The sequence below is a fragment of the Alkaliphilus sp. B6464 genome, assembly GCF_018141165.1.
Taxonomy (GTDB): domain Bacteria; phylum Bacillota; class Clostridia; order Peptostreptococcales; family Natronincolaceae; genus Alkaliphilus_B.
This window is the reverse complement of record NZ_CP058558.1, coordinates 227,499-285,169: the sequence shown is the minus strand read 5'-3', so window position 1 is coordinate 285,169 and position 57,671 is coordinate 227,499. Positions and strand designations below refer to the sequence as shown.

Annotated in this window: 55 protein-coding genes (2 of these 55 cut by a window edge); 48 read left to right on the top strand and 7 right to left on the bottom strand. The window is 29.5% G+C overall.

From position 1 onward, the window contains the following. A protein-coding gene (locus HYG84_RS19315) for a hypothetical protein (RefSeq protein WP_212382518.1) crosses the window boundary here: on the top strand, positions 1-437 show its 3' portion. 64 nt of this gene lie to the left of the window's left edge; only the last 437 of its 501 coding nucleotides appear in the window; its start codon lies off the left edge, out of view; the stop codon is at positions 435-437. 189 nt (positions 438-626) lie between these two features. Here HYG84_RS19315 and HYG84_RS19310 read toward each other — a convergent pair whose 3' ends face one another. Both HYG84_RS19310 and HYG84_RS19305 read right to left on the bottom strand, forming a co-directional pair. After that, positions 627-1,124 carry a hypothetical protein gene (locus HYG84_RS19310; protein WP_212382516.1) on the bottom strand — a complete coding sequence of 166 codons (498 nt, stop codon included), beginning with the start codon at positions 1,122-1,124 and terminating at the stop codon, positions 627-629. 95 nt (positions 1,125-1,219) lie between these two features. Next, the gene (locus HYG84_RS19305; protein ID WP_212382514.1) at positions 1,220-1,567 is read right to left on the bottom strand and encodes a type II toxin-antitoxin system PemK/MazF family toxin; all 348 of its coding nucleotides are present in this window, start codon (positions 1,565-1,567) and stop codon (positions 1,220-1,222) included. A gap of 155 nt (positions 1,568-1,722) precedes the next feature. On the opposite strand from HYG84_RS19305, the gene HYG84_RS19300 reads away from it, so the two are divergent. Together HYG84_RS19300 and HYG84_RS19295 are read left to right on the top strand one after the other, a co-directional pair. After that, entirely contained in the window at positions 1,723-2,496 is a 774-nt protein-coding gene (locus HYG84_RS19300) for a hypothetical protein (RefSeq protein WP_212382512.1), read from the top strand. A gap of 80 nt (positions 2,497-2,576) precedes the next feature. Then, positions 2,577-2,975: an Asp23/Gls24 family envelope stress response protein gene (locus tag HYG84_RS19295; RefSeq protein WP_212382510.1), complete on the top strand. Its 399-nt coding sequence runs from the start codon at positions 2,577-2,579 to the stop codon at positions 2,973-2,975. A 296-nt stretch (positions 2,976-3,271) separates the two neighbouring features. Here HYG84_RS19295 and HYG84_RS19290 read toward each other — a convergent pair whose 3' ends face one another. From HYG84_RS19290 to HYG84_RS19275, 4 genes are all read right to left on the bottom strand, one after another. Continuing rightward, positions 3,272-3,766: a hypothetical protein gene (locus HYG84_RS19290; RefSeq protein WP_212382509.1), complete on the bottom strand. Its 495-nt coding sequence runs from the start codon at positions 3,764-3,766 to the stop codon at positions 3,272-3,274. Between the two features lie 112 nt (positions 3,767-3,878). Next, positions 3,879-6,443, bottom strand: coding sequence for a vitamin B12-dependent ribonucleotide reductase (locus HYG84_RS19285; protein ID WP_212382506.1), 2,565 nt, complete (start codon positions 6,441-6,443; stop codon positions 3,879-3,881). Positions 6,444-6,674: 231 nt separating this feature from the next. After that, a complete protein-coding gene (locus HYG84_RS19280; protein ID WP_212382504.1) occupies positions 6,675-7,466 on the bottom strand; it encodes a hypothetical protein in 792 nt (263 codons plus the stop codon). 78 nt (positions 7,467-7,544) lie between these two features. Beyond that, positions 7,545-8,048 carry a type II toxin-antitoxin system PemK/MazF family toxin gene (locus HYG84_RS19275; RefSeq protein WP_212382502.1) on the bottom strand — a complete coding sequence of 168 codons (504 nt, stop codon included), beginning with the start codon at positions 8,046-8,048 and terminating at the stop codon, positions 7,545-7,547. Positions 8,049-8,221: 173 nt separating this feature from the next. Between HYG84_RS19275 and HYG84_RS19270 the strand changes: the two genes are divergently transcribed. The 33 genes from HYG84_RS19270 to HYG84_RS19110 all read left to right on the top strand — a co-directional run bounded on the left by HYG84_RS19270 (position 8,222) and on the right by HYG84_RS19110 (position 48,327). Continuing rightward, complete coding sequence (locus tag HYG84_RS19270) at positions 8,222-8,569, top strand: DUF6788 family protein (RefSeq protein ID WP_212382500.1); 348 nt, start codon at positions 8,222-8,224, stop codon at positions 8,567-8,569. A gap of 324 nt (positions 8,570-8,893) precedes the next feature. Further along, a complete protein-coding gene (locus tag HYG84_RS19265; RefSeq protein ID WP_212382499.1) occupies positions 8,894-9,982 on the top strand; it encodes a hypothetical protein in 1,089 nt (362 codons plus the stop codon). A 116-nt stretch (positions 9,983-10,098) separates the two neighbouring features. Continuing rightward, positions 10,099-13,785, top strand: coding sequence for a DNA polymerase III subunit alpha (gene dnaE, locus HYG84_RS19260; protein ID WP_212382497.1), 3,687 nt, complete (start codon positions 10,099-10,101; stop codon positions 13,783-13,785). A gap of 68 nt (positions 13,786-13,853) precedes the next feature. Beyond that, positions 13,854-15,185: an HD domain-containing protein gene (locus HYG84_RS19255; RefSeq protein ID WP_212382495.1), complete on the top strand. Its 1,332-nt coding sequence runs from the start codon at positions 13,854-13,856 to the stop codon at positions 15,183-15,185. 179 nt (positions 15,186-15,364) lie between these two features. Continuing rightward, positions 15,365-17,152 (top strand): primase C-terminal domain-containing protein, encoded by a 1,788-nt coding sequence (locus tag HYG84_RS19250; RefSeq protein ID WP_212382493.1) that lies wholly within the window; start codon positions 15,365-15,367, stop codon positions 17,150-17,152. A 204-nt stretch (positions 17,153-17,356) separates the two neighbouring features. Continuing rightward, entirely contained in the window at positions 17,357-18,013 is a 657-nt protein-coding gene (locus HYG84_RS19245; RefSeq protein WP_212382491.1) for a hypothetical protein, read from the top strand. 84 nt (positions 18,014-18,097) lie between these two features. Further along, on the top strand, positions 18,098-19,924 hold the full coding sequence (locus HYG84_RS19240) for a hypothetical protein (protein ID WP_212382489.1): 1,827 nt from the start codon (positions 18,098-18,100) through the stop codon (positions 19,922-19,924). A 137-nt stretch (positions 19,925-20,061) separates the two neighbouring features. Then, complete coding sequence (locus tag HYG84_RS19235; RefSeq protein ID WP_212382487.1) at positions 20,062-20,844, top strand: hypothetical protein; 783 nt, start codon at positions 20,062-20,064, stop codon at positions 20,842-20,844. A gap of 205 nt (positions 20,845-21,049) precedes the next feature. Further along, entirely contained in the window at positions 21,050-21,793 is a 744-nt protein-coding gene (locus tag HYG84_RS19230; RefSeq protein WP_212382485.1) for a hypothetical protein, read from the top strand. 115 nt (positions 21,794-21,908) lie between these two features. Beyond that, the gene (locus tag HYG84_RS19225; RefSeq protein WP_212382482.1) at positions 21,909-22,598 is read left to right on the top strand and encodes a single-stranded DNA-binding protein; all 690 of its coding nucleotides are present in this window, start codon (positions 21,909-21,911) and stop codon (positions 22,596-22,598) included. Between the two features lie 131 nt (positions 22,599-22,729). Further along, the gene (locus HYG84_RS19220) at positions 22,730-23,620 is read left to right on the top strand and encodes a hypothetical protein (RefSeq protein WP_212382480.1); all 891 of its coding nucleotides are present in this window, start codon (positions 22,730-22,732) and stop codon (positions 23,618-23,620) included. Positions 23,621-23,640: 20 nt separating this feature from the next. After that, on the top strand, positions 23,641-25,086 hold the full coding sequence (locus tag HYG84_RS19215) for a hypothetical protein (protein ID WP_212382478.1): 1,446 nt from the start codon (positions 23,641-23,643) through the stop codon (positions 25,084-25,086). 109 nt (positions 25,087-25,195) lie between these two features. After that, positions 25,196-25,396 (top strand): hypothetical protein, encoded by a 201-nt coding sequence (locus HYG84_RS19210; protein ID WP_212382476.1) that lies wholly within the window; start codon positions 25,196-25,198, stop codon positions 25,394-25,396. Positions 25,397-25,423: 27 nt separating this feature from the next. After that, complete coding sequence (locus HYG84_RS19205) at positions 25,424-25,984, top strand: hypothetical protein (RefSeq protein WP_212382474.1); 561 nt, start codon at positions 25,424-25,426, stop codon at positions 25,982-25,984. A 116-nt stretch (positions 25,985-26,100) separates the two neighbouring features. Next, positions 26,101-29,733, top strand: coding sequence for a serine-rich protein (locus HYG84_RS19200; RefSeq protein WP_212382473.1), 3,633 nt, complete (start codon positions 26,101-26,103; stop codon positions 29,731-29,733). Positions 29,734-29,886: 153 nt separating this feature from the next. Next, positions 29,887-30,726 carry a hypothetical protein gene (locus tag HYG84_RS19195; protein ID WP_212382471.1) on the top strand — a complete coding sequence of 280 codons (840 nt, stop codon included), beginning with the start codon at positions 29,887-29,889 and terminating at the stop codon, positions 30,724-30,726. 38 nt (positions 30,727-30,764) lie between these two features. Continuing rightward, positions 30,765-32,474: an AAA family ATPase gene (locus HYG84_RS19190; RefSeq protein WP_212382469.1), complete on the top strand. Its 1,710-nt coding sequence runs from the start codon at positions 30,765-30,767 to the stop codon at positions 32,472-32,474. A 125-nt stretch (positions 32,475-32,599) separates the two neighbouring features. Beyond that, positions 32,600-32,809, top strand: a complete 210-nt coding sequence (locus HYG84_RS19185) for a hypothetical protein (RefSeq protein ID WP_212382467.1) — start codon at positions 32,600-32,602, stop codon at positions 32,807-32,809. Between the two features lie 180 nt (positions 32,810-32,989). Further along, entirely contained in the window at positions 32,990-34,453 is a 1,464-nt protein-coding gene (locus tag HYG84_RS19180; protein ID WP_212382465.1) for a CpaF family protein, read from the top strand. Between the two features lies 1 nt (position 34,454). Then, positions 34,455-35,375 (top strand): type II secretion system F family protein, encoded by a 921-nt coding sequence (locus HYG84_RS19175; RefSeq protein WP_212382462.1) that lies wholly within the window; start codon positions 34,455-34,457, stop codon positions 35,373-35,375. A gap of 14 nt (positions 35,376-35,389) precedes the next feature. Next, the gene (locus HYG84_RS19170; RefSeq protein WP_212382460.1) at positions 35,390-36,355 is read left to right on the top strand and encodes a type II secretion system F family protein; all 966 of its coding nucleotides are present in this window, start codon (positions 35,390-35,392) and stop codon (positions 36,353-36,355) included. A 224-nt stretch (positions 36,356-36,579) separates the two neighbouring features. Beyond that, complete coding sequence (locus HYG84_RS19165) at positions 36,580-36,744, top strand: Flp family type IVb pilin (RefSeq protein ID WP_212382457.1); 165 nt, start codon at positions 36,580-36,582, stop codon at positions 36,742-36,744. 70 nt (positions 36,745-36,814) lie between these two features. Beyond that, the gene (locus HYG84_RS19160; RefSeq protein WP_212382456.1) at positions 36,815-37,315 is read left to right on the top strand and encodes a prepilin peptidase; all 501 of its coding nucleotides are present in this window, start codon (positions 36,815-36,817) and stop codon (positions 37,313-37,315) included. A 149-nt stretch (positions 37,316-37,464) separates the two neighbouring features. Continuing rightward, positions 37,465-37,872, top strand: coding sequence for a TadE/TadG family type IV pilus assembly protein (locus HYG84_RS19155; protein WP_212382454.1), 408 nt, complete (start codon positions 37,465-37,467; stop codon positions 37,870-37,872). Between the two features lie 12 nt (positions 37,873-37,884). Next, positions 37,885-38,514, top strand: a complete 630-nt coding sequence (locus tag HYG84_RS19150) for a hypothetical protein (RefSeq protein WP_212382452.1) — start codon at positions 37,885-37,887, stop codon at positions 38,512-38,514. Between the two features lie 285 nt (positions 38,515-38,799). Further along, a complete protein-coding gene (locus HYG84_RS19145) occupies positions 38,800-39,228 on the top strand; it encodes a hypothetical protein (protein WP_212382450.1) in 429 nt (142 codons plus the stop codon). 289 nt (positions 39,229-39,517) lie between these two features. After that, on the top strand, positions 39,518-39,730 hold the full coding sequence (locus HYG84_RS19140) for a hypothetical protein (protein WP_212382448.1): 213 nt from the start codon (positions 39,518-39,520) through the stop codon (positions 39,728-39,730). Positions 39,731-39,826: 96 nt separating this feature from the next. After that, positions 39,827-40,708, top strand: coding sequence for a hypothetical protein (locus HYG84_RS19135; protein WP_212382446.1), 882 nt, complete (start codon positions 39,827-39,829; stop codon positions 40,706-40,708). A 140-nt stretch (positions 40,709-40,848) separates the two neighbouring features. Continuing rightward, positions 40,849-42,393: an AAA family ATPase gene (locus tag HYG84_RS19130; RefSeq protein ID WP_212382445.1), complete on the top strand. Its 1,545-nt coding sequence runs from the start codon at positions 40,849-40,851 to the stop codon at positions 42,391-42,393. A gap of 88 nt (positions 42,394-42,481) precedes the next feature. Then, positions 42,482-44,827 (top strand): hypothetical protein, encoded by a 2,346-nt coding sequence (locus HYG84_RS19125; protein ID WP_212382443.1) that lies wholly within the window; start codon positions 42,482-42,484, stop codon positions 44,825-44,827. 247 nt (positions 44,828-45,074) lie between these two features. Beyond that, a complete protein-coding gene (locus HYG84_RS19120; protein WP_212382441.1) occupies positions 45,075-47,219 on the top strand; it encodes a type IA DNA topoisomerase in 2,145 nt (714 codons plus the stop codon). Positions 47,220-47,332: 113 nt separating this feature from the next. Then, positions 47,333-48,133, top strand: a complete 801-nt coding sequence (locus tag HYG84_RS19115; RefSeq protein WP_212382439.1) for an alpha/beta fold hydrolase — start codon at positions 47,333-47,335, stop codon at positions 48,131-48,133. Between the two features lie 47 nt (positions 48,134-48,180). Beyond that, positions 48,181-48,327 (top strand): hypothetical protein, encoded by a 147-nt coding sequence (locus HYG84_RS19110; protein WP_212382437.1) that lies wholly within the window; start codon positions 48,181-48,183, stop codon positions 48,325-48,327. A 29-nt stretch (positions 48,328-48,356) separates the two neighbouring features. Here the strand turns inward: HYG84_RS19110 and HYG84_RS19105 are convergent, their stop codons facing one another. Further along, complete coding sequence (locus HYG84_RS19105) at positions 48,357-49,211, bottom strand: hypothetical protein (protein WP_212382435.1); 855 nt, start codon at positions 49,209-49,211, stop codon at positions 48,357-48,359. Positions 49,212-49,368: 157 nt separating this feature from the next. Here HYG84_RS19105 and HYG84_RS19100 point away from each other — a divergent pair, with 157 nt between their 5' ends. From HYG84_RS19100 to HYG84_RS19045, 12 genes are all read left to right on the top strand, one after another. Beyond that, complete coding sequence (locus tag HYG84_RS19100; protein ID WP_212382432.1) at positions 49,369-49,644, top strand: hypothetical protein; 276 nt, start codon at positions 49,369-49,371, stop codon at positions 49,642-49,644. A gap of 203 nt (positions 49,645-49,847) precedes the next feature. Beyond that, positions 49,848-50,459: a DUF4046 domain-containing protein gene (locus tag HYG84_RS19095; protein ID WP_212382430.1), complete on the top strand. Its 612-nt coding sequence runs from the start codon at positions 49,848-49,850 to the stop codon at positions 50,457-50,459. A 211-nt stretch (positions 50,460-50,670) separates the two neighbouring features. Continuing rightward, complete coding sequence (locus HYG84_RS19090) at positions 50,671-50,982, top strand: single-stranded DNA-binding protein (RefSeq protein ID WP_212382428.1); 312 nt, start codon at positions 50,671-50,673, stop codon at positions 50,980-50,982. A 200-nt stretch (positions 50,983-51,182) separates the two neighbouring features. Beyond that, a complete protein-coding gene (locus HYG84_RS19085) occupies positions 51,183-51,935 on the top strand; it encodes an AAA family ATPase (protein ID WP_212382426.1) in 753 nt (250 codons plus the stop codon). A gap of 15 nt (positions 51,936-51,950) precedes the next feature. Next, a complete protein-coding gene (locus HYG84_RS19080) occupies positions 51,951-53,273 on the top strand; it encodes an ATPase, T2SS/T4P/T4SS family (RefSeq protein WP_212382424.1) in 1,323 nt (440 codons plus the stop codon). Between the two features lie 11 nt (positions 53,274-53,284). Then, positions 53,285-54,292: a hypothetical protein gene (locus HYG84_RS19075; RefSeq protein WP_212382422.1), complete on the top strand. Its 1,008-nt coding sequence runs from the start codon at positions 53,285-53,287 to the stop codon at positions 54,290-54,292. Positions 54,293-54,306: 14 nt separating this feature from the next. Then, positions 54,307-55,242: a hypothetical protein gene (locus HYG84_RS19070; RefSeq protein WP_212382420.1), complete on the top strand. Its 936-nt coding sequence runs from the start codon at positions 54,307-54,309 to the stop codon at positions 55,240-55,242. A 387-nt stretch (positions 55,243-55,629) separates the two neighbouring features. Further along, the gene (locus tag HYG84_RS19065; protein WP_212382418.1) at positions 55,630-55,869 is read left to right on the top strand and encodes a hypothetical protein; all 240 of its coding nucleotides are present in this window, start codon (positions 55,630-55,632) and stop codon (positions 55,867-55,869) included. Positions 55,870-55,942: 73 nt separating this feature from the next. Then, positions 55,943-56,149: a hypothetical protein gene (locus HYG84_RS19060; protein ID WP_212382416.1), complete on the top strand. Its 207-nt coding sequence runs from the start codon at positions 55,943-55,945 to the stop codon at positions 56,147-56,149. Positions 56,150-56,162: 13 nt separating this feature from the next. Continuing rightward, positions 56,163-56,639, top strand: coding sequence for a hypothetical protein (locus HYG84_RS19055; protein WP_212382413.1), 477 nt, complete (start codon positions 56,163-56,165; stop codon positions 56,637-56,639). Continuing rightward, a complete protein-coding gene (locus HYG84_RS19050; protein ID WP_212382411.1) occupies positions 56,632-57,303 on the top strand; it encodes a hypothetical protein in 672 nt (223 codons plus the stop codon). The genes HYG84_RS19055 and HYG84_RS19050 overlap by 8 nt, the downstream gene beginning before the upstream one ends. Before the next feature lie 18 nt (positions 57,304-57,321). After that, positions 57,322-57,671, top strand: the 5' portion of a protein-coding gene (locus tag HYG84_RS19045) for an SAF domain-containing protein (RefSeq protein WP_212382409.1). The gene runs 532 nt beyond the window's last position; the window shows 350 of its 882 coding nt (coding positions 1-350); its start codon is at positions 57,322-57,324; its stop codon lies off the right edge, out of view.

The following is a 57,671-nucleotide window of genomic DNA, read 5'->3' as shown; positions in this document are numbered from 1 at the left end:
GCAGTGATAGTAGTGGTGCAGGAAAGAGATATGTACAGGACAGGTCTGATAGGATGGAGGATATTGCAATAACTGATTCCCAATATAAAATGGGAGTCACTAGTATTGTAACTCCTATTATTCAATCAGGGTATAATATTAATATTAATGCTCAACAAATTAAAATGGGTAGAGGGGACATAATGAGTGAAATCGAAAACATTGAAAGACAAGTTGAGGATGTCCAAAGTGTAAGAAATAAAGTATCATCTCTTAAAGTATTGCAATCAAAAGAAATGGATAAAGAAGATTTAATCAATGGGATTGACACATACAGTCAAAGACTTAACAATTATAAGGCCGTATTGCAATCAGAAAACCTAACTAAAGACCAAGTTCAATTGGCAATAGATAATCTAATGGCTGCTCTTGATATTGTAAAGCAGTATACTAGATAAAAACATACTTTTAATTAGAAATAATAATAGTAGTTTATCAGTTTTGGAAGAATGCAACAATAAATTTGATGCTGTTTCTTCTGTAAGACAAGTATAGATAAAATCATTATTGCATGATATGGTAATAATGTGATCAAAAATTACTCAATGAAATAAAAGAGCCAGTTAGTTTTTTTCTAACTGGCTCTTTTATTTATCATGCTTTAATTTTTTAAATATTAGTATATTCTCTACTAATGCCCAAGTGTAGAAATCTACTGGTATTGGAAATTCCCTTGCTAAAGCAACCTCTTTCGGAGTAAAGGCAGATGCTATGATTATACATCTCATATCATGTGTTTTTAGATTATCTACTCTACCATATAAGGAAACTAAGTCTACAAACTTTTTTTTATCTTCCATAATATTTTCATATTCGTTTTGGTATCTATTTAAAAAATTATCTCTTGTACTTTTTTTGTAGCCTATTAGATAAGGAATTCTTTTTTTAGTATCAAGAGCAATAGTTTCAGCAATATGTTTTTGTCCATCTTCAGAATAATACCCAGAAAAGATTAATCTAAGATCTAGTAAATTTTTAAGATTTTTCTCAATGATAATTTTATCATTTACACAAAAAGGCTTGTACATTTTTTTCGATAACTTCCCTATTAACATTTGTTCAGGATTAATTAAAAATAATTTCATAAACATCCTCCTCTGAATGCATTATTTACAACTTGTACACTAAGTTTTATATGTATTTTCTATTTCATTTGCAACATGTTTGAAGTATTAAAGTTTTATAAAAGTCCCAGACTTGTAAGAATAGCACTGTCAATCCTTTCTAGTGTTTCACTATCAACAGAATTTAACTTTTTAATAATTCTTGTTTTATCTATAGTGTCAATTTGTTCCAACAAGACTATGCTTTCTTTATCTAATCCACATTTCGCATGATTTTCTATTTCAACATGAGTAGGTAATTTTGATTTATTCATGCAGGATGTAATTGGGGCGACAATAATTGTAGGACTGTATTTATTTCCAATATTGTTCTGCACTACAACAACAGGTCGTTTTCCACCCTGTTCTGAACCTATAGATGGACTTAGCATAACCAAAAGAACATCTCCTCTTTTAATATCCATATAATCACTCCCTTCCATTCTCTAAAATTTATACTTGATATATAAATAAACACTCTGTAAACTGTGCAAAACATTATACATATTGAAAAATGAATTTCACTTTTTCACCTGTTTTTTATTAAAAAAGACTAAGAACTATCAAAGGAGTGGTAATAATGTATAAAGAATCAAAAGTTACAGATAAAAAACTAAAAAGACTTAAAATAAGAAAATATAGTGATTTCAATGTAATGATTAATAATAGATTTGAAATTATTTTCTATAATAATTTTGGTGAGAGACATGTTTTTCCATTGATTATTGATGAATCTTTGGAAATTAAAGTTCCTAAATATATGCACTCAATAAATAATTTTTTAAATGGACATATAGATGTATTACATGGTAAGGATGCACTGAAATTCTTAAAGTTTGCAAAAATTGATATTGTTCCTTTTGTTTGGATGATAATGCAGGAGGGAAATCTTAATATTTATTGGAATCACAGCGACATATATATAAAAAATCAAAATGAATTTATTGTTTTAAATAGCAAAAATATAAATCTTGCGATTATTGAAAGGATGTATAAAACCCAAAACAAGACTTATTTAAATGGGATTTACAGAGAATGTTTAGATGAACTATATACTTATATCAGAAAAAAGATATCTAATAGCATAGTTCATAACGATATCATTAAATTAGAAATAGACAGGTTTAAAGATATAGAGAAGGAATTAGAAAGTGAATTTTTAAATGATGAATACAATTTTTCTAAGATGTTATTTCTATATGAAAAGTTGATACGTTTAAAGGAAAAATATACAAATGAACAATTTTTCTTAAAACCATTGCGTGATATAGATGAAATTTATGAAAAGATACAAAAAATTAGAGAAATACTTCAGCAAGATAATGAAAATGAATATTCTATTATAAAAAAATAGATATCATTTTTTTGCCTATTTATTTGATTTTCCAATTGTTTTCAATTATAATAATTTAAATTTTAAAAGAGGTGATTGGTATGAAAAATATTTTAATTAAAGAATCTCCAGAGGGTAATATATATTTATCTTTTGAGGCTATAAAATCTATTGTAAATGAATCTGTCTTGAGTTCAGTTGGGGTTTATAAAAAAGATCCTAATTTTTTTGATAAAATATTTAAAAATGAAAATGTTAAGATTGACACAAATAAAAATAAACTTATTTTAGATATACCTATTAAAATAATTTATGGTAATAACATACCTAATACTTGTACTGAAGTACAAAATACTATATCTTATAACTTGTCTATTTTTTTAGGAATAAAAAATATTGTTGTAAATATTCTTGTTGATGGGTTAGTAATGGATGACGATTTAGAAAAGATTGCAAGAAAAAGAGAGCAGCAAGATAAAAAAGATAAATTTATTTTCTAATATTATATAATAATTACAGGGGTCTTAATAAGAAGACTCCTTCTGCAATTGCCATATCTTATGTATTTTATTATTTTATTATTTTATTATAATGGTGGTTCTATATACGGTATTTAATTAAAGTTGGATGTGATTGACCAATGGCTCTTAAAATAAGGCTTAGTCAAACATATCAAAAATGTCTGAACTTAATTAAATAAAGAATCATTTAAGATAACAAAAACAGTATCAAATGATACTGTTTATTTAAGTTTTTGTTTATATTTCTTCATTTTCTTATCATAATAAACTCCTTTTTATAAAGATTTTATAAAATCTAAATTATCTCTTATATATTTTACTATCTTTAATTTTTCTAATAAATGTATTTCTGAATCATTTAATCTGGCTAAGAGTTTATCTTCTAAAATTTCATCTTCTGATAGTTGTGATGTATCTTTTTTAGAAACATAATCCCATATATCATATTTACCCCAACCATCACTTTCTCTTATATAGCCTCCAAAATAACTTAGAATATCTCTAATTAGTTTAATTGCAATTTCATCGCATCCTAATGATAAAGTAATATTATTATCCATAATATTGTCATGGTCGTGAATGTCAGTAAAGATATAAAGTTGTCTAGTATATTTACAACCTTCTATGTTTGCATATACTACATAATACGTATCATTTCTGCTATCAATTTCAATAATCTCTTTAATCTGTGGCAATTTTTTTACCACTCTAATTACATCCTTTGCTGAATACTTATTTTTATTTAAAATTCCAGTACTTGAAACTCCCATTTTATATACCTCCTAAAAATTAATAATATCCACAATAAACACAATAGAGATTAATAGATTATTAATATTTATTTCAAGTAAAAAAGAGAGGACAAGCCTCTCTAATTTGCTTTTAACTACATCCAGTTGTACTACCGCAAGATAGGCAAATATAGCATGTACCATTCGGTATCATTGCAACACTGGCACAATCTCCACATGTAACTCTTTTGTATCCTTCAGGTACTTCTTCAATTAAAGTTGCTGCTACATCTTCTATAGATCCATCAAAGTTAACTTTATCTAGTTTATTTTGAAGTTCTTTTGTAATAGCGAGTAATTCAGCATAAGACATATCCTCAAGATTTTTTTCTGTATTATTTTTAGTAGAGTTAAGAGGTTGACTTGCTTTACATCCATCACGATATAAAGCAATACATTTAACCCCTAATCTCCAAGATTCAAGATGTACTTTTTCAAAATCTTCAACAGTTGCACTATTAGGTAAGTTTACTGTTTTACTAATAGCACCACTTACAAGAGGAGTTAATGCTGCAACATATTTAACGTGTGCCATAGGCTCAATTGCTCTTTTTCCGGTTCCACAAGTATTTGCTGTATCGAATATTGGAAGATGTTCTTCTTTAAGGTGAGGACAGCCTTCAATTTTTCCATCTATAATTTTGTCATATGTGAAACCATTTTCTGTGACATTTTCTTTTCTAAGAACATAGGCCTCAATATCATTTATTTGTTCTTCAGTGTATCCTAATTTTTCTAATGCAACCTTTATATATGGATTTATAATTTCCATAACACCGCCACCTGCAAGTTTTTTATAAACCACATGAGCAAAAAATGGCTCAATACTTGTAGTGGCACAGTCCATAGCAAGAGCGATGGTTCCAGTAGGAGCAACAACGCTTACTTGTGCATTTCTATATCCGTATTTTTCACCATATATCAATGCATTAGTCCAAACTTCCTTTAATACAATGCTTAAATTATTAAAGTTTTCTTTATTAAGAATATCATGACTTATAGTTACTGGAGCATATTCAAGTTCTTCAAAATCGTCATCTAAAACACCTGCTACCCTTGAATGATTACGAATAACCTTTAACATTGGTTCTTTATTAATTTCATATTTAGGGAAAGAGCCGACTCTTTCAGCCATAAGAGATGAAACAAAATATCCTTGGCCTGTTACAATACCCATCAGAGTAGCACCGAACGTTCTTGCTTCATCAGAGTCATATGCATGTCCCATAATCATGTGCAATGCACCAGTATTAGCAAGTCCTTGTCCAGTTGTTCTAAAGAAATAACTTCTTCTTGCTATATCTTCAGTAGGGAATTGTCCCCAATGAATAGTTACTTCCAAAATAATTTGTGCTAAAGTTATGGCGTGAACAAAACCTTCTACATCAAATTCGCCAGTAACAGGATCGTAGTATTTAACTACATTATGACTTTTTAGGTTACACGCAGTATCTACAAGGAAATGATATTCACTGCAAGGGTTTGAAGCATCTATTTCTTCTTCTGTACCATCTTCTCCAAGAGGACATGTATTCCAAGCATTTATAGTATCATGCCATTGAGGTGCAGGATCAGCACATCTCCATGATGCATAATTAAATTTTTTCCAAAGTTCTTTGGAACTTACGAATCTATTTATGGAACTGTCAACCCTACCTTTCAGTTCCCAACTAGTATCCGTATCGGGTCCAGTTACTTTATTCATAAATGAATTAGTAAATCTAATTGAATTATTACTGTTCTGTCCTGAAACAGTTTCATATGCGTCACCGTTGAAGTCTGTGTCATACCCCATCTTCCCAAGAGCCACAACTTTTTCTTCTTCTCTAACTTTCCAATTAATAAATTCTTCTATTTCAGGATGGTCAGCATTTAAGCATACAATTTTAGCAGCCCTTCTAGTAGTACCTCCTGATTTAATGGCCCCGGCATTACGGTCAAACACTTTTAAGAAACTCATAAGACCCGATGATGTTCCTCCACCAGATAGTTTTTCTCCCCTAGCACGAAGGGTACTAAAGTTTGAGCCTGTTCCTGAACCATGCTTAAATAGCCTTGTCTCCGTTACAAGTTGTTCTGATATTGATTTATCTCCAAGAAGTGCATCATTAATAGAGATAATAAAACAAGCACTACCTTGAGTCCTTGTATATGCATCTTTTGATTTAACTACTTTATTTTTCTCGATATCATAATAGAAATGTCCTTCAGGTTCCTTAGAAATATCATAAGTCAATTTAAGGCCTGTATTAAACCATTGAGGACTATTTGGTGCCATTCTTTGATCTAAGATTAAGTATGCTACTTCATCATAGAAAATATCCATATTTTCTGTTGTTATAAGTCCTTCATTTAGAGCAGCAGCAGTCCAAAATCCGACTAGACGATGAACAACCTCTTTCATAGATCTTTCATAACCTAATCCATTAGGAACTCCTGCCCTTCTAAAGTATTTACTTGCAATAATATCACAAGCATTTTGGCTATAAGATACAGGAAATTCTAGGTTTTTCATATCACATAAAGTTTTACCTGTTTTATAATCAACCATTTTAACATCTAAATGTTTATATTCAAAAAGATCATATACTGTCAACTCTCGATTGACCTCTAATTCCTTTGTAAAATATCTTTTTATTAATTTTTTTAGTTTCATAAAAAATTCCCCCTTTAGTTTTACAAATAATGCCACACAACATATTGTGCTATATAGTACATCCAACCCCTATATATAACAATAGGTTCTATTATTCTATGGATTAATAATTATTTTTTCAAATCTTTTTGATAAAAGTTTTAACAAATAAATTTTATCAAATTTGCACAATAAAGATAAAAAGGAAAAGAGACTTAGTTGAGATACTAAGCCTCTTAATAAGAGATCTTATTATAATGCACGTTTCTTACCTTTAGCAATTGTACTATTATCTAATATTAGTGTGCTTTTGTTCTCGATTCTTATCTTATCTTTTTTCATCATAAATTCATCAAATAAGATATTTAAAATTTTTTCAAGTACAATATCCAATCTCTCCCTCGAATCCACTACATAATCAGCGACATCTTCCATATTCATTTGAAGATGTGCCTCATAAATTCTTTTTTTAATATCATCTTTATTAGAATTTCTTCTGCCTAACCTTTTTACCATAGTTTCTACATCAGATTTCATATGAATAAAAACGACTTTATCTCCATAAAAGGATTTAAGTTTTTTTACACCTTCTATATCCAGAACTCCGACACCATTATTTTTAGATTTAAACAGACTATCTAAATCTTCTTTATGTGTCCCATAATATTTGCCAAAATTTACAACATATTCAACCATTTTATCCTCTTTAATAAAGTTTTCAAAAGTATCTTTATCAGTAAAACGATAGTCTCTCATATGAACTTCACCTTCTCTAACTACTCTTGAAGTGGAAGTGAGGAATTTAGAAAAAATATCAAAATGGTTTACATAGAGATTTAAAATATCTAACATATTACTGAAAACTTTAGCCCTAATAGATCTAGGATATTCATCAATTATCTTAATAGTTTCTTTAACAGTAAGTACTCCCATTAAAAAATTATTCACAACAGTTTTAGAAGCACATGAAATACCTTGTAAAACTAAAATCTTGGGTTCAACCACGTCGTTAGAGTAATCTCTTTTCTTCTCTATTATAAGCATAATAAAAACCCTCCTTATAAATTGTTTATAAATTGTTTTTTAATATAACACATTTTTATATAAAAAGGGATCAGAGGTTTAGTCGATCCCTAAAGCAATTAATATATTTTCCTTAAATTTATCAATATCTAGTTTCCCGATTGGCTTATAATCAAGAATTCGATTCTTGCTTATTACACGAATTTGTTCTGCCAAGATGGTTGAAATCGTTTTAAGTCCAGCCGATTCATAATTTTCAATGATAAAATGAGTAGGTTGAATTTTACCATTTTTGTTTCTTTTTACTTCCTTTGTAATAGGAGCAATAATAGTAGTTGTACTATGTTTATTTCCTATATTATTTTGAATAACAACACAAGGTCTTACCCCTGACTGTTCAGAATCTTCCCCTTCTCCTAGATCAACATATACAATACTACCTTGTTCATAAAAAAGATTTTTGGTATCAACTTTTTCTAATTCTATATAGGAAAAATTCTCATTCAATTTTCTAATATAATCTTCATCAACTACTGCTAATCTATTACTTTTAATATAATCTTTATCAACTAGTGCTAATGCACTATTAGATGACTTATTCATATGTAGTTCCTCCTTCACATCATTAAATCCCAAGAATAAATATGTATTAGTAATATAAAAACTATTTAATAAAGTTTTCAAGTATAAATTCGAATGAAAAAGACTTGACTTCATAAATTTAAAAAAGTTATCTTACCCATTGTAAACAAACAAAGAAAGGAGGAGCGATTTATATGAATAAACTAGATACCATAATAAAAGAGATTGAAGAATTAGAGAAACAAATTGAAAGAAAGTTCGATAACGGCCTCCGAGGTGCAATAGTTGATAAATACATTAAATGCGGTAGAGACGGTTGTAAATGTGACCAAGGATATAGGCATGGACCATATCCTCATATACAGTTTTATGATCAGAAAGGTGTACTTCGTACTATTTATATAAGAAAAAAATTAGGTACTGAATACAAAGAAAAAATAAAAGAAAATACAGAATTTAGACGTGTGGTAAAAGTTCTTGTTAGACTGTATATGCAAAAAAGAAGAATAGAAGAAAAATTACAGAAACAAAAACATGAATAAGAACCTCTACAAAGAAAAACACATGTTATGTTAAAGATAAAGCATTATAAAATGTATGAAAGAAGGTTGGAGGAATGGATAATTTAAATCAGAACATTAAAGATCTAATGGACAGTGGAGTATGTAGCATATATGATCCTGTTTTAAATGAAACAATCAAGATTGAATCACATGCTCAATATAAGGAATATCAGGAACTTCTGAGAATATCAGATAGAAACAAGTGAACCAGAGGAAAGATCTCTGGTTTTTTATTATAAATAGGCCTTCTAAATTTGTATGTTATGTTAAAAACAAAGAATATACAAAGATAGGAGGCTTATTATGTTGCAAAATTATAGAGATATATTAATTTGGCCAAACAACTTAGAGAATGAAGTATTTATAATACACAATGATATAGATGGATTTATCTGTGGAATGTTTATTCATAATAGGGGTGGAAAAATAGGTGGTATATATGATTTATCATCTTTTTATTTTACTAAATATGATTATTTATTAAATATAGAAAAATTAATTGGTATAGACTTAGATATTGATTATAAAGATATGAGATGTTTTGGACATCACATAACAGCAGATATAAATAAAAATGGATTTAATATCAATAATTTTATGAATCTAGACATTAATACAAAAGAGTATTTTAATAGCAAATGTCCTTTAAATACAATTATCTTACTATATTCATTATTTAATCTAAAGCCCAAAACAGACGAAGAAATTGCAATGCTTGTGTATCCCGATTCAGTTATAAATAATTATGATAAATTTAAAGATAATGTTACGAATTGGCTTGTTATTTTAGAACAAACAGAAATTCTTGATGCGTTACAAAATAGAAAAGATAAAATTTTAGAAATAATTGATAAAAAAATTGTAGCAACAGTAAAAGGAGTTTTTCCTCATAGCAGTGAGAACAGTCAAAATATTAATGGGGATAAAAGAATATATCCTCAATGCAACAATTACATTAACTATAGTACTAAAAATTTTAATTATGATGCCAGTATTTTAATAAATATGATTGATCAATTAATGGGGTGGAAAACTGAGAACTTCCCTATGCAATTTAAGTTTCAAAGAAGATTTTACAAGCATTATATTGTGAAGTATGACGAGAAAAAAGGTAGAAAAGTTAAAAACAATCAAATAATTGAATTTGATAAAGACGAATTACTTAATGTGAAAGATAGATTATTAACTATGAAAGATATACTAGTGTCTCATTCCTTTACTTATTCAGGTGGATTACAAATAACAACAACAGAAGATGTATTCGTGGAATATAATCAAAATAAAAAAGAGTTTGATATTCAAGATCGTAAAGGAAAAATCATAACAGTGAAAGATAAGAACACAGGTAAAATTGCTGCATATCAAGTAAAAACAACTTCATTAATGAAATAAAAACCGTCTTTTAAAGACGGTTTCTTGTATAAAGTCTACTTCAAAACATTCTTGAAATATACAATTATTATTCTATAAATTGATTACGACATTGAACCAAAAGGAGGTATTTATTGATGGCTAAATTTAAAGGACATCTTCATAATCATACAGATATATCAGCAAGAGATTCTGCTGCCAGTATAGAAAAATCCTTAAAAAAAGCAAAGGAACTTGGATATAAAGCATATGCTGTTACTGACCACGCATCAATAGCAGGTTGGGTATTAGCAGATATGGCATCAAAAAAACTTAATATTAAAGTAATATATGGTGTTGAAGCCTATGAAGCAGAAAGAAAAGCAAATCAAAAAGAAGCAGGTATAGATGATGGCAGATATCATAGTTTATTTATTGCTAAAAATAAAGCAGGTATTAAGGCTATTAGAGAACTTGTGACTTATGCTTATAAAAGAGAGAATACATATTACAAACCAAGGTATGATTTAGAGTATCTAAAGGCAAATAAAGACAAATTTAAAAATAATGTAATTTGGTTGTCAGCATGTATTCAAGGTAGACTTCCCAAACTTTTAGTAGCAGGGAAAGAACAACAGGCCTTAAAATATATAAAAACCATGGAGGATGTATTTGGTAAAGAAAATATTTTTATTGAATTACAAGACCATGGAATTATGGAAGAAAAAATAGCACAAGGACTATTAATAAAATTTGCAAAACAACATCACTATCAGGTTGTTGCATCAAATGATGTTCATTATATTAATCGTGAGAATTATATTGCTAGAGAAATCCTTATTGCTCGTGAAAGAGGACAAACAATTCAGGAAAGAAGGGATAGTGACGACATTATTCCACCAGAATTGTATATTAAAACTCCTGAAGAAATGGATGAACTGTTTAAACATATTCCAGAGGCATTAGAGAACACAGGTAAAATTATTGATATGTGCGATGATATTGATTTAGAGGAGCAAAATTGGCACTTCCCACACTTTCCAATTCCAGATGGATATACAGATGATACTTATATGGCCAAGTTGGTTTGGGATAAACTTCACGAAAAGTATCCCGTTAATATAATGAGCCAAAAGGCTTATGAAGAATTAAAGAAAAGAGTTCAATCAGAAATTGATGTTATTGCAATAACAAATGCTAGTGCTTACATGCTTATAGACTCTGATTTCAAACTCTATGCTAAAGAACAAGGGATTAGAATTGGTCCCGGCAGAGGTAGTGCCTGTGGTTCAGTGGTTGCAAATGTTTTGGAAATAACTGATGTAGACCCATTAGAATATGATCTTTTGATGGAAAGATTCATGAATCCAGAACGAATAACAATGCCTGACATTGATTCTGATTATCAAGATGATAGAAGAATGGAAGTCATAGAGTATGTTGTTAACAAGTATGGTGCTGATAGAGTTGCACAAATTTTAACATTTGGAACAATTGGTGCAAGAATGGCTATACGAGATGTAGGTGCCGTATTTGACCATGATTCGCAATTGGTAGACAAGATTGCTAAGATGATTCCTGTGATTCCCGGAATTACAATAGATAAAGCATTTGATGAGAATCCTGAATTTAAAAACTTTTATGATGAAGATCCAGTTGTTAAGGAACTTATTGATAATGCTAAATTAATTGAAGGGCTTATTCGACAAACTGGCGTTCATGCAGCAGGAGTTATTATTTCTGATGAACCATTAACTGAATATGGAGCATTAATGGAAGTTGAAAATTCTGATATTCCAGTATTCTTTGGAGATATGAAATCTGTTGAATATTTAAAACTTCTAAAAATGGATTTTCTAGGTCTTAGGACTCTAACTGTTATAAATGACACAGTTAAAATGGTATATGAAGATTTAGGTATCCAAATAGATATAGATAATCTGGAATTTGATGATCCAGAAGTATTTAAATATATTTCTACAGGTGAGACTCATGGTGTATTCCAATTGGAAAACGGTGGGATGCAAGGATTTATGAGGGAATTACAACCAACTACATTTGAGGATATTATAGCAGGTATTTCTATGTATAGACCGGGGCCAATGGATAAAATTCCAGAATTCCTTGCTAATAAAAGAGATCCTTCTAAGATTATTTATCCTAAAGATGCAGAACGTCTATTAAAACCTATTCTTGATGTAACATATGGAATTATGGTGTATCAGGAACAAGTTATGCAAATCGTTAGAGACCTTGCAGGATATACTTTTGGGCGTTCTGACTTGGTTCGTAGAGGTATGGCTAAAAAGAAGGGTTCTATTCTTGAAAAAGAAAGGTATGTATTTACCTATGGAGAGGTTAAATGTCCAGAATGTGGAGGGACTGGCAAACAACATAACGGAGATAACTGTATTCTTTGTAAAGGAGAGGGAGCCGTTGCTAGTAAAGTGCCTTGCCCTTTCTGTGAAGGCAAAGACGATAGTTGTAATAAATGTAGTGGAGAAGGATATATAGAATCAGATGGTGAGGTAACTGTAAAAGGTTGTATAAGAAACAGAATAAGTGTAGAAACAGCAAATAAAATTTATGATGAAATGATTGACTTTGCCAAATATGCCTTTAATAAATCCCATGCGACTGCCTATGCAGTTTTAGGATATCAGACAGGATATCTGAAACGATACTATCCAAAGCATTATATGACTGCATATTTAAATAGTGTCATAGGAAACCAAGATAAAGTCAAAGAGTATATCGGTATAACAAAAAGGATGGGCATTAAGATTTTAAGACCAAATATTAATCAATGCGAAGGTAAATTTGTTCAGAATGATGAAGGGATACTTATGGGATTAAACGCATTGAAATACGTAGGATCAAATATTCAAATGGTTGTAAATGAAAGAAAAAATAATGGAGAATTTAAAGACCTACAAAACCTAGTAGAAAGGGTTTCTCTTTCTAAAAGAGAACTTGAGGTTCTAATTAAAAGCGGTACTTTAGATGACTTTAATATAAAAAGAAGTCAAACTTTATCGAGTTTATCAATAGTTCTCAAAGCAGCAAAAAAGACTAGAGATGCTAGGGATGTAGGCCAAGTGTCGCTATTTGATTTCGCCCCATCTTTAAAGGAGGATAGTGCTGCTAAGTTTCAATATCCTAATATAGAAGAATACTCTCCAATGGAACTTTTATCAATGGAAAAAGAAGTGTCAGGTTTTTATCTATCAGGGCATCCTCTTGAACTGAAAGAATATGAGAAGTTTACCAGTGTATCTACAATTACAACTATAGATAGTTTTGATGAATCTGATGATCGCAAGAAAATAAAGTTAGTAGGTATTATTAACTTTGATCCAGAAAAAGAAGGTGTCAGAGTGTCTAAAAAAGGTAATACCTATGCAGTATTTAATATCGAGGATAAATATTCAACTCTTAAGGTCTTAGCGTTCAAAGATGCAGTTGAAGAAAATAGACATTTGATTCAAAATGGTTCTATTGTAGAAATTGACGGAAAACTATCAGTTGAAGTAAAAGAGTATGAAAACAATGAAACAGGAGAAGTCAATCAGACCATTGAAACAAAGATTTTTGTAGATAAAATAATACCAATAAACGAACTTCAAAATACAAAAAAGGTATATGTGAGAATTAATAATAAAACATCACATTTATTAAATATTATTAAGCAAACAGTATTGAAATATCCGGGTCCAGATCAGTTGTTGATTTTTAATGAAAATGATGGAAAGTTATTTGAATATAAGAATCCATTTGGATATTGTGATGGATTTAGAAAAGAAATTAATAAATATTTAGGAGAAGATAATATTGCGATTCGTTAAGAATCGCAATATCTCTATATTCTTAATTTATATGTTATGTTAAAAAAAAGAAAAAAGGAGTGAAGGATATGGCGTCAGCCGTACAAAATATAATTACCATTGAGGAAAAAAAGTGTGACAAAGATAAATTAGAAAAAGTAATTGAAATGATAGGTGATAAGAAAACTTTTAGTGAAATTATGCATGAAACTCAGTTAAGTTTATTTGAATTATCTACATATTTAGAGGTTGCTTTTTATCAATCTAATCATGATCCCTCTATATATGTAGATACGGAAAAGGTTACAAAAATAATGAGTGAACTTAAAGGTGCTTCATTTCCTACTTTAAAAGAAATTAAGAGTAAATATCCTGAATGTGAATATACAGATATTAGAACAGTTAGAGGAGTATATTTTAGGACTAAGAGATATTATCAAAAAAAATCTACATCTAAAACAAATAAAAAGGATTCCGTTGAACAAATCTCTTTATTTGGTTCTGTGGATACTCAAATTCCCGCAATAGAAAAAATAGATATAACAACCGTACCATACTTAGAAAATGAAATAAAAAAGTTGGAAACTGAACATTGGAAGAAGTTTGCTAGGGAATTATTCTCAAAATATACACCTAAACAATTTTTTATTCTTCCTGCGTCAATGAGTACTAGAAAACATCATGAAACAGAGTTAACTATAGGTGAGTTTGATATTCAAGAACCTAAAAAACTTGTTAAAATGGGAGGCAAATATTATCATTCAATTAGGGTGCTTAATCAATTAGAGGAGATGCTTGAGACTGATAATCCTGAAATATGGGATTATAAAGGCATAAAGGTAATAAATTATGTGTATGGTAATGAGTTTTCTCCATGGCAAAAAGATGCGATGAAAGTTGCAGCGTTATCTCATGATATTTATTCAGGCGGTGTAAAAGATGAATTTGATCCTAATATGAAATATATGGACAAACACCATGCACATTATCACAAAAAAGAACTTTTGCCTATAGCATCATTACTTCCAGAAGAAGAATGGAATACTTATATAGCGATTGTTGATAATCATATGTGGAAGTGGGATCCTATAGAGCCGTCTATAAAATTTCATCAGGGAAAAGATTTTGATAGTGTCGAAGAATGTTATAACCACTATATACTTTATAGAATGGTTAAATGGGTCGAATTTGCAGATTACTTAGCAAGTAGAAGGCATGATAACACTATAGCACGATTGAGACAAGCATTAGAAACATGGTATTATATCAAGGGCAATTTAGATATAACACCAGATAATTTAGATGCAATGGGCTTTGATACTATGGAAATAAAAAAAGATTTTAGTAAAGAAAATGAACCTTTTGAAGAAATAATAAAAATAGTTCTTGGGAAAGAAAAATATGAAAAAATGAATAAATAAAAGGAACCCCACTATCTGTGGGGTTTTGTATTGTCATTCAATACTTGAAATCCAATAAATACTCCTTATAATAATTAAACTCTGTATGTCAGGAAACAAAGATTTTCAAAAACATCTGTTATGTTAAAAGAACTTATTTGAAAAGACATAAAATTTGTTATCAGCAGGGAGGGGTATAGTTGGACTTTAGAAATAAAAAGTTTGAATATGTAGAAATAGCCGAGGATTTTGAAAGTAACAGAAATAAGTTTACTAAGTTAAGCCTTGCTGAAAAATTAACTTGGTCAGGAGATTACAAGAAGCAAGCATGGAGAACCATATATAGTTATTGTGATATTAAAAATACAGAAGTATCTTATGGAGGATATTATTTTGAATCAGATATAGAAGATTTTGAATTAAATAGACAGATTATATTACATGCAGTTTATCATCTTAATGCAGAATACAATATTCCATTTAACGCATTTAAGTTTAAATTAACGAATAAAAGTATTTGGGTTGAACTGATTCCTAGTGTTATGGGTATAAGCCCATCTTATAGACTTAACGAAATTTTTAGAGAAATAACTATAAGACTGAATAAAGTTATTAAAAATAGATTTAATGTAAAAGAACCTCTTGATACAAAAGTATATAATATTAGGCAACTTACTAGGCTTACCGGCTCATATCTCCCTAAAAGTAAGAGGTATGTTATTGAATTGGATCTTTACGAATTAGAGAGTATGTCACAAATTGAATTATTTTCTAAAGCAAAATATAAAAAGAAAGTTACATATCCTCAAAATGATGACTTTAATATTAGCAATGAGGCCTTTAACTTGTTTAAAGAATGTAAAAGTATAGTTGAACAAAGATATAAAAATAAAAAACAAAATCTTTTTATTAATCCCAGTGATAATAAATGCATAAAAACCTGTATTAATAATATGGAAGAAATAGGTGTAGGTGAGGGGACGAGGAATTATGCAATTTTTTATACATCTATTCATTTTAGAGATTCAGGATTTACTCAAGACGAATGTTTAAACAGGATATTAAAATTCATTAAAAATTTTGATAGAAATAATATAGATAGGTTGTCTCAAATAAAAGCAACAGTAAAAAGTGCATATAAATCAAAATACAAATTTTCATGTAAAAAAGTAAACGAAATGTTTGAAGATTATTGTGCTTGCACAAAATGTCCTTACAATAAAAATATTAAGGACGATGTGTTTATTATATATAGAAGGCAAATTGCCGTTTTAATAGAAAACAACTCTCCCAAAAGTTTATATATTGCACTTTTTAAGTTCATGTATGACTATTATCATAAAAACAACATAGACATAAAAGATTCCTTAATTAAAAAGTTAATTAAATTAGGTTTACTTGTTGTATCTGAAAATATAGTAAAACCAAATTATATAAATGGTTCTTTTTTGCAAATACCTAATGATTTTGTTAATATAATAGATAGTTTAAATTCAGAAATTATTTTATTATCATCTATTTTATATAGTTCGCAAAAAGGAATAGTATTGAATCCTAGAATGAATACTGAAAGTTATGCTAAAAAGATAGGAAAGACTACAAGAACAATTCAAAGATATTTTAAAGCACTCAAAGAAAGGGGGCTTATTAATGATGCGAAAATAAATCTAATACTATCTACTGTAGAGCCATTGCAGAATAATGAAATAGATAATAAGACAGAAATAAAAGAGCCAATTATGGCGATTGAAGAATTTGAACGCAGAATTATAGCAAGAAAAAATAAAACTAAAGAGATATTGGCTAATGAAGAAATATCAACACAGCAGAAAGAAAATATATGTAAAATTATCTTTATTGAAGATGCAAGAAAACAAATTAGAGATAAACATAAGAGTAGGGAGATTCAAATTATTGCAAAAGAAAGAAATAAAAGACTTATCAACTATTTATTAAAGAGGTATGGGCATGGATTAGAGGCTCCGTAAAAATGTCGCTTTAAAATACATTTCTTATATTGATTTTGCTATGCTTTTATACCGCTTACTAGAAACATATATATTAAAAGTATTAAAGAAATACAAAGATATTAGATTTAATAAAAGTAATTAAAATAATTAAATTAAATACTTGATATGTATAACTCAATTTGAATATAATTGCTATATTATTTTTCTAGGGAGGAATTAATCATGAAAAGAAAAAGTTTATTATTGCTTATAACTATATTTTTTGTATTAACTACGTTAGTAGGATGTGGGACAAAGGTTCCATTTGAAACAAATCCTGAAAGTGAAATAAAAATTGAGTCTATTGAAAAAAGTATTCAAAATAGTGAAAAAGATAAAGAATTTTATGAAAAGTATTTTCAGTATAGAGTTCTTGGAGTTATGCCTAAAGGCTTAGAAGAAATGTTTAATGCACTTTCAGATGATGAATTAGAAAGAAAAGTAGAGAATGGTGAAAAATTGTTCATTATAAATCTGCTTGTAAAGGATAGTCCTCAAGAAGTTGAGCAATTAGTTTTAGAAGAAATCCAAAACTACATAAAGGCTTCGAGAATGGAAGAAAAGGAACTAGATTTTGTTTTAGCACCAGAATTCGAGAAAGAAAAACCAATTGAGAAAGTTAAAGAATATATGAACAAAAACAAAATCGAAGTAACTGAAGTGGTACTTCCTGAATCTTTTGAATCTATAAATACATGGGCTTATCCAATGAGATACACATACAAATATGTGCTTATTGGTACAATTGATGGAAAGTCTTTTGAAAAAGAAATAGTTCAAGATTTTTATATTGGGGCTAATACAGATGATTTACATGAAAGAATTGAGTATATAAAATAACAAATTTACAGCAGAGAAATCTGCTGTAAAATTACATACCATACTCATGGTTGGTATAGTTTTTATATTATGGAGGTGAGAATAATGAAATCAAATAAAATGTATCAAAGAAAGATAGTAACTTTATTATTATTTGTTTTTATATTGTTTATTGGAATTTCATTAAGCACAACAAAGGCTTATGCTTTTGGAGAACTGGCAGCAAATAAATTTACAGATGATAAAGATAAACTAAGTAAAATAATTACTGAAGTAATGGTTGAAGCGAATTTAGATCAAGATGCTCTTATAAAGCATATTGGTATTGTAGATGATGCTTCTGATAAAAAAGGAGAGATTATTACTGGTGCAATACTGCTGCAAGTGAATGATGTAATTAATAATGTAAAAAGTTCAGATAACATTCTAGATGCAGTAAAATCAGTAGTTTCAGATATTAAAAACCAGAAAGAATCTTTTAATGGTTATGTTCAACAGTCAAAAGATTTAGTAACAGGGAAAACCCCAAACAACACTTCAACAAGTTGGTTCTTCGATACTATAGGAAGTAATTCAATGCAATGGATTTCTAATGTATTCAATAAAACAGAGTTAAATGCACAACAAGCAGGAGAAATTTTTAAAAACAAAAAGAAAATTGACCAAGAGGCTATGGAATCTTTAGGTCTTGATGGATTAAGTAAGAACATGATGGATGCATTATTCCAATTTAATGAAAATTATAATGGTTCTATTGACAAGATGAGCGAAGAACAAAAGAAGTTTTTACAAGAAACTAATATGTATTTTGTTTATCAATTAGAACCTACTCAACTTGGCGAAAGACTTATGAAAGTAGTTGGTTCAGATACAAAGGTATGGAATGATTTATTCAGGAGTAATAATATTAAATCTGCAAATGACCTTAATAAATTAATTAATGATATAAATATTAATCGAGCAAAAATAGAATCCTTATTAAGTGATCCAAAAAATTATGAAAAGATTGCTGATAAGGAAGCAGGATACGATTCACAAAAAAATATAGAAGATAGAATTGCAGAATTGTTTAGTACGCAAGGCGATCCTAGTTTGACAAATAAGGGGTTTAAAAATGCTCAATTAAAAGGAGAAATTCAAACTGAACTGGTTAAATTATTAAGGGAATTTGAAGAAAAATATGGGGTGAAATATGTTTATAATCCAAATGCTAAATCGCAATTTAACTTTGGACAATTTGGATCTGATGGTAAAGTTGAAGAAGTAGGGCAGTTTAATTATAGGTATTTCCCTGTAATTACTAAAGTAAGATTTACAGTTACAAGAAAATCTGGTCCAGTTGGAGGATTAACTCTGGCAAATGATAGTAAACTTCAAGAAGTTGCTAGTAAGTACTCTGGAATAGGTAGTGCTTATAAATCAATTACAGGTTCATATATGCCAACCTTACAAGAAGTAGGTAGATCTTACAATAAAGTAGTCTATGAAGTAGATTATGCAGAAGGTATTAGTTGGGATGACCTAAGAAATAAAATGTCAGGAGTATATAAGCAGTATAGGCCTGCAATTGCTCTTGAGATTAAAAATGAAGGAATATACACTATCAATGCGGAGATATTTGCAAAACAGTTAGTTGAAAAGGATAAAGTTCATGAGGAACATAGTTATTCATGGTACCATGATGATGACGAATGTGATGGACACACAGAGACTTGCCCTTTATTCCGTTACTGGCCATATTATCAACAACTAAAGAAATTAGAAGATGGAAATCATAAAGTAGAAACTAAATATACTAATAAGGAACCTGATATAATCGGTGACGAAGTTCAAATAGGATATGTTGATTGGGAAGTAAATGCAACAAAAGGTCTTGTTGAAATTCCTGTTATGGGTAAAGATGTAACAACATCAAATATAATCACTAAGTAATAATTAATTAAAAGCCTGAATAGTTCAGGCTTTTTTTTAATTTTCCATGAATTTGCTTGATAATGAGGTAAGATTACTGATACTATTATTATATAAAAATTTATTAAGGAATTTATTCAATTTTAGGAGGTTTTTTTATGAAAAAAATATTGATTTTAACAATTTGTTTAGTCTTGATGATTGTATTTTCTGTAAGTGTTTTTGGTTCTGTAAATAGAGGTGAGGTAATATTAAAAACTGAAATTAGGCCAACAATTCAGAAATCTTATAGGTATCCATACTTAGGCAGTGAAAATAAGATTTCACCAGATAATAACTTATATTATATTGATTTTTTTGATCCTACTACTGAGGAGTTTATCAAAACACAAGAGGTTAGATATGTAGATAATTTCATATTAAGAGAGGTTTATTCTGATCTACCAGAAAAAATATTTACATATAAACCTGTATCTAAGGAAGATTATGAGAGTTATTGTGATAAGTATGGATATATTGAAGAAAAGGCTGTTTCTATGAATAGAGATGTACTTTTATTTACATCCCTACTTGAAGAAGGTAAGACAAGTTATTTTTTTAGTCAAATGTTTAAATCAGGACTTGTTTGGAGTATTGACAGTAGAACGATTGAATTGATTAGCATATTGTCAAATGGAGAAATCAATAATTCAATTGTTATTGAAAAGGAATTTAATGAATCTATGATAGAGGTTCAAAATAAAATTAAAGAATTGGTTTTGAATGATGAAAATCAGATCTTAGATGTAATTATTTTACCGTATGAAAGTCAAGTATACAAATGTGGTTATACTTTTTATTATAAAGGAGATAAAGAGCATCCAGTAATAACATTATTTAATAATGAAGTATCCATGGTTGAACAGTTAAATACACAACTGTCTAATCTAAATTCAAAATAATTAACCAAAACATACTCTATGTTTAGAGTATGTTTTTTTATATTTTAAAACTTCCTATTGACTTCTGTACTATATGTGGTTATAATTCGTTGGGTTTTTAAAAAACCACAATAATCTAAAATTACAAAAAGGAATTTACTGGCTATAGTATTACATAGCCAAATATTAGAACTATAGACAGAAGAATTTGAAGGAGGAATCTATTATGAAATTTAACATGAATATTGTGCCTAATAAAATTGACCATTTAAAGGAAATAGCAGATGTCAAAGATGTTTTTCTTAAAACAGAAATTGAGATTCTTTTAAACAATTGGTGTGTGCAACAAATAAATCAAGAATATATTTTTTTTAAGCATTTTAATAGTAATAGAAAAGGTGTTATTTATCAATTAATTTTGTCAGGTAATGAGTATGATGGCATTTATGAACTTGAAGTCTTTGGACACGATCTAAAATTTAAAAATGTATTTAAAAAAGAAATTAACGATTTAATGATAGAAGTTAAAACCAATGGAAACTACGACTTGGCTCGATTTAATAAAAAGAGTTATACATTTACAGTAGATAGAAATATAACAGGTGATGAGAGTTTTAAAATTGAGATACGAAAGTACCTACAGCAACTATCTAAAATAGACATAGTGGAAGTGATTGGATTAGATAATAGCATAATTCAATTTGATCAACAAGAGTTGGGAGAAATTAAATTTAGAGGAAAACTTCATAATTTATTAAAAAAATCTATTAATGATATTCAAAAAATTAATTTCTGCAAAAAGAAAAAACAGTACTATATTAGTAAATTAGATTTAGGAGAAGAAGCCTTTAAAAAAGAATTATTTAAAAGAAATATGATCACACCTGAAGAATACGAGATTTACACGACTGGAGATAGAAACGAAAATGCTAAGTTGTTTAGTGAATTAAGAAAAATTGAAATTATTTAATGCGATAATTTGAATTTAACAAATTTGTTTGGCAAAATAACGCCATAATTCAAATATGAAATTAAAAATTAAGTCATAAGACATTTAAATAAATTATAGAAAGGGAGTGGACTATATGGCTAAAAAGAATAAGGTAATAGTTATGGGATTTGTTCATGAAATACTCGATACAGATAATGAGAAGGTTATGTTCACCTTAAAGATCAGAAAAAATCCAACAAGATTTGTATATCCAATTATAGTATTAAATGAAAATAGAGAGAAATTTAAGGAATTGATTAAGGAGAAGGCTTTAGTTGCAATCTTAGGTGAAATCAGAACTGAAAGACGAGAAGAATACTACGAATGTCCTAATCCGAATTGCAGTGAAAAAATTATAGATAGATATATATTTACAACTGTTGAGGCTGAAGATATCAAATTTGTAAAACCTAATGAGAAGGATCCATTTATGAACGAGGTCTTATTGCTTGGAGTTGTGTGTAGAGAAAAAGACTTTAGATATATTGAAGGAACTAAATCACCTTTAGGAAATACTAAGTATCAAGTTGCTGTAAACAGAAGGGAACCTAAAACAACTGATTATCCTTGGATTAACTCTTTTGCAAGACAAGCAGAGGAAGATGCCCGAAGATTACAAGTTGGTTCTCAAATTTTAATTGATGGTATCCTTAATACCAGAAAAAATAAAAAAGAATGTGAGTGTTCATTATGTACATCTAAAATTGAAGTTACAGAACACTTAACTGAAGTGGTAGCCAATACGGTTGAATACTTGAATAATTGTATTTTTGATGATAAATAAATAAATTTTAAAAATAATTGAATACATTAGAATTAATTAGTAAAATGAACAACCAAAAAAATGGTTGTTTATTTTATTTATATATATTTTTTATATATAATGTCTCAAATTGATGTTAGGGGTGATATTACATGAGTTTATTTAAAAAATTTAAAAATACTAAGAGTGCCAACTATGACCAATTTTATGATGAAAATGGATTTTTCATAGATAACGACAATAATACATATAGCGGTAACTATGGCAATTACGATAGTCAAAATCCTAGTGGTATGGGGGACCCTAACCAAAATAATGATTTTGATAATAATTCAATCATAAATAAATTTAGAGGCGACAATAGTAAAACCAGAAAAATGTCTAACTTAGATAATAGTTATCAAGATTCATATGGTCAAGAGCCTCACTTAAATAATGATTATTTAGAGGAAAATCCTTATATCCACAAACAAAAGCAGTCTGTAGATATTAAAATTTTAACAGGTATAGCCATATATGTATTCTTCCTTATATTTGGCATGTTAAATACAACTTTTCAGAGTGGGTATAAACCTCAAATAATTAATACTCAAATAAGAGGAGAGAGATCTATTTATAAGCAGACATACAATACAGTAGAATTTATAGATAGCCTAGATGATTTTAAGGGTGTTAATGAATTGCAAGAGTTAGCATCTACAGGACAATACACAACAAGAATAACTCCTCTTAAAATAACTGAGAAAGAAATTAATAAAAAAATAGAAGAATTAAATGATTTAAAATTGAAAGTTAAAGATGATAACGTACTAAAACTTGAGATGATACAAATGGCAGAGGATTTGCTAAAAACGGACTTGGATATGGTGCAAGGGGCTATTAATTACTATGAAACCATAACTGGTTATTCGGATCTTAGTTCACCTCAAGTGCAAAATATGCAGAATATACTTTTAAATGGACATAGTATGTTTAAAAATAAATTAGCAAACTACAAAGTAAGATTTGATCAAATAAGGAAATATGATTTGCTATTAGATTAATTATAAAGGGGTGATGAATTATGTTTAATATTTTTAAAAGAAAAGATAATGATTCAAATAATAGGAACGATTACTTATCGTATACAAATAACAATCAGCAGGATATAAGGTTTGCTAATCTTGAATCTAAATATGAAAATATGAAAAATAAGAAAGAGTATTTTGAAAGGGAGTACAAAAAACTCAAAGGTATGACTGAAAATTTATGTAAGTCTATCATGTCAAATGAGTATAATCTAAATCAATTAGGTGGGAATAGTATTTTAAAAGATATGGATGTATTTAAAATGATTGATTTTGCTATGATGGATTTTCAAAAACAAAAGATAAAGCAAATGGAGACATTTAAACAACTTTCAGATCAAATAAAAATGCAAGGAATAATGATAGAGAGTTTAAAAACTCAATTGACACATGCCATGGTTCAAAATAACAAAGATATTTCAATGGAAGATCTCCAAAATGCAGAAGTAATAGATAATACTGAAATAATGGAGCCTTTAAATTCAGTAGTGGAGCCAATCGTTGCTAAAGTAGAGAGAGATAATAGAGGAAACACTTTTAAGTCAGTAAATGATGCTAATTCAGCACAGCAAGAGATTCCACAAACTCAAGCAAAGCAACAACATAGTTTGCAATATAATCAAGGTCAATCTCCTCTTGTAAATTTAGGCAATTCAAATAATCCATTAGAGTCTAATGATATCCCTGCTAGATTAACAATAGAAAATGTTAATGCTTATATGTCAGCAATGAATGATGTAATGTGGGACATTTTAGAATCAATAGGCACTGAAGGATTTGCAAAGTCTACAGATATTACTGATTTTATTCTTGATACATTGGGAAAAAACTACAATAAAAGCAATGTGCTTAATTCAATCTCTACTTTAAAGAAAATGAATATTCTATCTTCAGAAACGATATCGACTGGTTATAGACGATTCCAGTTGTTTAAATTTACTCAAAAAGGATTGGATATGTATAGGGATTATTTTAAGAAGGAACCAGTAGAGTCAGAAATAGACAAAATGATAAGAGATCATGATAATATTATTCATGGTTTTACGATAAAAGATACTATGGAACTTCTACTACAGTACCATGATTGCACACATGCAACCATGGAAAGAAGTGAAGTTCAAATTAAACTTGCAGATGGGAAAACATATATCCCTGATGTTGTTGCGACAAAAAATGATGGGGGTAAAATCTATGTTGAGGTTGAACTTGGAAATACTCCGCAGAAAGACTTTAATGAGAAATGCAGGAAAATGCTTGAGGTTACAAAAGACTTGTATTTCGTTACTGATGTTGAAGAAAAAATGAAGAAAAAACTTGAAGGACAAATTTCGATGTTCATTCTTTCAATTGGTGGGAAAGAAAAAATATCAGGAGTTACATTTTACTTAACTACTATGACACAGTTATCAAAAGGAGAATTTGCTAAAACAATGCAATATTAGTGGAATTAGTGTTATTACTGATTTTGAAATAATACTAATTCTTCTTGAAAATGATTAGAATAATACTTTATCTTATATAAAATGTTTATTTGAGGAAGGAGGAGATCGTATGGCAGCATTTTTAGATTTTCTTAACAATTTATGGTCATATTTTGTAAGTATTAATGCCAATGCCTATTATGGAATTATGTTTATACTATCAAAAAACTGGCTGCTTATCTTCTCAACGGTTTTCATAGGTATACTAATGTATACAGAAATGCAAAACAAGGCAGGAGATATTATTGATGATAGAAGGAACGTGTACTAAAAATAAAAAATAGAAGGGGTGATGGTTATGAGTTCAAAAAATATAGAAACTATTAGATATAAAAGTGATGTTTCTATTAAACAATTAAGAAGTAATATATTTATCATAGGATATTATATAGCACTGGTGTGGTTTTGGCAGTTTTCTCTATCATATCAATCATCACTGTATGCACTTATGAATTGGGGTGTATTTTTGATGTTAATGTTTGGTGCTATTGGTTGTATTGTTTCTAAAGAAGATAGTGAAGCAATTGTAAGACATACCAAAAATCAAGTTTTTTCATATCTGATAAGTACATTCGTGTATGATTTGTTTTTAAGAAGTGTAATTTATAATATACCAGCAAATACTGTGGATACGTCATCAATAGTTGTAAGAAATTTTTTGACAGTGGGATCTGCAATGATAAAAGTTGGTTTTCCTATAGCATATATTACTTGGATGTTACAGAAACTTGCAGTGTTTAGAAAAGGTATTACTAAGGAAAAGCAAATGGAAATTCTTCGTGATGTTAGGAAATCCGTCTCTAAGAATTCAAAAGATAAGTTTAAAAAAGAAAAAGATAATTTTAACAATAGATTTTAATTGCTTTATTAAACAGAGAGGTTTTACCTCTCTGTTTATTTTTTTAATTAAAACTTGAATTGTTGTTAATCCTTGACTAAAATCTAAAAAACTTATTTTGAAAGGTGGTGAAAGCCATGTATACTTTATCTGAAATTCTTAGAGGTAAACCGAATGCAAGACAACATGAAGACCTTAGAATACTAAGAAGTTTTGTAGAATACAAAGAGGGTTCCGACAAAATGGATTACATTATAATAGAAATGGAAATGAAGGATAGGGATGGCTCCTCTATACACATGTTTAAGGCAATTAAGTTATATCGGATTATTAAATTGCCTGATACTTTAAAGCAATCTCTTGCTATGATGGACATACAATCTCAAATTTTAGCATCATTTTGGGAAGGCAAGATTAATTTTATTTCAATGATTACAAGAATAGAAGATTGCGGTACTGATACTCCGATAGGACTTATGCAAATATTTGGAGTTCAGGGTGTCGCTAGAACAATCCAAGAGGCTAAAGAAATCGCAGATTGCGATTTTCAAGGTTTAACAGCAGCAATTCAAGGTTCTTATAGAACTATGGAATTCAGAATGTTAAATACTAAAGAGTCTGAATGGATGCGAGAAAAGATGGCTAATATGAAACATATTCAAGTAATAAGAGGCATTCCCCAAGCAAGAAAAAGTCCATCTGAAAGATCAATAAAAGGATTTGGAGGTTCAGATACTACTCCAACATCTGAAGAAACTACTGAACAATTTGCAGCAGGTCTAGCAGAGCATGAATTTATTGCTTTAACGCTTTCATCTCCAATAGAGTATGATGTTCTTGAAAACTGGCTTACTCAAACTACTAAAAAGCAAACATATTGGGCTAGTGTTATGCAGGGAACCACAAGTATGAACGCAGGTATCAATATTCCAGTTGTTTTTGCTGCAAATCTAGGTTCTTCATTAGGCACAAGTGACGGTGTATCTGACTCTGTATCAGAAGGACGAAGTACGAATACAAGTACATCAACTAGTGTTTCAGAGTCCATTAGTAGATCACATGGTTTTTCGCAAGGAACTTCTATTGGAACTTCGGAAAGTTTTGGACAGAACATGAGTATATCTCATAGTGAAGGTGAGAGCATGACGCATACTATAGGTCATACTGAAGGTGTAAGTTTTGGAGAATCAGAAAACTTTAGTGTATCAACAGGTCATTCACAAGGAATATCTGAAAATTTTGGTACATCCGAATCTGTAAGTAGTTCACAGTCATCATCTCAAGGTTTTTCTCAAGGGTTATCCCAAAATCATAGCCAAGGTAGTTCACAAGGTCATTCTACATCTCAAAATCTTAGCCAATCTCATTCACTTGGTTCATCTAGCACAACTTCAGGTTCAGCATCTTTGAGTGTGGGTGGGAGTGCAGGAGTTAATTTGAAGTTAGTAAATGCATCTAAATCTGTTACTGGTACAGTAGGTGTATCCCATGGGATATCTTCAAGTGAGACAAGTTCAGCAGGAATTTCAACAGGAGAAAGTTTATCAAATGGGACAAGTCAAAGTGACTCATGGGGGCAGTCTACATCAAATTCAAATAGTCTTAGTAACAGTTTTGGCAGAGGGAGTAGCACAAGTCATGGACAAGGAACAAGTGAATCTTGGTCTCAAAGTTCAAGCCAAGGTAGAGGTTTAAGTAGAAGTGTAAGTTCATCTGATTCAGAATCCTTTTCACAAGGAAGAAGTGTATCTGACGGGTGGAGTAAAGGAGTTAGTTATGGAACAGGTAGAAGTCAAACTCAATCTGCATCCGAATCTTACTCTGTATCCCGATCTAATGGCGTGTCTAGGGGTGTATCGAGAGGAGAAGGTGAAAGTTGGGGTAGAAGCATAGGCAGAAGTTCTAGTGTAAACAATAGCCTATCTCAAGGTTTCTCTAGTTCTATGGGGGTAGGAGCATCCCTTGGCGTAGGTAAATCTTATCAATTCATAGATAAAGAAGTTGAAAATATTGTAGAATTACTTGAATTTCAAAAATTAAGGCTTAAAAAGTCTATTCATGGTGGGACAGGGGCCTTCTTCGTGGATATGTATGTTGCAACTGAATCTAAAGAGGCAAAAAATGCTGCTAGAACTGCTGCTAAATTCTCTTGGTATGATGAAAATGCATTAATTTGTCCGCTTCAAGTTTTAGAACTGGAAGAAGAAGAAAATGACCATCTTCTTTATCATTTCAATGCTTTTAGTGCATGTACTATGAGAGAGATGGATAGATATGGAGAATTAGAATCATATAAGTATACAACTATCCTTAATTCTGATGAATTAACTGCATATACACATATTATACGCCTTAGCGATGGTGGAATTTACGCAGATATTCAAAACATTCCAGAATTGGCTGTTCCATCTGAAATGCATGGAGAAATTTATATAGGAAAGATTCTTTCAGGGTACAGATGGACTCCTGAAAGTGGGTATAAAACTAAATTTGATTACAGAATACCAGAAGCAACAATGATGCATGGTCTTTTTTGTGGAGGTTCTCGTTCAGGGAAATCAGTTACAGCATTAAGATTTACTGCTGAACTTGCAAACAAAGTAAGGAGAGGACCAAAGAAAAAAAGAATGAGAATTGTTGCTATGGATCCTAAGTATGATTGGAGAAAACTTGCAAGATATGTTGAGCCAGAAAGATTTAGAATTTATTCCATGGGTGATCCAAAGAAATTTCCATTCAAACTTAACCCATTAAAAGTTCCGATGGGTGTTGACCCTGAATTCCATTTAGACACATTGATAGACGTATTCTGTCGTGCTTATGGTCTTGGAGTTCGTTCTGTAACAATTCTTCTTGATACATTAAAAACCCTTTATGATAAACAGGGAGTTTTTGATACAGAAGATCCAATTGAAATTTCCGAAAGAAGTGCGAGAATTACAATAGCAGATGCATATAACTTCTTAAATCAGAAAAAAGAAAATAAAGAGTTTGGTAGAGATAAATCTGATGCCGTTGATAAAGTACTTGATCGTCTTGGTCGTTACGCATGGAAAAACGGTGTACTTTATAAATTATATTGTCAACCAGATGGAATGTCTATTGATGAAATATTAGGTCAAGATGATGTTGTAGTGTTAGAATCAGGAAAGATTCAATCTAATAATATGGCCTTTATTTTTGGATTTATCACAGCATCAATTTATATGTATGCTAAATATTTACCAAATTATTTTAATGGAGATGAACAATTTGAGACCTGCCTAATTATTGAGGAGGCAAACAGAGTACTAACAGGAGAGTCTGGAGACAGTAATGGAGGCATTCAAGGTCAGTCTATCTTTGAAGAAATGCTAGATCAGGCAGCGGGTATGGGACTTTTTGTATTTTCAATTACACAACAACCTTCACTTATGCCTAACTCAATTCTAGCAAACAGTGGTCTTGTATTTGCAGGAAAACTTACACTTGAAGATGATGTCACTTCAATCCTTACCTCGTTAGGTAGAGATCCAAAATTTGATGATAGGAATGTTAAGAAGTTCTTTCCTAAAATGCCTATTGGCTGGTTTGTAATCAAAAACTCGAGAGGTTTTGATTATAAGGAATCAGAGGCAGTTTTAGTGGCAGTAGATGGATTAGATGTAGAAACTCCTACTGATGAAGAATTAATTCAACAAATGGAAACGTATCAATTAAGAAAAGAAAGTAATCAGATTATAGAACAATATAAGGATCAAATTGATATAAACAATCCAACTCCTTATTAATATAAATGCATAGCACCTTTAGGTGCTATTTTTTATTAAAAAAATTTTGTTTTATAGAAATTTTCATATTAAAAAATTGATTTCATAAAATGCTTTCCCTATAATGGGGACTCACAATAAAAAAAACCAAAAAAAGATTCGGAGGTGGATATTATGAAGAAATTCATAAAAAAAGGTAATGTGTCATTTATTATACCTATCATAGTCGCATTTTTAGTAGCAATGGTGGTGTTTGGATATATGCAGTTTAATACTACTACTGCATATATATCTTCAGAGTTTATTAAACCCGGTACTAAAATAACAAAAGAAATGCTTAATGATGGAACAATTACAATTAAGCAGATTTCAAAATCAATCGCAAATGAGCATTTAATTTCTGACTTTGATTTAATTCAAGACAAATATGCTAAATACAACATTAATCCGGGACATCCTATTTACTCTTATGATATTGCTACTAGCAATGATTTAAGAACAAATCAGGAATTAGTAAGTATGAACTTAGAGGCTATTAGTGTTCCTGTGGGACAAGGTTCTGGACTTAGTAATAATGTAAAAGTAAGCGATAGAGTAAACGTTTATGGTGTTTACACTTATGAAGTTGGTAAAGTTGCAGTTGGAATAGGTGGAGAACATGCAGGTGTTGCAGTAAAGGATTTATCTCCTGCACTGCAAGATGTATTTATAGCAAATGGATATAGTTTAGATGCACAAATAGCAGGAGAACAGATTTCCGTATCAAAATTACTTCTTCAAAATGTTGCAGTTGTAGATGTTGAAACATATGAAGAAGAAGTTCAATCAGTAACAATTGCTCTTGAACCAAAACATGCTGAACTTATTCATTTAACAATGAAAACGGGTAAAATTGGACTTTCACTGCTTCCATATAGCGATGGTGGATATGTTGAAAAAGAAACTAATGGTGCAATTTCTACTTTAGAATTAAATATTAAAGGTGTATTCCAAGAAGGGGATAAAATAGAGTAATTTTTCTAGAAAAAGAAAAAATTATAAGGAGGGATAATATGAAAACAGTTCTTTTTATTGAAAATGACACTTATTGGTTTCAGCAGATTTCTTCTCATTTTATGCTAAAGCCCGAATATAAAATAGAGTATGCATCAAATATGCTTGAGGCTATGAATAGGATACAAAGTGGAGGAAATGTATATTATGCAATTGTTATTAATACAAGTGCAATTATGCAAAACTCTGATGAAGGGCAAGTAATTGCTAGTATTAAAGAAAAAGTGCCATTCGCAAAAATTATATGTGTGCTTGAGAATAATGATCCTTATAAATTTGTATCCTTATCACAAAACGGTGCAAATGGAGTATTAGTAAAACCATATACGATAGATGCTATATGTGCTGAATTGGAAAAAGATATTCAAAATATGGGTGGGGGAGTTAAACAACAGCCCCCACAACCAGTGCAAAATTTTGGAGGATTTACTTCCCCTCAGCAACCGCCATATCCGCAAAGTGGAGGTAATTTACAGGGGCAAGAAGGATATAATCCTTATCAGCAACAAGGATACGGATATCAAATGCCACAAAAGGGTAATGTAGAAAATCCTGACAATGTGAAAATTGGGAATCTGGGAGATATGGGGCAAGAACAAAGAGATATTCATGAGTTTAGACCGAAACAATTTATTCCTAATAGTTTTGATGGAAATAATCCAAGTGGGGGCGACAACTATGGTCAGCAAGGGGGAATGGGACATGGTCCCAATGGATATGGTATGAATCAGAATCCAATGCACCCTCCAATGCAACCACCATATGGTAATAGTGGATGGAATGATTCAATGCCTAATAATAGACAAGTTAGAGGAAATGGAGTAGTTAGAATTCCATCTAATACTGCTATAAGTATTCACTCGCCAAAAGGTGGTGTGGGGAAATCCACAATATCAAAAGAGTTAGCCATTACTTATGCTACAAGTAATGTAAATGGAAACAGATTGAGGGTATGCTTATTAGATATGGACATTGACTATGGTGATATAGCAGTAATGTTAGAATTAAAACAAAATAAATCTATAGCAGATTGGGCAAGAAATATAAGGAGTAGAATGTCAAACATGAATGAAAATGACATTTGGTATTCACTTGAAGAAATTGAGAGATATTACTTGCTTGAACATAAATCTGGACTCAAGGTACTTGCAGCACCTACTAATTATAGAGATAGTGCTTTAATAAATGAACAAATTGTAAGAATAATTATTAATAATTTAAAAAAGCATTTTGATATTATTGTAGTTGATACGGGTCCTAACGTTAAGGATTATACAGTCATATCTATGGAACTATCTGACCACATTGTAATGGTGTGTAATATGGATGTATCTACTATTAATGAAATTCTTACACTTAGAAAGACGCTTGAACAGATCCAGTTTCCACTTAATAAGATAGGGCTTGTAATGAATGAAATTAAATCTAATGATAATGATAATATCAATCATATTAGCAATTTCTTAGGTTTGCCGTTAATAGGAACAATTCCGAGATTTGCAGGGATTGAAGTTGCAAATAATAATGGTGATACTCTGGTTATGGGGAGAGATAATGCCTTTACAATAGGATTAAAACGAATTGCTAATACAATACTTCCTGTTGTAAGAAAAGGCGATGACAGTCCTAGCAGGAGTCCTGTAATGGGTGGTAGCAGTAATAAACCAAAACAAAGTATATTTTCATCACTATTTAATAAGAAAAAATAAATTTAATAAAATAACTCCTTTAAAATAAGGAGTTATTTCTATTTTTTGATACAAAAAGTTGAGTTGTTTATCATTAAAATTTGATGACTTAAAATAATTTGCAAAAAATTATGGAGGTGTCTCTGATGTCAAAATGTTTATTAAGTGATTTAAATTCTTTAAGTCCACAGCAAATATCTATAAATAACGAATATAATAGTTATTTCACTATTCATGCAAATGATACTAAACGTATAATTAAAAGGCTTGTATCCATGTATAACAGTCAATTAAGAAATGAGACTAAAATAAATCTAAGTCAAAATTTCTCAAGTTGTAAGAAAAAGAGAAAGTAATTCTAATTATACGAAAAAATCAAAATAAATTGTATTCAAAGAGACAACTCCTTATTTTAAAGGAGTTATTTTTATTTTTTGATACAAAAAGTTGAAATGGGTGTTATTTATCATTAAAATCTGATGACTTAAAATAATTTGCAAAAAAATGTTTTGCTAAATTCTAGGGAGGTGTCTCTTATGTCAGATTATTTATTAAGTAAATTAAATCAATCAAATACCCAACAGAACCCAAGTGCTCAACAAAATGGAATCAATATTCCAAATCAAACAGGATATATGGCGGGGAATAATTTTTCTCAACAAATACCTATAAATTCTAATGAACAAACAGTTAGTGGTAGTGGAACTAGCAAGTATGAGATTAAAAAAAGAGTCAACAAGGAGTTAAATGAAATTATGGCCAACCAACAAGGTGAACCAGATGATAACTTCTTAAAAACAACACTTATAACATTAATATCAAGATACAATATTTCTGAAATTATGAAACAAGATTTAGTTATGGAAATATTTAATGATATTAGAGGATATGGAGTATTAGAACAGTTTCTACATGATCAAGATGTTACTGAAATTATTGTAAACAGATACGACAACATATGGGTTGAGAAATTCGGTAAGATGATAAAAACAAATGCACAATTTAATTCTGAAGAAGAATTAAGAAATCTGATTGATAAAATCGTTCAGCCTCTTGGAAGAAGAATAGACGATAATCAACCTATGGTAAATGCTAGACTTGTTGATAAATCGAGGGTAAATGCAGTTATTCCTCCGATTGCTGCCGATGGTGCAACGCTTGATATTCGTAAATTTGCGAAAAAAGTTTTTACGATTGATGATTATTTAAGTTTTGGAACAATGACAAAAGAAATGGCTGACTTTATTCGCTGGAGTGTTGCAGTGCGTAAAAACATTATTGTATCTGGAGGTACTGGTAGTGGTAAGACCACACTATTGAACTTCTTGAGCAACTATATTCCAGAAAACGAAGCAATTGTTACGATAGAGGACTTGTTAGAACTTCAACTGGTCCAACCTAATGTTCGTAGGCTAGAGGCCAGAGGGAAAAATGCAGAGGGTACAGGAGCGATAACGATTCGAGATTGCGTTATTAATGCCCTTCGTATGAGGCCTGACCGTATTGTAGTAGGAGAGTGTCGTTCATTTGAGGTAGTTGACATGTTACAGGCTATGAATACCGGGCATGATGGATCTTTAACTACAGTCCATGCAAATAACACTAAGGATATGATTGAAAGACTTTATGTTATGTATTTAATGGGTGGTTTAGATGTGCCTGAAAAGGCTGTTAAATCACAGATTGCATCTGCTATTCATTTAGTAGTACAAACACAAAGATTATCAGACGGTACAAGAAGAATTACTCAAATCTCAGAAATTGTTGGATTTGGTAAATCAGGTGTAGATAAAAACAATGAATGGGTTGAAAAAATGGGATTAGATAATAAGTTTTATATAAAAAATGTTAATAACAGTGAAGTATATCTTCAAGATATTTTTAGATTTGACGGAATTAAAAACAAGTTTGTAGTAACAGGTTGGGTACCCACATACTTTGAAGAAATTCAAGCAAAGGGATATCCAGTTAATATAGAAATGTTTAAAGGTGGTGAATAATATGCAGAACGTATTTTTAGCAGTAGCAGTGTTTCTTGCAATTTCATTTATTGGTGTAGGAGTAATAACAATTATAAGTAGAAAGAAAAGTGCAACAGATAGATTGCTTGATAAAAAATTTGAAGAAGATAAGGAATCTATAGAAATAGAAAAAGAAATTTTAAGACCAAAGACCTTTATTGAAAGATTAGCAGGAGATTTAAGAGCAGCAGAAATAAAGATGGATGTAAGGCTATTTGTTCTTCTCATAATTCTATTATCTGTATTCTTGTATATTGGAGCATATGCCCTATTTAAACAACCCCTTGTTGCAATTGCACCATTACCATTTGCTCTATACTTTGTGCCTCGTACTATCTTAGATGCTAAAAAGGCAAAGCAAATGGATACTTTTGAAGAAGAATTAGTTCAGGTGTTAAGGAGGATGTCATCTGTTCTTAAAAATGGTTCCATTCTTCAAGCCTTAGAAGATGTAAAAGATTTGCCTACTCTATCTGAAAAAACAAGACTTCTTTTAAATGAAGTTTACCATAGATATAAATATGGTGATACTATTGAATCTGCATTTCATATAGTGGCAGAGAAATCTGGTTCAGAGCAATTTAAGATATGTGCGATATCTATCCATATCAATAAAGAACTTGGAGCAGATCTAAGTGAAAGTTTGAACGAGATTTCACTTGATATTCAACGAAAAAGAATGAGTGAAAGAGAATCTAAGTCCCTTATGGGGCAAACTGTTGCAATGGGAAGAATTTTGAGTTTAGCACCTTTTGCCATTATTACTTATATAACAACGGCTAATGAGGATTACTTTACACAATATTTAGATACATTGCAGCATCAATTAGTATTTTTAGGATTAATCATGGTGATGTTTTTTGGAATGTTTATTGTAAATAAACTATCTCGAAGTAATTAAAGGGGGGTGGAACAATGGTTTTAATTAATAAATTAATTTCGATTATAACATCTATTGAATTTCAGTTTGCACTTATTGTTTTTGCAGTAGTATTAGGAATCATTATAGTTTCAACTATTATAATGAGTAATATAAAAAAGAAAAACAAATATGTTAGTAGAATTGAAAAACATAGAGAATTTTCAGAAGAAGATGTTTTTGAAGATTTTCAAGAAAAAAATAAATATTCAGATGCTTTCAATAGGTATGTAAAACCATATATAAAAAAACATCCTGATGTATTTACTAAAATTCTAGGGACAACAGGAATCGACCTTCAAGAAATTCAACGAAAACTTTTAAGAGCAAATGTAAGAGATAAGACTCCAGAACAAATGGCAGCATTAAAAATAATTGGATTATTTGCAGGAGTATTTGTCTGCGTTGCTACATTTCCTTTTATGGACTATATGGGTCTTGCAATAGGTTTGGGATTTTATTTCTATTTAAGTATTATACCATTTTCAAGACTAGACAGCAGATACAATAAAAGAAAAGATGAAATTAAAGATACTTTACCAACTTATTTAAGACTTATGGCAAATGCTACAAGTGTAGGACATACAGTAGAGGAGGCAACAAGAAGGGTTTCAGATAGGTATAATTGTATTCTTTCGGAAGAATTTAAAAAAGTTGAAAATGAGGCTAAGTATTCTAATAATTGGTCTGATGCTCTTGAAAATATGGCTTTTAGAAATGACGTTGATGAATTGTACAACTTAGTTTCTGAAATTAAAATTTCTAAAGAAAAGGGTACTCCGATTACAGAGTTATTATTAAGACATGCTGAAAAAATTGAAGTTGAAAAAGTATTGAGATCATCAGAAATTGCAAGAAAAAAATCTACAATTCTTATTCTTCCAATATTTCTATTCTTATTTGCACCATTAATTGGCCTTATAATGCTACCTGCTGCTGATATTATGATGAACTCATTTTAAGGGGGTATAACGGTTATGAATAAAATTTTTAAAAGATTTTATAAAAGAAGAAAAAGGACAAGCAAGTCCTCAATGGCCTGCGATCATAGCATTAGTTGTATGTATTGTGTTGGGAAATTTTAAGATAATTGAACATCATTTATTTTAAAATAAAAGTTGGAAAAAATTGAAATCAATTTTTAAATAGATTAAAATACTTAAAATTTAAAAAAGAGGTGATTGTTATGATGAATATTTTAAAAGATTTTATAAAAGAAGAAAAGGGGCAAACAATGGTTGAGTGGATTGTTATTTTAGCACTTATTCTTGTTGTTATAATTGCTGTTGTTAGAACGATCGGTGAAAAAGGAAAAACTAAGGCTAAACAAATAGAAAATGAATTAAAGTAATTATGAATGTAATTCCCTATCAAAATGATAGGGAATTACACCATTACATAGTTAAGGGAGGGGTAGATATATGAATTTTATTTTAGTAATAACAATGATGATTTTGGCAGTAATAAATGATTTTAAAACAAGACAGATAAAGAATTTTATACCTTTGATATTTGTTATAATTGGAACTATTTATTCAGTTGTTAATAACCCACTAAATTTAGTTTATAGTTTTGCTACTTCAATTTTATTGTTTATAGTTTTGTTCTATATTCCAAGAAAGTTTAACATAAATGAATTTCTGGGGGCAGGAGATATAAAAATTTATATGGCAATTACATTTTTAATGGGATGGAATTTTACATTATATACCTTTGTTTATTCAATCTTCATAGGAACTATTTTTCTTATATTGTTAAATTTTAAAAGACTGAAATCTATTTTATATAATGCATTTTTCTTTTTTACATTTAAAGGGAAGTGGGAAATAGAAGAAAAGCAGGAACAAACTAATATATTTACTCCTTATATATTAATAGGCGTACTCATGGCTTATTATATAAAAGCACAATGGATTTTTTAAGTCAAGGGGATATGAATTATCATGAGAATAAGGTCGAAGAAGGCCTAGTGTTGTATTCTGTGCTGATAATAAGTATGTTTTTAATTATTATGTTTAAGTTTTATGTTGTGTTTTCTACAATTTATTATTAGAAATAGGAGGTGTATATCATGAGAATATTAAGAACACGAAAAGGTCAAGTGATGATAGAGTTTGTGCTTATTTTAGGAATATATTTATTTTTAATAGGGTTTATGATTTCAGGATTTCAAATCATGCATAATAAAATGGTATTCAACATATCAGCATATGAGGCGACAAGAACAGCAATTGCACTCAATCCTGCTAATGACACTTATAATACCTCTCTTGCAATTGCAAATGCAAACAATGTCTTAAAACATGCTATAGGAGTTGAACATGTATCTATAGATAAGAGTGAATCAGGAGAATATTTTACTTATACTGTACAAGGAAAGGTAAAATATTTATTTCCAATTATTAATCCAAATGGTGTCGGTTCATCTAAAGACTTAGATATATCGACAAGTTTTACAATGAGAAAAGAGAAGAAATAGGGGGTGGCTGCTATGAGATTTAAACAAAATAAAAGGAAAGGTTCTATTATTATTGTTAGTTTATTTTTTATATTAGCAAGTATAGCCCTTTTTGGATTTGCATACGATATATCTAGGATAATGTACTTTAAAATGTATACTAGAAACTTGGCTTCAGCAGTTGCTATAAGTATTGTAAATGAAACTGGATATTCATATCATGATAAGAATAGTGGTGCTAGATCAATTCTTATTTATAATGAGGATTCTGTCCCTATCGAATATATAGATCCAGTGACAGGAATGAATAACTATAAAGGAAAATATGCGAACAGTACTTATGCATGGGAACTTATTAAAAAGAATAAAGATGGCATGGATAAAACTTTGAACATTACAGGAGTGTATTTAAATCCGAATGTGACTTTATGGGGAACATCAACAAATTTTAGTAGGTTTCTTACAGGCCATGCCGATGGAAAAAATGGTGAAGTAGAAGTATTAATAGAGGCAGATATGGAAATGTTTTTTGTTAGAAACTGGTGGGGTGGTAAATATCATCATATTAAGGAAAGAGCAATTGCACAACCTTTTGCAATAGAGATTCCGGGTAGTGATAAGGAGCAAGAAAATCAAAAAAATGAAGAATGGAACTATTTTTAAATTAATTAAAAAAGACACTCTAATAATAAAAATTAGAGTGTCTTTTATTTTAACTTGACTTTTACAAGCATCTTTTTTTAGTATGCAGGTACTATTTTATATTTGGTTCTATTTACTGTATGCAGGTCTCTTAGTTTACCAGTCTTTATGACTGTTTATATATATTAATATTTTTCATTAGTCTACATGGCTATTTATTATATAAAGGCATTAATACATAGTTTTTTCAATTATACGGAGAATGTCCGTACATATAAGAAAATACATAATAAGGAGTGTAGTGTAATGATATTTTTAGGATTAGTTTTTTTATTTATGATGGTGGCTTTTCCAATTTTTATATTTAAATCTATTTCTGGTGGTTTAAAATTCTTAAACTTTAGAAATAAAATTTTTCATGAGATTGTTATGAAACAAATGAGATTTGAAAATGATAATATTGGCGTTGCAACAGGAGATGATGCCTTTAACTCAGGGGTAAATCAATTTAACGCTAATCAAAATGCTACTATGAATACAAAATTTAAAATGACTGATGAACAGTTAAAAATATTTGAATCATATATACCTAAAAGCAAACCTCTTGCTATTAGCAGGGCTATTAAAAAGACTTTTAAAACTACTGTTAAATTTAGTCTTGTATCATTTGGTATAATGATAGTATTTTATACTATTCTTATTTTGATTAACCACTTTGTATTTATGTATGCTTAATTACTTCACATAAAACCTCAAGTGTGCATTTATTAAAACAAAAATACATAACCATTTTTCAAAAGGCCTACTAAATAATCTAGTAGCCTTTTTTTATTGTTTACATATTTTTTGATTATATTATAAAGGCAATATGTATGTGTTATGTTAAAACAGAAATTAACGATAGCCAACTTGATTTTTTTATAGTTTACTTGACATTTATCTGAATCCTTTTTTAATATGTTACCACAAAAGATATAAGGTATTTATTAAATTACATTAGATTAAATTTAGGGAGGTATATGAAATGGCAAAAGGAGTGTTGTTTTTAGCAATAATGATGTTGGTGCCAACACTAGCAAACAGAGGAATTAGTAAATTAACTTATGGTGCCTTTACCATGGAGAACTTAAAAGTAGGTGCTTATGGTTCCGGCTATCACAAAAATCTGGTTAAAAAGATTATGGCAGCATCTATGGTTATTTGTGCTTTGACAACAATGTTTTTATTAAATCGTTAATATAGAATTTATCAGTCTTTGTCTCCTGTATACAGGAGATGAAGATTTTAATGGAGATTATAATTTTAAATTACAAATTGAGAGGAGATTGAACATATGCAATTTTTAAGACCAAATACAAATTTAGCGTTAAAAACAAACAAAGGGGAATTAATAATTACATCAAATGAACATTTTATTGTAGATAGTCAAAGAGGATCAAGTGTAGTAATTAATAAAGAGGGTATTCAAAAAATTGAAGATCATTTTGATTCACTATTTACAGAGCCGAAAATCCAACAGGCATGGATTACTACTAATAATTATAATGTTGTGGTTACAGTTGGTTTAGAAGTTGATGGAAAAACTACTTATGGAGTGGGATGTGCAAATACACTTAACTTAGCAAATGTAATTGCACAGGCATATCCAGTTGAAATGGCAGTTAAAAGAGCAAAGGCCACTTGTGCTTTAGAAGTTCTTAGAAAGAATTATATTGGAGAAGAAAGATTACCGCTACTTTATAGCAGTTTTGATGAATTCCAAACAGAGGATTCTATTAATAAAAATGTAGAGGTTAAGGAAGATAAGAGACCTGCGAGTAATAACGCTACTGTTACTAAAGCAGATACAACATCTGTTAAAGAAAATACAAAAAATGATGAAAAAGTAGATCCTGTAAAGGACGAAACTTCTGCTGAAACCTCCGCTAAAAATATTCAAGAAGATAAAGCAAATGAACAAACACAAAATCAGCAAGAAATTCAAAACGATACAAATACTTCAGAAGAAGTTTCAGATGATTTAGCAGCAGATTATGTTATTAAGACTAATAAATATAGAGCAGGAATCACTATGAGAGAATTGCATGAGAAAGATGCAGGATACTTTAAATGGTTAGCAACTAATAAAGCCTCTAAAGGTCGTTTCGAGGAGTATCAACAAAAAGCAATTCAATATGCGAAAGAAGAAAATATTAATATAGAAGAAATTGCATAATACTTTCAGATAAGCAGGGGATAAACCTCTGCTTATTTGTTTATTTAAAATTATTTCTTGAAATACAAAGATATATTTTCATACAATGTAGTGAAATTGTTAAAAGGAATTTTCAAAGTATTAAGGAGGCATGTTAATTTATGAATATATTTTCAATGGCATATAACTATAGTGGTCAAATTAGAGGAACAGACTTTAGTCATGGAGATGAAAGTTTGGTCTATAAATCACCTCTAAACACTACAAGTTATAGAGGAAAAAGTCCAAAGGCTTCTTTAGCAAGACCAATTGCAGAGGGAATCATTTCATTGTTTGATGATAGTTTGACAGCAGTGGGAATTACAGATGATGATAGACTTTATTGTGAGATGACTGCATTAGGTAGTAATAAAACTTACCAAATATTATTTGAAGAGCCAATAATTCAAATGTATAGCAAGGATTTTACAATAAGTGTAGATACTAACTATGCAAAACGACATTATTTTGTTCCAATTTTCATTAGTGATTTAATAAAAAAGACAAATAGAGATTTAATTAATGCTTTCGATGGCCTTAAAGAAGTAGTTAATAGAAATGGATTGCCTCTTACTAAAAGTGACGATGCAGCAGAGAAATATTTTTTCTTAACTAATGATAATTTTTATTTTGAACATAAGGGAACTGATTATGAAGTAGTGGTAGATAAAGTAGCCAATGTAACTATTAAAGAAGATATAACTCCACAAATTACTGGTAAAGAGGGGGATTATATTTATATTAATGGTCCTAAAACAAAGATTACGCAGAAAAAAAACAAATCTAATTCATCTTCTAAAAATAGTAAAAAGGTTAAATCTAAAATAATACATATAGATTTTGGGGAGCCTTTATCTGAAGAAATGGAGAGTAAAATTCCTGATTTCCCTGACTATATGCAAATTCCATTTGAATTAGAGCCAGTGAGGGATTCTATAGCACATGGGTATTCTTTATCTGTACTGCAATATGGACCTACTGGTACAGGAAAAACTACAAATGTCAAACTTCTTTGTCGAGATATAAGGTTGCCTTTAGTAGCCGTTATTAACTGTACTGAAGCATTGGATGAATTTATATTAGGGAAATTTGTACCAAAAGGAAATGAATTTATATTTTTCCAAAGTGAAGTTACGGATGCAATTGAGTGGGGTGGGGCTGTTGTTTTTGAAGAATTGAACTTTGGTGATCCAAGACATTTGTCGTTTTTAAACTCCTTACTTGATGATAATGGATTTGTGCGATTAGACAATGGTAAAGTAGTTAAAAGACATAATTGCTTTAGGTTTTTTGCAACTATGAATAATGGTTATGCAGGAACTAACGAAATCAATAAAGCATTACTCAACAGATTTGATGATGTAGTTGAAGTCAAGGAGTTAACAGAAGAACAAATGAAACAATCTTTAATTGAAGAAACAAAAATTGAGGGTAAATTAGCAAATGATATGCTAACAATATACAAAAAGATTAAAACTAAAATCGAAGAAGAAGAATTAGATACTGCAATTTCACTTCGTAATTTAAAGAGATGGGCTAATAGAATTAAAATTGTTAGAAGTCCACTTGAAGCAGCAATAACAACTGTTATAAATCCCGTTGCAAATTTTGATAAAGATTTAAAAAATGAAATTCTTGAAATTGTTAAACATAAGTTTCCCAACTAGAGGTTAAACCTCTAGTTTTTTATTTGAAATAAAAACTTATCTTTATATAATATGTACCCATTAAGTACATAAGGGAGGAATATTAATAATGTTAGATCCTAAACAGGTAACTTTATATAAGAGTGAATCAAATAGAATAAAAGAACAAACTTTTTTGCGTGGAATAACAGATAATTATAATAACATATTAAAATTCACAATGAGTACAAGTACTGATGGTAATTTGGTTCAGATTTATCCTGATCATCCATTTATCGTAAATAATGAGGCAATAGAGAAAGCATGTAAGGATTTAGGACTTGATAATTATTTTAAATACAATACATGGCTGCTACTTAAAACCTTTGCAAGAGGTGGAACAGCACATGAGGCTTTTCATATACTTTTTACTGACTTTGAAATGCTAAAGGTCATGGAAAAGGAATTTGAACACCAACATTCCTATAAACATGAGATAATGCATAGCATTATGAATATAGGAGAAGATTCATATATCGAATTAGCAGGAATCAACTATTTACCGGGGCTCGAATTTTATATTTCCTTCTCAAACAGAGTAGCGTTTCATAATACTTTGTCTCTTGATATAATGCAGGAAAAACTAAAACAAAAACAAATAAATAGAGTAAATTTATTTCTTCATTGGGCTATGATGTATGCTATTACAGGAGAGATTAAAGGCAAAATAACTGATAGAAAAGTAAATTCAAGAATTAAAAAGTCTGCTAAATACTTTGATTTTATCAGAAAAACAAAAGATTGCATGAAAAGATATGAATATGCAAAAAAGATATTTTTAATTATTGAAGATTTGGTTGATGACGCAATTAAAGAGCAGGAAATATTCGACTTTAATTACTTTAAGAATAAAATTCTTCCTAAATTGTTAGAAGGATCTACACCTAAAAATGTAGATATTAAAAAAGATTTTAAAGGTAGACCACAACATTCAAGTTCTAGCAATTTTTCTAATAATAAAGACGAACAGAAAGAAAGCAATAAATCTTCTGGTAGAAATTCTTCTCAAGATTCGCAAGGTAATAATGAACAGAATAGTCAAGATAAAGATAGCCAAAACAGTTCTGGTAGTGGAAAGCAAAATGATAAAAAGGACGCAGATAATTCTCAAGAAAAAGATACTAATAGTAAGGGCAATGGTGCTGATGAGAATAAAGATGAAAGTAATGATTCTTCTAATAAAGGAAATTCCAAAGATGATTCTTCTAACAAGGAAGATGGTAATTTAAATACAGAGGCAAATAATAGTCAAAACTCTAATAAAGATAGTAATGATAATGACTCAAATCGTGATGATATTAAAAATAATCACCAGAACTCTAACAATAATAACAGTGGTGCAGAAGACTCTAATACGGATAGAGATTCTAGTGAAAATAGAGAAACTGAAGAAGAAAGAAAAGCAAGAGAGCAAAGAGAAAAAGATGAAGAAAAAAGACTAGAAAAAGAGGCTATTGATAAGTTAATTAAAGATATGGAATATGAGCAGCAAGAGGTTCAAAAAGAAGAAGAAAAAAGAGCAATTCAGCAAGAGAAGGAAAGAGAATTGGAGCAAAAAATTGATAGAGAACTTCAGAAAGTTAAATATTCTAGCATTAATAAGGGAATGTATGTTAATGTTATCAAAAAATTTAGTGATAAATATCGTAAGGAAGAATTATATAAGTACTATCATGAACCCAATAAAGGTTTAATTAGATCATTTTCAAAGTCCTTTCAAAAACTTATTAAAGACCAAGCACCATCGTGGAAAAATAAACTTGTAATAGGTTCTCAATTAGATACTAGAAGATTGGCAGATCCTAAGAGAAGAAATTGGAAAAGACAAAACGACATGAAAGAACAAGCAGATTTAAATATTATGATTGTTGTAGATGGTTCGGGTTCTATGGAAATGAATGTAAAACAAGTAATTCAGGCTGTAATTATGATTTATGAAGTGGCTAAAGAACTAGATATTCCTATTTGCGTAGTGGAAGAAAGAGCGTATTACCATACATCTAAAATAGAACATAAAGTATTAGTAGACTACAATAATTATAAAAAAGAAAATACTAAGTATAATATTCTTCATTTAAATGCTGATGAAGGGACTAGGGAAGGAGTATCACTTAAATGGTGTCATGCATATCAAAAGATGCAGCCAAATAAAGATACTTTAATGATAGTTATTGCTGACGGTAATCCAGAACATAGTTGTGGAAGAACAGTTTACTCTGGAACTATTTCAGCAAGTGATACAAAAAAAGTTGCTGATGATATTCAAAAACAAGGAACGAATCTTGTAGCAATAGCATTGGGAGAATATTGTTATCCGCATCTTAAACAAATTTATAAGCATACAATACTATGTGATAATTTATCTAAATTGCCAAAGCAAATGATTAGAATTCTTGAAAAAAACTTATTTAAATAAAAAGGAGAAGGGAATTTCCCTTCTCTATTTTTTGTTTTTGTATTTTAGACTTACCTTTATTACGTAGTTTAGTAATCAGGAACGAAAGATCCCTTTGTAATTCAGAATATGCGGAATTATATCCTCTTAGTGTTCTAAAAACATGTGTTATGTTAAAAACAATAAATTTTTGACTATAAAAGCAGTCATTGATTATTATGAAATACCTTTATTATAGGTATTGAATTTATATAGAAAGGATGATTTTATGAAAAAGTTAATCGTTGCAGAAAAACCAAAGGTTGCCTTAATGTTAGCAGCCAACGGTAGAAAAATTCTTGGCGATTTTAAATTAAATGGAAAGTTAATTACCAAAGATAATGTATTAAAAGAAACAAAACAGTTAGAACAACAAATCAAGAGAGTCGGATTTGTTGAAAATAACGAATATATCATTTCCTTTGCACAAGGTCACTTGGTAGAGTTATACCAAGCATATGACTATGATCAATCATATAAGAACTGGAGAAATATTCCTGATAATTTTATTCCAAATCCTTTTAAAACAAAGGTCATTAAAGGTAAAGAAGGTATGTTTAATAATCTTGAAAAGTTAATGAAATCTACTAATGTATCAGAGATTATTAATGCTTGTGACTCTGATCGTGAAGGTAATAGTATATTTTCAATTATTTATACACAAGCAAATTGCAGAAAACCTGTAAAAAGACTATGGACAGATGAACATACAGAAAAGGATATTATTAAAGCATTTAATGAAATGAAAGATGGAAGTTACTATGAGAATTTAACTACAGCAGGGTATTGTAGAATGACTTCTGATTGGATACTAGGTGCTTTACTGACTGCTAAAGCAACAGTTGAACTTAGTGGTGGCAAGGAAATTCTTAATGTAGGTAGAGTGCAAACTGCTGTACTTTCTGAAATTGTAAGGATTGAAGAACTCAACAAAAACTTTAAATCGCAAAAATATTACCAAGTTGTTGCTAAGTTTAAGACTAAAGAGGGAACGGTTTATGAAGGTGTTTACGAAGAAAATTTTGATGATCCCAAAAAAGCAGATGATTTTGGAAATGTTTTAAAAAATAAAGTAGGTAAGATAAATAATTATAATGTTGAAAACAAGAATAATTATTCTCCACCTTTATTTGACCAAACATCACTTGCTATTTATATGGCTAAAATTGCAAGTTTAGATCCTGATAAAACACTAGATGCCACTCAAAGTTTATATGAAAGTGGACATACCACTTATCCAAGAACTGCAAGTAACTACATTACAAAGAGTAAGGCTGATGATTTTGCAGAAATGTACTCTAAAATTGCATCAATAAATCCTTTTGCTAAAAAACATAGTTTTAATAAAAATAATAAGAGAATTGTTGATGATAGCAAGGTAAGTTCTCACCCTGCTATTATTCCTACAGCAGAACTTCCACTTTTGTCCCGATTATCATTTGATGAAAAGATGGTGTATGAAGAAATAGTTAAAAGAGCGATTTCTGTAAATTTTCCTGCTGCTACAGATAGACATCAAACAATTCTCACTGGAATAGATGGATTTTTGTTTAAATCTACTGGCAAAAAAGAAATAGAGCAAGGATGGAGAGAAGTATATTCAATTATCACGAATGATACTTCACTTCCAGAAGTTAAAAACAATGAGGAAGTGTCTATCATAGGCATTGAAAAGAAAGAAGTTAAAACCCAACCACCTAAAAGATATACAATTGCTACAATCATAGAATTTATGGAGAGTTGCGGTAGAAAAATTAAAGATGAAGATATGAGACAACTTATGAAAGAAAAAGGTATAGGCACCGGTGCTACGAGAGCAAATATCTTGAAAGGCTTGCAAGATCATGGATATGCAACTACTAAAGGTAAATCTAAAACTTTATATCCAACTGAAAAAGGTGAAAGATTAATAAATATCTTACCTGTTGATGAACTTAAAAATGCTGAATTTACTGGAGAAATGGAGTTTAAATTAAGTAAAGTAGAAAAGGGACAAGTATCTAAAGATGAATACATGAAAGATGTTGTGGCTCTTTATAATACTTCTATTTCTAAATTAAAGAAAACAGATGCAAAAATTGTTACAAAATCAAATGGCTCGGTGGGAAAATGTCCTTTATGCGAAAGTGATATTGTTAAAAGAAAAGGTAAGTTTGGGGATTTTTATGGATGTACTGGATGGAATAATGGTTGTAAATTTACTATAAATAAAGTTTGTGGAAAATTACTGACTGAAAATCAAGCATCTATACTTCTTGAAAAAGGTGAAACTGCTAGAGTTAGTGGTTTAAAGAAAAAAGACGGAAGTAAACTTCCTTCCGCTAAGTTTGTGCTAAATAAGCAAACTGGAGAAGTAACACTGGATTTTAATTAAAAGAAGTAGGCTAATCAGCCTACTTGTTTTTATTACATAGCAAAAAAAGTTGAAATATAAAAAGTAAATTTTTATAATCACTTAACTTAAAAACCTGAAGGGAGTGAGATGTTATGTTACATTATCAAATATATGAAAATAACAATGCAAAAGATTGGATAGTTTTTGTGCATGGAATGGGTGGAAACTATTCTATATTTTATAAGCAGATTATTTTTTTTAAAAAGCATTATAATTTATTGTTTGTGGATCTTCATGGCCATGGGTACACTAAGTTAGGATTAAAAGATTTGGCGGAATGTTCATTTAAAACTATAAGTGAAGATGTTGTAAAAGTGTTGGATCATTTGAAGATAAAAAAGGCTCATTTTATGGGTATTTCACTTGGTACTATTATAATAAACACTATAAATAATAATTTTTCTGAAAGAGTAAAATCCATGGTATTAGGTGGTGCTGTAACAAATATAACTTTATACTCAAGAATATTGATGGAAATAGGATACAGTATTAAATATTTTTTACCGTACATGAGTCTCTATAAACTTTGTGCGTGGATAATAATGCCTAAAAAAAGACACAGAGTATCAAGGCAGGTATTTACAAGAGAGGCATATAAATTAGGAAGAACTGAATTTTTTAAGTGGATAAAGATTTTAAGAAAAATAGGTATTAGTGAAGATACTAAAATACTTAACAAAACCAATAAAAGACTTTATATTATGGGAAGTGAAGATTATATGTTTTTACCAATAATAAAAGATGAAATTAAAAAAGACAAAAATGCAAACATACATATAATTAATAAATGCGGACATGTATGTAATATCGAGTCTCCACAGGAGTTTAATCGAGTAAGTCTAAATTTCTTTAATAATATCAAAGAAGAAACGGCCCAAGAAATAGCGGGATAAAAAACCATAACAAATACTTGAAAGTCGTAAAAAAGGACTATTATCATATGTATAGTATAGATATGGCTAGTTATTATTATGAACAGGAAATTACATCAATAACTAGACAAAGTAATTTGGATTGGTTAAATACAAAAACAATCTATCAAGTATTAATAAATGAATTAAACAAGAGAAATTTAAAAGTTGCGTAAAAAAGCCTCTCAATTTGAGAGGTTTTTTGTTACCTATAATAACCTATGTCATATTTGGAATATCCTTCAAATAAAAATTGTTGAATAACACCTTTAGTTTTTTGTACAAATAATGAATCCTTAATGCTATCCTTTACTTGAGTTAAGGTAAGATAGATGGTGTTTCCATTCACAATGTAAATTTGTCTATACTTGTTATCATCTGTATCTATTGTGTACCATTTATTTAATTCTGGCTGATCTATTCCATATTTTAATAGATCTTTTATGGTTCCAGAAGATTTATTGTATTTATCAAATTCTATATTCATATTTTCAGGAAAAGGATTATCAGATACAAAAGCATAATATTCATAATTACTTTCATCTACATAATAAACATTTTTTGTCTTTTCGTAATATTCCTCTATCATTTCATCAGTTATTTCTGCATTAATTTCAAGATGTTTTTCTAACTTTTTAACAAGAGCAGCCCTTTCATTATATATATCATTAATCTGATTTTGAGTCCTAAATTCTTCATCTGTTACTGTGATACCTAACTCTTTTGCTTTTTCTGAAAGAATAATAATATCAGTAAAGTATTTATTTGTAAGCATTATTTTATCATCTACATTTTCATTTTCCATTTTTTCTAATATCATGTCATACTCATTATTTGTAACTTTAATATTTCCAACTTTTAATGATGTATTAATAGGTGAAATGTACTTTATATGTAGAAAACCATATGTAGTAAGTAAGGCCATGAATAAAATTAAAATAATAATAAGGGTATATCTCCTTCGATTAGGATTTTTATATGATACCAGAGTAATGTCATTAATATTTAAAAACTGTTCATTTTGCAAATTGTTTTCTGTTTTTTTATTTTTATCATCCATAATATCGCCTCCTGTATTTAACATAACACAATAGTTTGTTTTGATTTTAAATTAGGTTAATTTATCAATAAACTTGACACGAAAAAGTATTATATATTAAAAAGCATCTAGTAATCAAATGATTATTAAATTTTTTAATATAAAGGAGTGGATTGTTATGGCTGATAATGTAATTTGTAAATGTCCCAAATGTGAAGGAGAACTTCGCAGGATTAGATATATTAAGGACGACAAAGAATTAGAATTTATAGGGTGTTCTAACTTTAAAGAAAAAGGTTGCAAGTATTCAGTACCTACTGCATATTTCGATACAAAATTGTCCGATGAAGTTATTAAGCAGTTGATTGAAAACGGGAAAACCAATAAGCCTATAAGCATTAAGGTGAATTTAAAACTTGAAGATGGCAAGGTTAGAATGGACTTTTCTAAATAATTTTCAAAAAATCAGTTCAAAAATAGACATTTGAAATTATTATATGTATAATTCTTTAGAATTAAAATTAAAGAATAGAAACTATACCATAAATCATAGTTCTATTCTTTTTTCATTTCCTTATACGCCTTTTAAATTTGGATTATTAAGCATGTATTTTAAAAATACCTTACATACCAAATGAAAAAAGGGGGGAAATGCATATGACAATACAGCAGCCATTTAACTTTACTATTGATACTTATGAGAAAGTGTTAAGTGGAGAAATTAAAACTTTTAGTCCATACTTTTTTGAACAGAGATACAGAAAAAAAAGAGTAGTGCAATTAATCAAACATCTAGTTGAGGAAAGATTAGGACTTACTCCAGAGGATGCACTAGACCAGTTAGATTTGAAATTATTAAAAAAATATAAATTAGATTGTCTACTTAAATATGTGGAAAAACCAGTCGAATTAGATAAAAATGATGTCAGTCACCTTATTTATTTCGCTTACAAAGGGGAAATACCCGAGCCTACCCCAAAAGATTTAACCGTAAGAATGTATAGAAAAGTATTGGATGAAAGGGTTAAAAATTTTCCAAAGAATTATTTTATTCAAGGTAAAAAGGGAGAAGAACGAGTAAAACATTGTGTTGAATATTTATGTTTTGATGTACTAGGATTCTCAAAGGAAGATATTCCTAAAAAACTTACTCCTGAAATACTAAAAGAATATAAATTAAAAATTGTACTCAATGTTCTTTATCTATCAATGTTTGATTTAATTACATCTGTTTTTCCGGGTGAATACGATAGCAAAAACTTTAAATAAATCCATCTCATTAATTGATTTTTGGTATGTGATCAATATAATTTTAAAAAGAATCAGGAGTCAAGTTGTCTTATTAAATTTTAAAAATTTAATAAAGAAAAAAATAAAATAATATTTATTTTAAATTTGACTTTGCTTTGAAGATGGATATAATGCTATTCGACTAAAATAAAAAATAAAAGCATAAAAAGCATAGAAAGGATGATGTTTAATGAATAAAGTTATGTTATCAGGATCAATTGCAACAGAACCAAAGCAGGTAGCGGAGGGTATTGTAATCTTTAATATGGTAGCCATTGGAGAATATAATACTAAGAGAAGAAAACATGATACAGACTTAGTGCCTGTAAAGACAAGGGGAAAACTTGCTGACTATGTAGTAGAAAATGCTAGTGTAGGACAGCAAATCGAAGTAGATGCAAAGATGACTTCAAGAAAAACTGATGATAAATTCTTCTCTGATGTAGAAGGTATCAATGTAAGATTAGGTCATAAATCTATGAAATCAGAAGATCTTGAGTAATCAACAAATTATTATAATAAGCATAATTAAAAATAAAAGTATAAAAAGAGGTTTACTTATCTAAGTATTCCTCTTATTTTTTTTATTTTCCATAAAAAAACGAGGTTAAAACTTGAGAAGTTATATTTTATTAATTAAAATACACTAAAATTTTGCCATGAAAAATTTATGAAACAAAATAAAAAGAGGTGGTGATATATATGTCAAAAGTAATTGCTTTCTGGTCAGTAGACGGAGGGGTAGGAAAAACCACAATGTCAACTAATATGGCCTTAAAAACAGCAGAAATGTTTCCTGATAAAAAAGTAGCATTATTAGATTTAAACTTGTTTAATCCTGATATTGACTTGCATTTGGGGCTTACTAGTAAGGACTTAAAAAACATGCTTGACTATTTTTTAAGAAATGATATTACCTTTGAGAATATTGATAATTACATGTTTGTTTACGGTAAAAATAAAAATTTAAGAATTTTAACCGGTCTTTATGATATTAACTATTTTGATAAATTCGAGGTAAAACATTTTGTGTTAATTATTGAATATTTAAAGCAAATGGGGTTTGACTATATCTACATAGATATAAATAGTTCATTGAATGTAGATGCAACGTTTGTATCTTTAACAAATGCGGACAAGGTAATTATAGTTGGGGAGCCTCAATATACATCGCTAAGAAACATTGACACATATATAGAGAAGGTTCTTAAAGCAAAATTAAATATTTCTGAATCTAAACTAGAGATCTTGATTAATCAGTTTGATGCATCTCTTATTACCAAAAGAGAAATCAGACATATATTCGGGAAAGATGATATTTATTTTATTCAAGAAAACAAAAAGATAAAAGATTCTATAAACAAGAGTGAGCCTTTTGTATTGAAAGATAAGGTTAGAGATTTGAGAAAATCTATTGAAGAAGTAGAAAGACTTATCAATGACATTAGCATATAGGAGGGAGGGGTTAACATGGGTACAATCAATTTTTTAAAGGCTTCTTACAATGTAAATTTGATGAGAGAAGAAACTAGGAAATTAACAGTAGATCAATTAAATGAACTTATTGAAAAAATAACTGGCAATGTGGTTTCAAAGCACTCTGATATTATTAAGCAAATCAAGGATAGCCATATTAAAAAAGAAGTTCTTAGATCTAAAATTATAGATATTATAGATGAAGAAAATATTTTAATGGAGGGCATTTCGAGAGAAGATATCATTAAAAGAGTAGTAGACGAGGTATTTGGTTATTCAATACTTCAAAAATATATTGATGATCCAGAAGTAAACGACATTATGGTAAATGATTTTGATGTTATTTATATAAGAAAGAATCAAACGGATATTCGTGTTGATGATAAATTTAGAGATAGAAATGCTTATAAACAGTTTCTCTACAAAGTGTCAGCATTTTGTGGAGAAAAGTTAAATGATTCTTCCCCACAAGTAGATGGTACTGATAATAATTATGGAGTTCGTATTAACATAACTATTTCTCCAGTAAACACGTATTCACCTTCATTAGTAATAAGAAAAGGGCGTAAACATTTCCCTATGGAACACATTCTTGAGCAAGGAAATATTTCAAAAGAAATGTATGATACTTTTCATCTCATGTCTTTAGTAGGTTCAAGAGTTATATTTGGAGGACAATTAGAATCAGGCAAGACAACTTTCCTAAATAGTTATCTAAATTACATCCTTAAAAGGACGGTAATTATGGAAGATACTCCTGAACTTAAAACGACTAATCCTAATACCATATATCAAAGAACTACTAAATCTACTACAGAAGAAGGACTTAATATTACACTTGCAGATTTAGTAAGAAACTTTAGAAGAACAAATGCACAACATCCAGTAGTGGGAGAGGTTCGTGGACCTGAAGCAGTAGAACTATTAGACATATTCAATACAGGATTCAACTGTGGAGCATCGTCTATACACGCTAACTCTGCACAGGATGTTGTAAATCAATTAATTTTTCAAATTAAAGCAAGTGGTAAGTTGGGAACTGAAAGAAAAGAAATAGAAGAATACATTGGCAGAACAATTGATATGATTGTGTATATGGAAAAAAGAAAAGTAGTTGAAATGGTTGAGATTTATTACGATTATGAAAAAGAAAAATTAGTTTATCATCCAATTCATAAATTTGTAATTGAGGGTGAGGATGCAAACAACTTGTTTGGGCATTTTGAAAATAAATTAAATTCTTATTCATTTAAAATGAAAGACCGTATCAGGAGAACAGGTTTAGTTTCGCAGGTCCCTGAAGAAATGATGAAGTAGGGGGGATAAAAATGATTAATTTTGCTAGTTTTTATCATAGAATTATATCTAATCTTCCATTAGATAATCCGTTATTTATGAAAACAGTCTATGGTGTCTTGGCCGTATCAATTTTCATTATGATAATATGCTCAATTTTTATTATTTACAGGCTAAAAGATAGTAAAGGGATTGTTGCCAAGATTCATAGAATGAATGATTCAATTCATGAAGATGCCATGAAAAGTATTAAAAAAAATGATACAACGAGAACATTTTATGAACATATAGATTTGCTCTTAGCAAGATCACAAGTAAAATATTATTTAAAATTTAACTTTTGGATATTTCTATTACTAACTATCCTATCGTTTTTCTTTGGATTTTATTTATTCATAGATTTAACCAATAGTTACGTAACTTCATTTGCAGCAGGGATTGGGATAGGCTTTTTACCATATGTAATACTAGAAGTTATTGCTTCATTTAAAGCAAGAGAATTGAAAGGTCAAATCCTAAGTCTTATACCCATTATGACAAACAATGCAAAATTAACCAATGGTGACGTGTACCAAATGATTAAACGATCATCACAAAAGGTTAAAGAGCCTATGAAAATATATCTGGAAGAATTCATAGATGAATATGATTCTGGATTAAAAATTGAGAAATGTTTTGATAATCTAAGAGGAAAAATTCTCGACTATCGCTTTACTAGACTTGTAGACTGTTTAGAAGTTCATCTTTTTAAAGGTGGAAATGTAATTGTTACACTAGGTAGTTTACAAAAAGAGTATCTAGCAAGAGAGATTGAGGAAGATAGAAGAAAGAAAGAAAATTTATCTAATGTTATAGGAGTATATTTGGCAGTAATATCAAATTTAGTGATTGTATATATAATAAGCAGAATTATGCCAGAGGTAATTGTGGAACTTAAATCTTCTTCATTCGATAAGTATATGCTAATTGCATTAATAAATACCCTATTAAGTTTATTTATCGCATTTAAAGCAACTAAAATAGGGACAAACAATAAATAAGGGGGTGTAATGCTATGGGAAATAAAATATTGTCACTTTTTCAAGACACCTCAAAAGTAATTAATTTTCACTATTTTAGTGTGGAATTTAAAACGTTGCTTGTAATCTGTAGTGCTATTTTATCTATCACAGTGTTTTTCTTTTTATTTAATTTAATTAATCAGGTAATGATTGAAAACAAGTTAAGAAAGAAGAACATTACAATTAGTAGAAAAAGAAAGAATAGATATTTCTTTATAAATAAAATAATAGATTCTTTTAATAATGAAAGTTTGAATATGAAATTTATTCATAGTGGATATGTGCTTGGGATTAAAACTGTTGAATTGTATGTATTCTATCGGGGATTGTTTACTCTTGCAGGTTTTATTTTGGGGATACAACTTTTTAATGTTAATAATTTGAATTATTCTATTCTTGTTACTATAATGACAACAATGTTAGGATTCTTGCTAACGGACTTTTTACTAGAATTGGGAAAGAAAAAGAGAGTTAGGAGTATAAAGGATGAACTTCCTTTATTTTTATCAAGTTTTGATAATTATACAAAAGCAGGGCTTGTATTTGAAGATATATTAGATACTATCCCGAAACTTTTAAAGGGAGATTTACAAGAAGAAGTTGTAAGGTTTAATGTTTCTTATTCTCTGTCTAAAGATTTTGAGGGTACTGTGAAAGAATTCATTGATAGGCTTGGTTTTCCAGAGTCAGAAGAACTTGAAATAAAAATGAGGCAATGTTATTACAGTGGTATTTATGATGATGTTCTTACTAACGAAAAAGAGATGATAGAAAAAAAGGTTATCAATGAATTGAGAAAAGAAACAGAAATGTTTGATTTATACTTAGGTATCGCTATGGGGCTTATGGTAGTAAATATATTTATAATAGTAATATTGCCCCTATTGAATCTTGCGAGTTCTGGTGTTTCCGACATCTTCAAAATGTAAAAAACATGTCTTATTATTTGAATTTCTTAAATGTATAGATAAAATATAAATGAAAATTTGGAAGAAGGATATTCCGTAGGAGATATATCCTTTAAGGAAACCTTCTTTCTAAATATATATAAGAAGTACTGTTAAAGAGATGCATATGGAATAAACGGGGTAGTCAATATAAAAAATAAAAGAAAAATTATTGCTCACCGGTGATATACATTTTCATATATGGGGATTGTAATTATTTTGTTTAAAGTATGGAATTATGATCCAAAATTGTGTAGATAGACTCCTATTACATAATTTATGGTTTGCTGAAAAAAATACTTGACATACATGCAAGTCATAAATTATAAAATACAAACTAAAAAGTATAAAAAAGGGAGTTGATGTCTCATGAAAAAACTAATGAACAGAAAAGGTGACGGCCTTTCAACAATTGTAATTTCGATCATTTTTATAATTCTTATTCTTTTAACTGTACCTGCCTTCAGAGGTATGCAATCCGATAACACTACTTCTATTAAAGGTTTAGCATCTACAACTAAGAATTTCACAGATGAAGGTATAGAAGATTCTGTTGGTTCAGGCTATAATCTTAATTCAAGAGATTGGACTAACGGTTTCGCTGACTAATAATAGTTATAAAGTTGTTCAATCTAGTAAAAATTTGCTAAATGCCTCTATTTTGTGTGGAGGCATTTAACAAATGATAAATAATCCATTTAGTAAAGGGGTGATTGCCATGAAAAAACTTTTAAATAGAAAAGGGGATGGATTATCGGGTGTTACTTTTACAATTATAATGGTTGTAATTGTGCTTTTAGCAGTGCCTTCTTTTAGAGCATTACAGAAAGACAATGCAAAGGCTTCTCAAAACTTAGGTAATCAAATAGTTAATATCACAACCCCATAAAGGAGTTGATAGAATGAAATACAATAAAAAAGGTGGTATAGGAACTGTATTTGCAACTATTCTAGGGGTTACTATTTTAGCCACAATTTTTTACCACTATTTTTTCATCAATCTTGACCTTGAAAGATATAATTTGCTTAATCAGTATACTAGAGATATGCTGCTAATTAGTGAAACCAAGGACGAAATTCCAAAAAATTATATGATTGATGTAAAGCAAAGTCTTACGGACAGATTAGTAAAGAAAAATGGTGAATACATAAAGATATACATCACAATAAATGGGACAAAGTATGATGTAGAAACCATGCCAACAAAAGTTAAGACTGATTTTGGTGAAGATATAGAAATTCTGGCAGAGTATCACTTCTATCCTCAAAGAGTGGATTTAAATAAAGGAATTGTACCTGTCAAGGAAAACAGAGGGAAAGAAATTATGGCTGTTAAGTTGAAAACAATCTCTAAAAACAGGAGGACTTCAGATGGTTAAAATAAACAGAAAAGGTGGAATCGGTATTATATTACTTTTTATACTTATGTTTATGACAGCCATATTATCTCTATTTGTTTTTACTGAAACTAAGACTTTAGATATTAAGAGAAGAAATATTCATAATGCAGCATTATCTGCAAATTTAGCCTTATACGATGTTGTAGAACAAGGTGATAAGAATACAATGCTTAATTACAGGCCTGATCAATTAACATCATATATTACAAATCCGTCAACTATACCTTCCGATCATAGAAATAATATTTTAAATCTCTTGTCGGCAGAGTATTTTCCAGAAGGACAAAGGTATAAAGCAGTATATCTTGAAAAAGATAAGGCTTTGGCTAGGTTTAAAGAATATTTAAAGGAGAATCTTAAACTTAAAGAAGTAGGCGTGAATACTTTTGTTCCTATCAATGATGAAAAAAATTATATTAAACAAATTGAACTTAAAGAGTTCTTTGTTCATAATGCTGTTGATATTTGGGATCAAGATAAATCCCATCCAAATAATGATATAAAAAATAATCCATATACAGGTGTTCATGTTTATATCGAGGCGACTGTATATAATGGAACTAAAATTTACAGTTTTAAAGGTACAACAAAAGTTCCAATTCATTTAGATACAGATATTACAATTTTTAGAAGTAAACAGTGATTTAGAGGGGGTGTACCTATGAATAAACGTTTAGTAGTGGCTTCTCTTGCTGCTTTAGTTATAACAGTAATGATTATCAGTGGTTTGATATATGGAGTTAATAATATGTCAAAACCAGAGGAAACCATTGAGATTGCTTATGCACTGCAAGAAATTAAAGCGGGGAGTATTATAAAACCTGAAATGTATGAATACAGATCCATTCCAGTAGATGAATTTAATCCATCGTATGTTACTAAAGAGGAAGTGATGATTCCTAATTTAGATGGAAAAAAAGCAGCACAACTTATAGATGTTTTAAAAGGTAAAGAAGCAGATGAAAATATTTATAAGGGAGAAAGAATTGTGAAGGCAAGGATAAGAGGTAT

Bases quoted from the DNA above. Each gene is read 5' to 3' on its own strand.
- HYG84_RS19310 (WP_212382516.1), bottom strand. From the start codon at position 1,124: ATGAAATTATTTTTAATTAATCCTGAACAAATGTTAATAGGGAAGTTA.
- HYG84_RS19305 (WP_212382514.1), bottom strand. From the start codon at position 1,567: ATGGATATTAAAAGAGGAGATGTTCTTTTGGTTATGCTAAGTCCATCT.
- HYG84_RS19300 (WP_212382512.1), top strand. From the start codon at position 1,723: ATGTATAAAGAATCAAAAGTTACAGATAAAAAACTAAAAAGACTTAAA.
- HYG84_RS19295 (WP_212382510.1), top strand. From the start codon at position 2,577: ATGAAAAATATTTTAATTAAAGAATCTCCAGAGGGTAATATATATTTA.
- HYG84_RS19290 (WP_212382509.1), bottom strand. From the start codon at position 3,766: ATGGGAGTTTCAAGTACTGGAATTTTAAATAAAAATAAGTATTCAGCA.
- HYG84_RS19285 (WP_212382506.1), bottom strand. From the start codon at position 6,443: ATGAAACTAAAAAAATTAATAAAAAGATATTTTACAAAGGAATTAGAG.
- HYG84_RS19280 (WP_212382504.1), bottom strand. From the start codon at position 7,466: ATGCTTATAATAGAGAAGAAAAGAGATTACTCTAACGACGTGGTTGAA.
- HYG84_RS19275 (WP_212382502.1), bottom strand. From the start codon at position 8,048: ATGAATAAGTCATCTAATAGTGCATTAGCACTAGTTGATAAAGATTAT.
- HYG84_RS19270 (WP_212382500.1), top strand. From the start codon at position 8,222: ATGAATAAACTAGATACCATAATAAAAGAGATTGAAGAATTAGAGAAA.
- HYG84_RS19265 (WP_212382499.1), top strand. From the start codon at position 8,894: ATGTTGCAAAATTATAGAGATATATTAATTTGGCCAAACAACTTAGAG.
- dnaE (WP_212382497.1), top strand. From the start codon at position 10,099: ATGGCTAAATTTAAAGGACATCTTCATAATCATACAGATATATCAGCA.
- HYG84_RS19255 (WP_212382495.1), top strand. From the start codon at position 13,854: ATGGCGTCAGCCGTACAAAATATAATTACCATTGAGGAAAAAAAGTGT.
- HYG84_RS19245 (WP_212382491.1), top strand. From the start codon at position 17,357: ATGAAAAGAAAAAGTTTATTATTGCTTATAACTATATTTTTTGTATTA.
- HYG84_RS19240 (WP_212382489.1), top strand. From the start codon at position 18,098: ATGAAATCAAATAAAATGTATCAAAGAAAGATAGTAACTTTATTATTA.
- HYG84_RS19235 (WP_212382487.1), top strand. From the start codon at position 20,062: ATGAAAAAAATATTGATTTTAACAATTTGTTTAGTCTTGATGATTGTA.
- HYG84_RS19230 (WP_212382485.1), top strand. From the start codon at position 21,050: ATGAAATTTAACATGAATATTGTGCCTAATAAAATTGACCATTTAAAG.
- HYG84_RS19225 (WP_212382482.1), top strand. From the start codon at position 21,909: ATGGCTAAAAAGAATAAGGTAATAGTTATGGGATTTGTTCATGAAATA.
- HYG84_RS19220 (WP_212382480.1), top strand. From the start codon at position 22,730: ATGAGTTTATTTAAAAAATTTAAAAATACTAAGAGTGCCAACTATGAC.
- HYG84_RS19215 (WP_212382478.1), top strand. From the start codon at position 23,641: ATGTTTAATATTTTTAAAAGAAAAGATAATGATTCAAATAATAGGAAC.
- HYG84_RS19210 (WP_212382476.1), top strand. From the start codon at position 25,196: ATGGCAGCATTTTTAGATTTTCTTAACAATTTATGGTCATATTTTGTA.
- HYG84_RS19205 (WP_212382474.1), top strand. From the start codon at position 25,424: ATGAGTTCAAAAAATATAGAAACTATTAGATATAAAAGTGATGTTTCT.
- HYG84_RS19200 (WP_212382473.1), top strand. From the start codon at position 26,101: ATGTATACTTTATCTGAAATTCTTAGAGGTAAACCGAATGCAAGACAA.
- HYG84_RS19195 (WP_212382471.1), top strand. From the start codon at position 29,887: ATGAAGAAATTCATAAAAAAAGGTAATGTGTCATTTATTATACCTATC.
- HYG84_RS19190 (WP_212382469.1), top strand. From the start codon at position 30,765: ATGAAAACAGTTCTTTTTATTGAAAATGACACTTATTGGTTTCAGCAG.
- HYG84_RS19185 (WP_212382467.1), top strand. From the start codon at position 32,600: ATGTCAAAATGTTTATTAAGTGATTTAAATTCTTTAAGTCCACAGCAA.
- HYG84_RS19180 (WP_212382465.1), top strand. From the start codon at position 32,990: ATGTCAGATTATTTATTAAGTAAATTAAATCAATCAAATACCCAACAG.
- HYG84_RS19175 (WP_212382462.1), top strand. From the start codon at position 34,455: ATGCAGAACGTATTTTTAGCAGTAGCAGTGTTTCTTGCAATTTCATTT.
- HYG84_RS19170 (WP_212382460.1), top strand. From the start codon at position 35,390: ATGGTTTTAATTAATAAATTAATTTCGATTATAACATCTATTGAATTT.
- HYG84_RS19165 (WP_212382457.1), top strand. From the start codon at position 36,580: ATGATGAATATTTTAAAAGATTTTATAAAAGAAGAAAAGGGGCAAACA.
- HYG84_RS19160 (WP_212382456.1), top strand. From the start codon at position 36,815: ATGAATTTTATTTTAGTAATAACAATGATGATTTTGGCAGTAATAAAT.
- HYG84_RS19155 (WP_212382454.1), top strand. From the start codon at position 37,465: ATGAGAATATTAAGAACACGAAAAGGTCAAGTGATGATAGAGTTTGTG.
- HYG84_RS19150 (WP_212382452.1), top strand. From the start codon at position 37,885: ATGAGATTTAAACAAAATAAAAGGAAAGGTTCTATTATTATTGTTAGT.
- HYG84_RS19145 (WP_212382450.1), top strand. From the start codon at position 38,800: ATGATATTTTTAGGATTAGTTTTTTTATTTATGATGGTGGCTTTTCCA.
- HYG84_RS19140 (WP_212382448.1), top strand. From the start codon at position 39,518: ATGGCAAAAGGAGTGTTGTTTTTAGCAATAATGATGTTGGTGCCAACA.
- HYG84_RS19135 (WP_212382446.1), top strand. From the start codon at position 39,827: ATGCAATTTTTAAGACCAAATACAAATTTAGCGTTAAAAACAAACAAA.
- HYG84_RS19130 (WP_212382445.1), top strand. From the start codon at position 40,849: ATGAATATATTTTCAATGGCATATAACTATAGTGGTCAAATTAGAGGA.
- HYG84_RS19125 (WP_212382443.1), top strand. From the start codon at position 42,482: ATGTTAGATCCTAAACAGGTAACTTTATATAAGAGTGAATCAAATAGA.
- HYG84_RS19120 (WP_212382441.1), top strand. From the start codon at position 45,075: ATGAAAAAGTTAATCGTTGCAGAAAAACCAAAGGTTGCCTTAATGTTA.
- HYG84_RS19115 (WP_212382439.1), top strand. From the start codon at position 47,333: ATGTTACATTATCAAATATATGAAAATAACAATGCAAAAGATTGGATA.
- HYG84_RS19110 (WP_212382437.1), top strand. From the start codon at position 48,181: ATGTATAGTATAGATATGGCTAGTTATTATTATGAACAGGAAATTACA.
- HYG84_RS19105 (WP_212382435.1), bottom strand. From the start codon at position 49,211: ATGGATGATAAAAATAAAAAAACAGAAAACAATTTGCAAAATGAACAG.
- HYG84_RS19100 (WP_212382432.1), top strand. From the start codon at position 49,369: ATGGCTGATAATGTAATTTGTAAATGTCCCAAATGTGAAGGAGAACTT.
- HYG84_RS19095 (WP_212382430.1), top strand. From the start codon at position 49,848: ATGACAATACAGCAGCCATTTAACTTTACTATTGATACTTATGAGAAA.
- HYG84_RS19090 (WP_212382428.1), top strand. From the start codon at position 50,671: ATGAATAAAGTTATGTTATCAGGATCAATTGCAACAGAACCAAAGCAG.
- HYG84_RS19085 (WP_212382426.1), top strand. From the start codon at position 51,183: ATGTCAAAAGTAATTGCTTTCTGGTCAGTAGACGGAGGGGTAGGAAAA.
- HYG84_RS19080 (WP_212382424.1), top strand. From the start codon at position 51,951: ATGGGTACAATCAATTTTTTAAAGGCTTCTTACAATGTAAATTTGATG.
- HYG84_RS19075 (WP_212382422.1), top strand. From the start codon at position 53,285: ATGATTAATTTTGCTAGTTTTTATCATAGAATTATATCTAATCTTCCA.
- HYG84_RS19070 (WP_212382420.1), top strand. From the start codon at position 54,307: ATGGGAAATAAAATATTGTCACTTTTTCAAGACACCTCAAAAGTAATT.
- HYG84_RS19065 (WP_212382418.1), top strand. From the start codon at position 55,630: ATGAAAAAACTAATGAACAGAAAAGGTGACGGCCTTTCAACAATTGTA.
- HYG84_RS19060 (WP_212382416.1), top strand. From the start codon at position 55,943: ATGATAAATAATCCATTTAGTAAAGGGGTGATTGCCATGAAAAAACTT.
- HYG84_RS19055 (WP_212382413.1), top strand. From the start codon at position 56,163: ATGAAATACAATAAAAAAGGTGGTATAGGAACTGTATTTGCAACTATT.
- HYG84_RS19050 (WP_212382411.1), top strand. From the start codon at position 56,632: ATGGTTAAAATAAACAGAAAAGGTGGAATCGGTATTATATTACTTTTT.